Source organism: Streptomyces sp. 7N604 (assembly GCF_052245475.1).
GTDB lineage: Bacteria > Actinomycetota > Actinomycetes > Streptomycetales > Streptomycetaceae > Streptomyces.
The window spans coordinates 57,672-113,809 of sequence record NZ_JBQQBX010000011.1 but is presented as its reverse complement, the minus strand read 5'-3'; the positions used below and the strand labels follow the sequence as shown (position 1 = coordinate 113,809).

The 56,138-nt window shown below is 71.5% G+C and carries 53 protein-coding genes and 4 pseudogenes (2 of these 57 cut by a window edge); 21 read left to right on the top strand and 36 right to left on the bottom strand.

The features are described from left to right. The 6 genes from ACTWP8_RS14140 to ACTWP8_RS14115 all read right to left on the bottom strand — a co-directional run. Positions 1–185, bottom strand: the 5' portion of a protein-coding gene (locus ACTWP8_RS14140) for a DUF5994 family protein (RefSeq protein ID WP_443322490.1). 169 nt of this gene lie to the left of the window's left edge; only the first 185 of its 354 coding nucleotides appear in the window; it begins with the start codon at positions 183–185; its stop codon lies off the left edge, out of view. A gap of 126 nt (positions 186–311) precedes the next feature. Beyond that, on the bottom strand, positions 312–1,313 hold the full coding sequence (locus ACTWP8_RS14135; RefSeq protein ID WP_443322489.1) for an acyl-CoA desaturase: 1,002 nt from the start codon (positions 1,311–1,313) through the stop codon (positions 312–314). 246 nt (positions 1,314–1,559) lie between these two features. After that, complete coding sequence (locus ACTWP8_RS14130) at positions 1,560–2,753, bottom strand: PP2C family protein-serine/threonine phosphatase (protein ID WP_443322488.1); 1,194 nt, start codon at positions 2,751–2,753, stop codon at positions 1,560–1,562. A 182-nt stretch (positions 2,754–2,935) separates the two neighbouring features. Beyond that, a complete protein-coding gene (locus ACTWP8_RS14125; protein ID WP_443322487.1) occupies positions 2,936–3,085 on the bottom strand; it encodes a hypothetical protein in 150 nt (49 codons plus the stop codon). 62 nt (positions 3,086–3,147) lie between these two features. Further along, positions 3,148–3,801 carry an NAD-dependent epimerase/dehydratase family protein gene (locus tag ACTWP8_RS14120; RefSeq protein ID WP_443322486.1) on the bottom strand — a complete coding sequence of 218 codons (654 nt, stop codon included), beginning with the start codon at positions 3,799–3,801 and terminating at the stop codon, positions 3,148–3,150. A gap of 54 nt (positions 3,802–3,855) precedes the next feature. Continuing rightward, complete coding sequence (locus tag ACTWP8_RS14115) at positions 3,856–4,329, bottom strand: DUF1772 domain-containing protein (RefSeq protein ID WP_443322485.1); 474 nt, start codon at positions 4,327–4,329, stop codon at positions 3,856–3,858. A 158-nt stretch (positions 4,330–4,487) separates the two neighbouring features. On the opposite strand from ACTWP8_RS14115, the gene ACTWP8_RS14110 reads away from it, so the two are divergent. The 3 genes from ACTWP8_RS14110 to ACTWP8_RS14100 all read left to right on the top strand — a co-directional run bounded on the left by ACTWP8_RS14110 (position 4,488) and on the right by ACTWP8_RS14100 (position 7,911). After that, positions 4,488–5,066 carry a TetR/AcrR family transcriptional regulator gene (locus ACTWP8_RS14110; protein ID WP_443322484.1) on the top strand — a complete coding sequence of 193 codons (579 nt, stop codon included), beginning with the start codon at positions 4,488–4,490 and terminating at the stop codon, positions 5,064–5,066. A gap of 377 nt (positions 5,067–5,443) precedes the next feature. Further along, entirely contained in the window at positions 5,444–6,667 is a 1,224-nt protein-coding gene (locus ACTWP8_RS14105; protein WP_443322483.1) for a cytochrome P450 family protein, read from the top strand. 56 nt (positions 6,668–6,723) lie between these two features. Then, on the top strand, positions 6,724–7,911 hold the full coding sequence (locus ACTWP8_RS14100; protein ID WP_443322482.1) for a sulfotransferase family protein: 1,188 nt from the start codon (positions 6,724–6,726) through the stop codon (positions 7,909–7,911). Positions 7,912–7,971: 60 nt separating this feature from the next. Here ACTWP8_RS14100 and ACTWP8_RS14095 read toward each other — a convergent pair. Further along, positions 7,972–8,181, bottom strand: a pseudogene (locus tag ACTWP8_RS14095) (response regulator transcription factor); the annotation flags it as partial. Next, a pseudogene (locus ACTWP8_RS14090) lies at positions 8,132–8,623 on the bottom strand (sensor histidine kinase); the annotation flags it as partial. The pseudogenes ACTWP8_RS14095 and ACTWP8_RS14090, both read right to left, overlap by 50 nt. Before the next feature lie 152 nt (positions 8,624–8,775). Here ACTWP8_RS14090 and ACTWP8_RS14085 point away from each other — a divergent pair. The 4 genes from ACTWP8_RS14085 (at position 8,776) to ACTWP8_RS14070 (ending at position 10,706) form a co-directional block, all read left to right on the top strand. Beyond that, positions 8,776–9,009 carry a hypothetical protein gene (locus ACTWP8_RS14085; RefSeq protein ID WP_443322481.1) on the top strand — a complete coding sequence of 78 codons (234 nt, stop codon included), beginning with the start codon at positions 8,776–8,778 and terminating at the stop codon, positions 9,007–9,009. Positions 9,010–9,062: 53 nt separating this feature from the next. After that, the gene (locus ACTWP8_RS14080; protein ID WP_443322480.1) at positions 9,063–9,206 is read left to right on the top strand and encodes a hypothetical protein; all 144 of its coding nucleotides are present in this window, start codon (positions 9,063–9,065) and stop codon (positions 9,204–9,206) included. 207 nt (positions 9,207–9,413) lie between these two features. Next, entirely contained in the window at positions 9,414–10,265 is an 852-nt protein-coding gene (locus tag ACTWP8_RS14075; RefSeq protein WP_443322479.1) for an SCO2400 family protein, read from the top strand. A 99-nt stretch (positions 10,266–10,364) separates the two neighbouring features. After that, on the top strand, positions 10,365–10,706 hold the full coding sequence (locus tag ACTWP8_RS14070) for a hypothetical protein (RefSeq protein ID WP_443322478.1): 342 nt from the start codon (positions 10,365–10,367) through the stop codon (positions 10,704–10,706). Positions 10,707–10,822: 116 nt separating this feature from the next. On the opposite strand, the gene ACTWP8_RS14065 is transcribed toward ACTWP8_RS14070, so the two are convergent. Further along, positions 10,823–11,644 (bottom strand): aquaporin, encoded by an 822-nt coding sequence (locus tag ACTWP8_RS14065; protein ID WP_443322476.1) that lies wholly within the window; start codon positions 11,642–11,644, stop codon positions 10,823–10,825. A gap of 149 nt (positions 11,645–11,793) precedes the next feature. Then, entirely contained in the window at positions 11,794–12,108 is a 315-nt protein-coding gene (locus ACTWP8_RS14060; RefSeq protein ID WP_443322475.1) for an ArsR/SmtB family transcription factor, read from the bottom strand. A 69-nt stretch (positions 12,109–12,177) separates the two neighbouring features. Between ACTWP8_RS14060 and ACTWP8_RS14055 the strand changes: the two genes are divergently transcribed. The 3 genes from ACTWP8_RS14055 to ACTWP8_RS14045 all read left to right on the top strand — a co-directional run bounded on the left by ACTWP8_RS14055 (position 12,178) and on the right by ACTWP8_RS14045 (position 16,305). Further along, positions 12,178–12,591, top strand: coding sequence for an arsenate reductase ArsC (locus tag ACTWP8_RS14055; protein WP_443322474.1), 414 nt, complete (start codon positions 12,178–12,180; stop codon positions 12,589–12,591). Between the two features lie 283 nt (positions 12,592–12,874). Then, on the top strand, positions 12,875–14,947 hold the full coding sequence (locus tag ACTWP8_RS14050; protein WP_443322473.1) for a PhoX family protein: 2,073 nt from the start codon (positions 12,875–12,877) through the stop codon (positions 14,945–14,947). Between the two features lie 482 nt (positions 14,948–15,429). Continuing rightward, positions 15,430–16,305: a LysR family transcriptional regulator gene (locus ACTWP8_RS14045; RefSeq protein WP_443322472.1), complete on the top strand. Its 876-nt coding sequence runs from the start codon at positions 15,430–15,432 to the stop codon at positions 16,303–16,305. Positions 16,306–16,545: 240 nt separating this feature from the next. Here the strand turns inward: ACTWP8_RS14045 and ACTWP8_RS14040 are convergent, their stop codons facing one another. After that, positions 16,546–17,064 carry a GNAT family N-acetyltransferase gene (locus tag ACTWP8_RS14040; protein WP_443322471.1) on the bottom strand — a complete coding sequence of 173 codons (519 nt, stop codon included), beginning with the start codon at positions 17,062–17,064 and terminating at the stop codon, positions 16,546–16,548. Positions 17,065–17,084: 20 nt separating this feature from the next. Next, a complete protein-coding gene (locus tag ACTWP8_RS14035; RefSeq protein ID WP_443322470.1) occupies positions 17,085–17,681 on the bottom strand; it encodes a helix-turn-helix domain-containing protein in 597 nt (198 codons plus the stop codon). 133 nt (positions 17,682–17,814) lie between these two features. Here ACTWP8_RS14035 and ACTWP8_RS14030 point away from each other — a divergent pair, with 133 nt between their 5' ends. Both ACTWP8_RS14030 and ACTWP8_RS14025 read left to right on the top strand, forming a co-directional pair. Further along, the gene (locus ACTWP8_RS14030; RefSeq protein ID WP_443322469.1) at positions 17,815–18,420 is read left to right on the top strand and encodes a TetR/AcrR family transcriptional regulator; all 606 of its coding nucleotides are present in this window, start codon (positions 17,815–17,817) and stop codon (positions 18,418–18,420) included. Between the two features lie 18 nt (positions 18,421–18,438). Further along, positions 18,439–19,086, top strand: a complete 648-nt coding sequence (locus ACTWP8_RS14025) for a peroxiredoxin-like family protein (RefSeq protein WP_443322468.1) — start codon at positions 18,439–18,441, stop codon at positions 19,084–19,086. A 181-nt stretch (positions 19,087–19,267) separates the two neighbouring features. Here ACTWP8_RS14025 and ACTWP8_RS14020 read toward each other — a convergent pair whose 3' ends face one another. The 7 genes and pseudogenes from ACTWP8_RS14020 to ACTWP8_RS13990 all read right to left on the bottom strand — a co-directional run bounded on the left by ACTWP8_RS14020 (position 19,268) and on the right by ACTWP8_RS13990 (position 25,245). Beyond that, positions 19,268–20,077, bottom strand: coding sequence for an ArsR/SmtB family transcription factor (locus ACTWP8_RS14020; RefSeq protein WP_443322467.1), 810 nt, complete (start codon positions 20,075–20,077; stop codon positions 19,268–19,270). 67 nt (positions 20,078–20,144) lie between these two features. Next, a complete protein-coding gene (locus ACTWP8_RS14015) occupies positions 20,145–20,342 on the bottom strand; it encodes a DUF2252 family protein (protein ID WP_443322587.1) in 198 nt (65 codons plus the stop codon). A gap of 17 nt (positions 20,343–20,359) precedes the next feature. Further along, positions 20,360–20,685, bottom strand: a pseudogene (locus tag ACTWP8_RS14010) (DUF2252 family protein); the annotation flags it as partial. 8 nt (positions 20,686–20,693) lie between these two features. Then, positions 20,694–21,170: a DUF7144 family membrane protein gene (locus ACTWP8_RS14005; protein WP_443322466.1), complete on the bottom strand. Its 477-nt coding sequence runs from the start codon at positions 21,168–21,170 to the stop codon at positions 20,694–20,696. A 288-nt stretch (positions 21,171–21,458) separates the two neighbouring features. Continuing rightward, positions 21,459–23,138 carry an FAD-dependent monooxygenase gene (locus ACTWP8_RS14000; RefSeq protein WP_443322465.1) on the bottom strand — a complete coding sequence of 560 codons (1,680 nt, stop codon included), beginning with the start codon at positions 23,136–23,138 and terminating at the stop codon, positions 21,459–21,461. Positions 23,139–23,500: 362 nt separating this feature from the next. Next, on the bottom strand, positions 23,501–24,421 hold the full coding sequence (locus tag ACTWP8_RS13995; RefSeq protein ID WP_443322580.1) for a geranyl diphosphate 2-C-methyltransferase: 921 nt from the start codon (positions 24,419–24,421) through the stop codon (positions 23,501–23,503). Positions 24,422–24,822: 401 nt separating this feature from the next. After that, entirely contained in the window at positions 24,823–25,245 is a 423-nt protein-coding gene (locus ACTWP8_RS13990; RefSeq protein WP_443322464.1) for a terpene synthase family protein, read from the bottom strand. Positions 25,246–25,780: 535 nt separating this feature from the next. On the opposite strand from ACTWP8_RS13990, the gene ACTWP8_RS13985 reads away from it, so the two are divergent. Beyond that, a complete protein-coding gene (locus ACTWP8_RS13985; RefSeq protein ID WP_443322463.1) occupies positions 25,781–26,884 on the top strand; it encodes a DUF1152 domain-containing protein in 1,104 nt (367 codons plus the stop codon). A gap of 111 nt (positions 26,885–26,995) precedes the next feature. Here ACTWP8_RS13985 and ACTWP8_RS13980 read toward each other — a convergent pair whose 3' ends face one another. Together ACTWP8_RS13980 and ACTWP8_RS13975 are read right to left on the bottom strand one after the other, a co-directional pair. Further along, positions 26,996–27,253: a hypothetical protein gene (locus ACTWP8_RS13980; protein WP_443322462.1), complete on the bottom strand. Its 258-nt coding sequence runs from the start codon at positions 27,251–27,253 to the stop codon at positions 26,996–26,998. Positions 27,254–27,261: 8 nt separating this feature from the next. Beyond that, on the bottom strand, positions 27,262–27,567 hold the full coding sequence (locus tag ACTWP8_RS13975; RefSeq protein ID WP_443322461.1) for a hypothetical protein: 306 nt from the start codon (positions 27,565–27,567) through the stop codon (positions 27,262–27,264). 70 nt (positions 27,568–27,637) lie between these two features. Between ACTWP8_RS13975 and ACTWP8_RS13970 the strand changes: the two genes are divergently transcribed. Together ACTWP8_RS13970 and paaK are read left to right on the top strand one after the other, a co-directional pair. Then, the gene (locus tag ACTWP8_RS13970; RefSeq protein ID WP_443322460.1) at positions 27,638–27,877 is read left to right on the top strand and encodes a hypothetical protein; all 240 of its coding nucleotides are present in this window, start codon (positions 27,638–27,640) and stop codon (positions 27,875–27,877) included. Between the two features lie 201 nt (positions 27,878–28,078). After that, a complete protein-coding gene (gene paaK, locus ACTWP8_RS13965; protein WP_443322579.1) occupies positions 28,079–29,356 on the top strand; it encodes a phenylacetate--CoA ligase PaaK in 1,278 nt (425 codons plus the stop codon). On the opposite strand, the gene ACTWP8_RS13960 is transcribed toward paaK, so the two are convergent. From ACTWP8_RS13960 to ACTWP8_RS13945, 4 genes are all read right to left on the bottom strand, one after another. Continuing rightward, positions 29,316–29,756: a hypothetical protein gene (locus ACTWP8_RS13960; RefSeq protein ID WP_443322459.1), complete on the bottom strand. Its 441-nt coding sequence runs from the start codon at positions 29,754–29,756 to the stop codon at positions 29,316–29,318. The two genes, paaK and ACTWP8_RS13960, sit on opposite strands and share 41 nt — an antisense overlap. A gap of 48 nt (positions 29,757–29,804) precedes the next feature. Next, positions 29,805–31,403: a sensor histidine kinase gene (locus ACTWP8_RS13955; RefSeq protein ID WP_443322458.1), complete on the bottom strand. Its 1,599-nt coding sequence runs from the start codon at positions 31,401–31,403 to the stop codon at positions 29,805–29,807. Further along, positions 31,400–32,116, bottom strand: coding sequence for a response regulator transcription factor (locus ACTWP8_RS13950; protein ID WP_443322457.1), 717 nt, complete (start codon positions 32,114–32,116; stop codon positions 31,400–31,402). The genes ACTWP8_RS13955 and ACTWP8_RS13950 overlap by 4 nt, the downstream gene beginning before the upstream one ends. Before the next feature lie 116 nt (positions 32,117–32,232). Continuing rightward, positions 32,233–32,778, bottom strand: coding sequence for a DM13 domain-containing protein (locus ACTWP8_RS13945; protein ID WP_443322456.1), 546 nt, complete (start codon positions 32,776–32,778; stop codon positions 32,233–32,235). A gap of 528 nt (positions 32,779–33,306) precedes the next feature. Here ACTWP8_RS13945 and ACTWP8_RS13940 point away from each other — a divergent pair. Continuing rightward, positions 33,307–34,731: an FAD-binding oxidoreductase gene (locus ACTWP8_RS13940; protein WP_443322455.1), complete on the top strand. Its 1,425-nt coding sequence runs from the start codon at positions 33,307–33,309 to the stop codon at positions 34,729–34,731. 35 nt (positions 34,732–34,766) lie between these two features. On the opposite strand, the gene ACTWP8_RS13935 is transcribed toward ACTWP8_RS13940, so the two are convergent. From ACTWP8_RS13935 to mptB, 8 genes and pseudogenes are all read right to left on the bottom strand, one after another. Beyond that, positions 34,767–35,309, bottom strand: a complete 543-nt coding sequence (locus tag ACTWP8_RS13935) for an anthrone oxygenase family protein (RefSeq protein WP_443322454.1) — start codon at positions 35,307–35,309, stop codon at positions 34,767–34,769. An 81-nt stretch (positions 35,310–35,390) separates the two neighbouring features. Further along, positions 35,391–37,609 (bottom strand): annotated as a pseudogene (locus tag ACTWP8_RS13930) (MMPL family transporter). Positions 37,610–37,653: 44 nt separating this feature from the next. Beyond that, a complete protein-coding gene (locus ACTWP8_RS13925) occupies positions 37,654–38,346 on the bottom strand; it encodes a glycoside hydrolase family 16 protein (protein ID WP_443322578.1) in 693 nt (230 codons plus the stop codon). A gap of 207 nt (positions 38,347–38,553) precedes the next feature. Then, complete coding sequence (locus ACTWP8_RS13920) at positions 38,554–39,708, bottom strand: magnesium and cobalt transport protein CorA (protein WP_443322577.1); 1,155 nt, start codon at positions 39,706–39,708, stop codon at positions 38,554–38,556. A gap of 232 nt (positions 39,709–39,940) precedes the next feature. After that, entirely contained in the window at positions 39,941–40,180 is a 240-nt protein-coding gene (locus tag ACTWP8_RS13915; protein WP_443318550.1) for a DUF1059 domain-containing protein, read from the bottom strand. Between the two features lie 263 nt (positions 40,181–40,443). Continuing rightward, a complete protein-coding gene (locus tag ACTWP8_RS13910) occupies positions 40,444–42,789 on the bottom strand; it encodes a SpoIIE family protein phosphatase (protein ID WP_443322453.1) in 2,346 nt (781 codons plus the stop codon). Next, positions 42,786–43,988: a glycosyltransferase family 87 protein gene (locus tag ACTWP8_RS13905; RefSeq protein ID WP_443322452.1), complete on the bottom strand. Its 1,203-nt coding sequence runs from the start codon at positions 43,986–43,988 to the stop codon at positions 42,786–42,788. Before ACTWP8_RS13905 ends, ACTWP8_RS13910 begins: the two co-directional genes overlap by 4 nt. A 17-nt stretch (positions 43,989–44,005) precedes the next feature. Next, positions 44,006–45,706, bottom strand: coding sequence for a polyprenol phosphomannose-dependent alpha 1,6 mannosyltransferase MptB (gene mptB, locus ACTWP8_RS13900; RefSeq protein WP_443322451.1), 1,701 nt, complete (start codon positions 45,704–45,706; stop codon positions 44,006–44,008). 242 nt (positions 45,707–45,948) lie between these two features. On the opposite strand from mptB, the gene ACTWP8_RS13895 reads away from it, so the two are divergent. Further along, positions 45,949–47,385 (top strand): FAD-binding oxidoreductase, encoded by a 1,437-nt coding sequence (locus tag ACTWP8_RS13895; RefSeq protein ID WP_443322450.1) that lies wholly within the window; start codon positions 45,949–45,951, stop codon positions 47,383–47,385. Here the strand turns inward: ACTWP8_RS13895 and ACTWP8_RS13890 are convergent. Further along, positions 47,336–49,015 (bottom strand): MFS transporter, encoded by a 1,680-nt coding sequence (locus tag ACTWP8_RS13890; RefSeq protein WP_443322449.1) that lies wholly within the window; start codon positions 49,013–49,015, stop codon positions 47,336–47,338. The two genes, ACTWP8_RS13895 and ACTWP8_RS13890, sit on opposite strands and share 50 nt — an antisense overlap. Before the next feature lie 291 nt (positions 49,016–49,306). Then, positions 49,307–50,815 carry a hypothetical protein gene (locus ACTWP8_RS13885; RefSeq protein WP_443322448.1) on the bottom strand — a complete coding sequence of 503 codons (1,509 nt, stop codon included), beginning with the start codon at positions 50,813–50,815 and terminating at the stop codon, positions 49,307–49,309. Between the two features lie 175 nt (positions 50,816–50,990). On the opposite strand from ACTWP8_RS13885, the gene ligD reads away from it, so the two are divergent. Both ligD and ACTWP8_RS13875 read left to right on the top strand, forming a co-directional pair. After that, a complete protein-coding gene (gene ligD, locus ACTWP8_RS13880) occupies positions 50,991–51,896 on the top strand; it encodes a non-homologous end-joining DNA ligase (RefSeq protein WP_443322447.1) in 906 nt (301 codons plus the stop codon). A gap of 167 nt (positions 51,897–52,063) precedes the next feature. After that, the gene (locus tag ACTWP8_RS13875) at positions 52,064–52,594 is read left to right on the top strand and encodes an SgcJ/EcaC family oxidoreductase (protein ID WP_443322446.1); all 531 of its coding nucleotides are present in this window, start codon (positions 52,064–52,066) and stop codon (positions 52,592–52,594) included. A 131-nt stretch (positions 52,595–52,725) separates the two neighbouring features. On the opposite strand, the gene ACTWP8_RS13870 is transcribed toward ACTWP8_RS13875, so the two are convergent. Next, positions 52,726–54,783, bottom strand: coding sequence for a PhoX family protein (locus ACTWP8_RS13870; RefSeq protein ID WP_443322445.1), 2,058 nt, complete (start codon positions 54,781–54,783; stop codon positions 52,726–52,728). Positions 54,784–55,147: 364 nt separating this feature from the next. On the opposite strand from ACTWP8_RS13870, the gene ACTWP8_RS13865 reads away from it, so the two are divergent. After that, a complete protein-coding gene (locus ACTWP8_RS13865; RefSeq protein ID WP_443322444.1) occupies positions 55,148–55,438 on the top strand; it encodes a barstar family protein in 291 nt (96 codons plus the stop codon). 80 nt (positions 55,439–55,518) lie between these two features. Beyond that, positions 55,519–56,138, top strand: the 5' end (the start) of a protein-coding gene (locus ACTWP8_RS13860; protein ID WP_443322443.1) for a VWA domain-containing protein. Its footprint extends 1,273 nt past the window's final position; the window shows 620 of its 1,893 coding nt (coding positions 1–620); its start codon is at positions 55,519–55,521; its stop codon lies off the right edge, out of view.

Below are 56,138 nucleotides of genomic sequence, written 5' to 3'. Positions count from 1 at the left end.
GCGACGAGCATCCGGCGGGGCGAGGAGCACCACATCGCGCCGCTCACCGTGACGCGGGCGATCTGCCCCCAGGTGCGCGGCAACGCGGCGATCAGCAGCGGCAGTTCAGCGACGAGGTCGTGGGTGTGCGGCCACCACGCGCCGTCGATACGGCGTGGAAGCGAGCCGCGCGGTGCGAGGCGCATGCGTACAAGGGGAAGAGAGGGCAAGGGCTGAACAGTGGTGGCCAAGGGGACTCCAGTCCGAGGACACGATGTCGGCGCGTCCGACGAGTTGGTGGGAGTGAGGGGGCGGAGTGGGATGAGCGGGGCTCAGCAGCGTCGGGCGGCGATACGGTCCGCCGTGGGCCAGCGCACGTCACGCACCAAGCCGAGTCGCTCCAGAAGGCGGATGACCGCGGCTGAGGGGTCGAGCTGCCCGCGATCGACGCCGTGGCGGGCGCTGGTCGGTTCGGCGTGATGGAGGTTGTGCCAGCTCTCCCCGAACGACAGCAGGGCCAGCGGCCACAGGTTCGTAGCCCGGTCGTGGCGCCGGGTACGGAACGGCCGGTCGCCGATCACATGACACAGCGAGTTCACACTCCACGTCACATGGTGCAGCAGGGCGATGCGGACCAGCCCCGCCCACAGCAGCGCGGTCAGGGCGTGCACCCAGGTACCGCCGATCGCCCAGCCGACCGCGAGCGGCAGGGCGAGGGTGAACACGCACAGCGCCGGGAAGGCACGTGAGACCGCGCGGATGTCACGATCGGCGAGCAGGTCGGGGGCGTAGCGGTGGGCGGGCGTACGGTCGTTGCGGAACAACCAGCCGATGTGCGAGTGCAGCAGCCCGCGCAGCTGTCCGCCCAGGCCGACGCCGTAGCGGTACGGCGAGTGGGGATCGCCGGGACGGTCGGTGAAGGCGTGATGGCGGCGGTGGGTGGCGACCCAGCCGATGACGTCGCCCTGGAAGCTCATCGACCCGGCGACGGCGAGCGCGATGCGCACGGGGCGGACGGCCGTGTAGCTGCCGTGAGTGAGACCGCGGTGGAAGCCGACCGTGACGCCGAATCCCGTGATCACGTAGAGGGCGAGGCCGAGGAGGACGTCGGAGGGGTGGAGCAGGCTTCCCCACAGCAGCCAGACGGCCAGGCCGAGCGCGAGGAACGGCGCGACGACGATCGCCGCGGTCACCGCCACGTACAGCCGGTCACTGCCGCTGCGCGCGGGTGCGGGGGCTTCTGCCGGGAAGGGGGCCGATCCGTCGTACGTTTGGGGCGGCGGGACCGCGTCCGGCGGAACGGTGACTTCGGAACGGGTTGAACTGAACGACATACAAGGCTCCTTGACCTCGGTGCGGGGACGCGGCCGGGGTCTGGGGCAGCTCTGATGCAAGTGTAGGGCCGAATGGGGTGCGGCGGGTGTGGGCGGATGGGTGGTCAGAACTCGTCCGGGTGCGCCGGGTCGGTCGGCGGCCTGCCGGCAGCGGCGCCTTGGCCGGGGATGGCCAAGCAGTGCCGGTGCCCGTCCGCCGAGTGATCACTCCTGGCTGGGAGCAGGGTGCGGGGTAGCTCCGGCGTCCTATGCGCTGTCGGCGTGGTGGGGGATGCCGTTGATGTGGATGGCCATCCTGAGCTGTTGGCCCGGCTGGAGTTTGGGCGAGCGTTGGATGACCACCATGGCTGCGTCGTCGCCCAGGTGTCCGCCGACGTGCGTGAGGAGGTTGTCGCGGATGTGGTGGAGCAGTGCTTCGGGACCGCTGCCGGTCCATCGGGCGACGCGTTCGGCGAGCGGATAGAAGGATCCGTCGGGGGCTCGGCCTTCGATGACGCCGTCGGTGTAGAGCAGGAGGGTGTCGTCGTCCTCGAAGGTGAACGGGTCGACGGTGAAGCCTGCCCTGGGCAGATCGCACAGGCCCAGCGGGGAGTCGGGGTGGCGGGCGTGCAGGGTGGTCACGTGGTCCTTGCGCAGCAGCAGGGGCGGGGGGTGTCCGCAGTTGATCATCTGAGCCATGGAGTTCTCGTCGGGGATGTCGAGGATCAGGGCGGTGACGAAATGCTCGTGAAGCTCGTCGGGAGCCTCCGCGTGATGTGCGTACTCGGCCAGGTGCCTGCAGATGCTGGTCTCCAGGGTGTCGGCGAGTTCGAAAAGGGTGGCGCACCGGTGGGCGGCTTCCCGGAAGGCGCCCATCAGCACGGAGGCGTCATTGATGGAGGGCAGGCCTTTGCCCCGGACGTCACCGATCATCAGACGCACGCCGGTCCCTGTGCGCGTCGCCGCGTAGAGGTCTCCGCCGATCTGCGCCTCGTCCTCGGCGGCCAGGTACAAGGAGGCGATCCGCAGCGGACCCAACCGATGGGGCAACGGCCGCAGAACCACCCGCTGTGTGGCCTCGGACACCGACTGTACCCGGTCCAACTTACGGGCGTGCCGCTCGCGTTGACGGCAGAAGAACACGAGGAAGAGCCCGATCAGCGCCAGGGCAGCGATCTGCACCTGGTGGTTCGCTGAGAACAGCTCGTCGCGGTCACGCAGAATCGCGATGATCGTCTGGGCCGCCACGGCCAGGGCGCCGACCAGTCCGGTCAGCCACGGGCCGGCGAACGAAGCGGTGATCGCGGGGGCTGCGACCAGCAAAGGCCCGAGGTGAATGTGCGGCGGCGCCAGTAGGTCGATCACTGTGACCGCCACGATGAGCGCGACGGGAATCGCCAGCAGCGCGTGGCCCGGTTGCCATGGCTGCCACAGATCGGCAAGGCGCCGCCGAAGGCCCATATCTCCACTGTGCACCTTCTGTAGCGCGCCAGAGGTGTGCCCGAGGTGTGCCCGATCAGCCGGCGAAGCACGGGGAATCACGGCATCGCGCAGTCGCCCGGAAACGAGCACGACCTCCGATCATTTCTGCTGGTCAGAGACTGTTCCCCAGGGGGCCCTGCGAAACGTCCTCCAGCCGTCCCTCAGACCCCCTTGGCCAGGTCGCCCAGGGCGTCGAGATGAGCCGGCTGCCAGTCCAGCTCGTCGCGGGCCCGGCTGGTGTCGAACTGTTGGTCCAGGGCAAGTGCGTCAGCGACCAGTCCGAGGGTCTGACGCAGTTCCTCGACGGTCACCGATGCGGTCTTGCCCGGGATGCCGACGGCCTGGCTCAGAGCCTCCGCGATCTCCCTGGTGGTCAGGTTCTGACCGGTGACACCCAGGTATATCCGGCCGGCCGGAGCCTCCAGCGCGAGCGCATAGAGAGCGGCGATGTCATCGACATGCACCAGGGACCAGTGGGTGCTGCCGTCACCGATGTACGGAACGGCGCCCCTCTGTGAACCCTGCCAGGCGAAGAAGCCGGCAGCCCGCCCTGGTGCCCGTACACCAGCCCCGGGTTGACGACCACCGGGTGCCTGCCCTGCTGCTGTGCGGCGAGCACCCGCTCCTCGCCCGCCACCCGCCAAGAGGTGATCACCGGCGGGTCGTACGGGGCGTCCTCGGTGACCGCACCATCGGTGTTGCCCCAGGTCCAGGCGCCACCCGTGTGCACGTACGGCTTGCTGCCCGCACCTTCCAGCAGTGCGTCGGACGCGATCCTGTCGACCTCGCCCGAGTGCTCGTCGCCCGTGAGCGCGAGGTGGATGACGCCGTCCGCGGCGGCGGCCGAGGAACGCAGCACGTCCGCATCGGTGAGCTGCCCGCGCACTGGCGTGGCACCGAGCTCGCCGACCACCTTCGCGGACTCCTCCGACCGCACCAGCGCGGTGACCTCGTCGCCGCGCTCCACCAGGACCCGCAGGAGGGACCGGCCGATGTAGCCCGACCCTCCGGTGACGAAGACCTTCACAAGAGCTCCTTCAGCTCGATGGAATACATGAACAGCGGCACCTTCCGGACCAGTTCAGCCCGCGGCCCCGCCGACGAACAGCGCGGTGAGAGTCAGGCACTGGAGGCCCGCCCGCCAATTGATCACGCTGTCCCACTTCTCCTGCAGCGCCCGTGCGTCCGCCGACGTGTAGCCGCTTTCGGCCGCCTCGGTGAGCTGCTTGTTCACCGGCACGCTGACGCGCAGGTAGACGCCGAACCAGCAGGCCATCAACAGGACGGCGGCGATGCCCGCCACGATGGCCGTGGCGTTTCCGGTCGGCACGGCGGTGATCGCGGTGAGCACGGTGGCGACCACGCTCAGCGCGCCCGGTACGGACAGCCGCTTGTCGCCGTACAGGTGGACGAAGCCCATCACCTTGGTGAGCGTCTCGTCATCGACCCGTCCGAGGGCGGAACGCTGCACCAACGCGCAGAAGACATCGGTCCCGTAGATGATCCCGACCGCCAACAGGGCGATGCCGGTGAGAAGTTCGTGAGCCGCCGCCACTGTGGTGCTCCGCTTCGTCGTAGTCGATGGCCACGGGATCCGCCGCCCTCCCGGTTCCGGCAGCACGGCACTGGCGCCGCTGGCGCTAGCGATGCTAGATGCTCTATCGCTGACATTGCAAGCGATGCTAGAGAAGCGAATGGCGATAGCCTGTGGCCATGTCCGTGCGAGACCGACGCGAGCGCGAATACGCCCACCGCCACCAACTGATCATCGATACGGCCCGCAGCCTCGCCGAGGCGGAGGGGTGGGCGGCGGTCACCACCCGCCGTCTGGCCGATACCATCGAGTACAGCCAGCCGGTCCTCTACAGCCACTTCAAGGGCAAGGAGGCCATCGTCGGAGCCGTCGCGCTCCAGGGCTTCGATGAACTGGCGACCGCCCTGCGCAAGGCCCAGGAAACGACCGACGGGTCGGGGGCGGCGCTGCGCCGGGTCGCGCATGCCTACACGGACTTCGCCCTGGCCAATCCCGCCCTCTACGAAGCGATGTTCGTGCTCCCCTCCGACCTGCGCTTCGGCCTCCCGGAAACGCCTCCAGTCCTCAGTACCGCGTTCCACGAGCTGCGCTCGGCGGTCGTCGAGGCAGCGGGCGACCCCGACGCCGACACCTGCACCGAAGTCGTCTGGAGTGCGCTGCACGGGCTGGTCAGCCTCTTCCGCAGCGGCCGGCTCCGCCCCAGCCAGCACGCCGAGAGGCTCGACCTGCTGCTCGACCGGTTCTCGCCCGCCCGCTGAGCAGCCACGGAGTGCCACCGGCGGCGGTGGTCCGGCCCGAGGTACGGGCGGCAGCCCTGCTGCACGCGGGCAAAAAAGCCTGACCCGGGTTTCCACTCAACATGAGGGGGCCGACCCGCCCGTGGCCGACGAGTCGTTTCCCGGATGCCCAAAAGTGCTCTGGTCAGGCCCGCTCCCGCTGGGTCATCCTGGAGTGGATCCGGTATATCGCACTGCGACCATGTATGCCCCGGCCTGGTACGACAGGGCCACGCACCGCCGCGACCGGCGGTGATCTCGCCAATGCACGTTGACCTCCAAGGCGGTCATCTGCGGCTTCCGGCGGGGTGCAGCCGATCCGGCCCTGTAGTACGAGCGGACCACCTGGAGACCACCACGTGAACGCCACCCCTACGGAACCCCTCAGCCTGGTGATCAACCCCGACTACCTGAGGGATCCGCACACCGTCCACGCGCGGCTGCGCGCATCCGGCTCGGCCTACCCCTTGCTCCTCCCTAACGGGACCCGCGCGTGGGTCGTCACCCGCTACGGGGACGTTCGCGCGGCCCTGACCGATCCGCGTCTCGCCAAGGACGCGGTCCAGGTACGGGAGATCATCGCCCGTCAGCTCGCGGAAACCGGGCAGAGGGTGCAGATGTCTCACCTATTTCCGCGCCACATGCTCAATGGCGACCCGCCGGACCACTCCCGGCTGCGACGGCTGGTGGCCAAGCCGTTCACCCAGCGCCGCATCCAGCAGCTGCGGCCGCGGGTGCTCGAGATCACCGAGGACCTGCTCGACGCGATGCCCACGGACCGGCCCGCGGACCTGATCGGATCCTTCGCCTTCCAGCTGCCGATCACCGTCATCTGCGAGCTGCTGGGGGTTCCGCTCGAAAGGCAGGCGGATTTCCGCCGCTGGACGGGCACGCTCCTCGGCGGTGGGCACCTCGCGGCCGTCGAGAAGGCTGCTCGGGAGCTCAATGGCTACATGGCCGAGCTGATCGCCGCCAAGCGGGCCCGGCCCGCCGACGACCTGCTCAGCTCGCTGGTGCACGTTGACGAGGCCGGCGACCAGCTCACCGAGGAGGAGCTGCTGGGCACCGCCGTCCTTCTGCTCATCGCCGGACACGAGACCACGGTCAACCTCATCGGCAACGGCGTCCTGGCCCTGCTGTGCGCCCCCGACCAGTGGGAGCTGCTGCGCGGCGACATGACGCTCCTGCCGCAGGCGGTGGAGGAGCTGCTGCGCTACGGCAGCCCGGTCCGGCTGGCCACGTACCGGTACACCACCGAGCCGGTCCGCATCGGGGACACGGTCATTCCCGAAGGCGAACTGGTGCTGCTGGGACTCGGCTCGGCGAATCGGGACCCCGATCAGTTCGACGAGCCCCACCTGCTGGACGTGAGCCGGTCCGCGGGCGGGCATCTCGCCCTCGGCCACGGCATCCACTACTGCCTGGGGGCCCCGCTGGCACGCCTGGAGGGCGAGGTGGCGATCGGCCGCCTGATAGAGCGCTTTCCCCGCACCCGGCTGGCGGCATCGCCGGAGCAGCTGCGGTGGCGGGAGAGCGTGATCATGCAGGGCATGGAGGAGCTGCCGGTGTACCTGCGGCCGTGACCGGCGGGAAGGCTTGACCACCGTCAACTCCCCTTCACCCGGAAAGGATTGCCTCCATGGCCCGCGCCCCGCTGGCCCTGTCCCTGGCCAACCTCTCCCTCAGACCAGGCTTCGGCTCCCGCCACACACCGGACCGGGTGTTCGACCGGCTCCTCGCCAAGGCCGGGCAGGCGGACGGCGACGAGGAATTCGCAGAGGACTTCCGTTTCCTGCTCCGCCACTGGTCCCGGGCCGAGAACCTCACCCCGCTCGGCTGGCGCTCGGCAAAGGACCACGTGAACCGGCACCTGGCCACCCGGGCCCGAATCCGACGTCTGATCGCCGAACACCCCGAGATCGAACAAGAGCCGATCGAGAGACCGGTGTTCGTCGTGGGGCTGCCGCGCACGGCCACCACCCTCACCCACAACGTACTGTCCCTCTCGGCCGGCCACCGCTGCCCACTGCTGTGGGAACTGCTCACCCCCGACCTGGAACTGCCCCCGCGCCACCGCCGCAAGGCGATCGCGGCGGCCCGCCGCATGGAGAACGGCTCCAACCGCCTCGTCCCGCGTTTCCGGGACATCCACCCCATGATCGCGGAGGGCCCCGAGGAGTGCACCTTCGCCCTCCCGCACGCCCTGATGCCGCTGTCCCAGGCCCGCATACCCGAGTACCAGGCCTGGCACCTCCAGCGGGACTTCCTCCCCGACTACCGCTACCTCAAGCAGATCTTCCAGGTACTCCAGTACGGCCGCCCGCGCCGCCGCTGGATCCTGAAGTCCCCCATGCACCTGGAGCACCTCGACGTCCTGCCCACCGTCTTCCCCGACGCCACCCTCGTATGGACCCACCGCGACCCGGTCACCGCCGTAGCGTCTCTCTGCAGCCTGGTGGAAACAGGCATGGGAATCAGCGTCAGCTCTGTCGACCTCCACGCCATCGGCGCCATCTGGCTGGAACTGCTGAGCCGAAGCATGACCCGCGCGCTGGAGGCCCGCAGCGCCATCTCCCCGGACGCATTGGTGGACGTTCCCTACTCCTGGCTCGGCACCGACCCGCACACCGGGGCCCCGAAGCTCTACGAGGCCATCGGTGCACACTGGACCGACTACGAAGCATCCCGCCTGGCCGGCGTGGTGGCCCGTCCAGCCGGCACCCGCCCCCACACGTACGACCTGAGCCGCTACGGCCTCACCAGAACAGACGTCGAGACCGCCTTCGCGCACTACAACGCGCTCCGCGCGGACGTCGACGGCCCGTGAGTAATCGGCCTGCACGCGCCGGTCATGTGAGCACGCGGAGCAACTCGACGTGTGCGCGGCTCAGGATGTCCCGGCGTCGTGGGCCAGCAGTGCGATCTGCACCCGGTTGTTGAGGTGCAACTTGGTCAGGATGCGCGAGACATGGGTCTTGACCGTGGGCACGGACACGTGCAGCTCGGTGGCGATCTCGGCGTTGGACTTGCCCTGTCCCACGGCGACCGCCACCTCCCGCTCCCGGTCGCCGAGCGCCGCGAGTTGCTCCCGTGCCCGTGCGCCACTCGGTCAGGCCGATGAGGCCCTGGCCCGCGCCGGGGATGGCCGCACCCGCACCGCCGCGCGGCAGCGGGTTGCGTACCTCCACGGTCAGCCCCTTGCCGGGCCCGCCGCCGGCCGCCACGGTCACCTCGGTCTCCGGTGCGTGCTTACGGGCGTTGGTCAGACCCTCCTGCACGATGCGGTACGCGGTGCGGCCCGCCAGCGCCGGCGCCGCACCCGGCTCCGCGACCCGTAGATCCAGCGCCACTCGGGCGCCCGCCGCCCGGGACTCCTCGACCAGCCGCTCCAGTTCCGCGAGGGTCGGCTGTGGCCGGCCGCCGTCCTCCACAGCCCTCAGCACGCCGATGATCTCGCGCAGATCCTGCAACGCCCGATGTGCGCTGTCCCGGATCACCCCGGCCGCCCGCTGGATCTCCGGCTCCGGGGCGCCCGGTCGGCAAATCTAAGCGCCGAAGGGCTCGGAGGGAGCCCTGCGGTGCTCCGCGAGACTTTCGGATGACAACTGCGCCCAGAAGTCGGGACTTTGGCCGCAGCCGCTGATCCCCTCGGCCTATACCGGCTCTGAACTGTGCTTTCTACGCTCGAGAGATGAAGTCAATCCTCGGTTTCCTCAGCTTCATGTTCATCGCCGGCGGCGTCACCGGTCTGGTGCACCAGTGGATCGACTGGGGACCGGCGTTCTTCGGCTTCTTCCGCTTCGTCATCCCTGACGGCTACGAGGTCTACGGCTACATCGTGCTGACCGTGCTGGGCATCGCCGTGGCCGCCGCGGCCAACGGCGTGCGGCGGGAACCGGGTGTCCGTTCCCGCCGCACGCCGTGAGCGTCTCGGGCCGCGACGGGTGTGTAGTGGACCGCTTCGTCGCCCTCGATGACATGGCTGTGCCTGCCGTCGACACCGACCGGGACGTCTCCGGCGACGGTCTGGGCGAAGCCGCCGATGAACAGCCCGCGCTCGCCGGTCTCGGGATGGACGCGGACGACCGGGGTGGGCGGCGGCTACTCGGGCTGACAACGTAGGACATGGTCCTCATCGCACCCATCGCACCCATCGCAATGAGAGGTCCGAGTTCGAGCCATGGCCTGCAAGTGATCTTTACAAGAGCGACACAGGGGCTACAGATTGCCTTCGGCAGGTGCCGTTAGCGTTGCTGGCCGTTCGGCGTGTGCGAAGGCGAACCAGTCGTCGGCGCCCCTGGCCGGGCAGTCAGCACAGAAAGATCGCAGATGGACTACTGCTCCTCGTGCCGTCGGAACCTCAATGGCGCCCTGGTGTGCCCAGGGTGCGGTGCATACGCCCCGGACATCGCCCCGCCTGCCCATCGCCCCCGCAACGCGGCGGCAGCGACCCCGAGAGCGACATGGGATGCATTCGGCAGCGGGGAGTCCCCCTCCTCGGAATTCCACCGCGGCACCACGCACTCCGGAGCCGGAGTGACCGGTAGGGGCACGTCCGGGGGAACAGGAGCGGAAGCACCGGGTGCCGGCTCATCCAGCAGCGAGGAACCGGCCGCGCCCGCCGTACAGGGCCGTGCGGCCAGGCGCCGGCAGCTGGCACGTTGGAAGAAGAGCCGTCGTCGGGCCGCAGTCGCGTCGGCCGTTGCACTCGTCGGCGGCGGCCTGGCCTTCACTGCGCTGCCGACCGGATCGTCCAACACTCACTCGGACACAGCCTCAGCGCCGGACATATCGCCCCAGGCTACAACCCGAATAGGCGCCCCCGACTCGTCATCGGCGCAGCCGGACGACCGTGCTTCGCGGCACCCCGGCACTCGCCCGGCCCCGACAACAACCAGCCCGCAGCGGAGAACTGCCGCCGTCGAGCCCCCCACGGCCGCCGCGAGCCCGCCGCCCCGCACCGCGGCCACCGCCCATCCCACCGCGACGACGAGTGCGCCCCCGCAGGCCACACCCACCGCGATCCGCGAAACACAGACGCACCGCTCCGGCCCCGAATCCTCCCGAACGACCGCGCCCGAGCCGACCGACCGCTCCGACACGGATACGTCGACTGCGAGCTCTGCGCCGAAACCGTCGTCACCGGAGAAGGTGTGCCTGCTCGTTGTGTGCGTCGACTGATAGCGCCGATGCCATCGCACCCTGGCGTCGTTTCCCGCTGACGGCGGTTGCGCCGGGTCCCCGGGGGATGGTGTGCATCGTGACGGGATGGTGTGCATCGTGACGCAGACGCCGGCTGAGCAGGCTCTGGCTCGCTCATACACCACTGGTGACGGTCAGATCAGATTCAGCATCTCTGATCTGTCGGTCGACCATCACCCCGACCACAGCGTGACGTTGACATACCGGCTCACTGTGGTGCGTCAAGGTCACCGGGACGAGCGGTGGCAGTTCACTCTCCCCTGGGACGACAAGTCCTTTGTGGATGTATTCACCTCCCCCGCCCCCGATCGCGATCGCCTCAGGCAACTCGTGCACCTGGTCCACACCCTCCTGGAAGAGTGGTGGGACACCAAGGGACATAACCGGCAGTCGGCGAAGATGGGGCGCCAACTTCCCTGAGCAGCCAGCCAGTTGGATCGCGCGGCCGCGTTCGGCGCTGCCACGGCCCCATGTGCAGGGCTGCGGCCTCATGCAGGTATGGAAGGCCCGTGAGTGCTCCTTCTACGGAGCTCGGTTCAGCGATCCGCCGAGGAGCCGCCGCGGGCGCTCCCGCGGCCGAAGATCAGCGCTACCAGGGCCAGGCCCACCGCGGCGCCGGCGAGCTGAGCTCCGATGAAGCCGGGCACCGAAGCCGGGGCGATGCCCGCGAAGGTGTCGCTGAAGGCGCGGCTGATGGTCACCGCCGGGTTGGCGAAGGACGTGGAGGAGGTGAACCAGTACGCGGCACCGATGTACGAGGCGACCGCGGCCGGAGCGAACCGCAGGCGGTCGGAGCGGGCGAGCCCGAAGATCAGCAGGATGAGGCCGGCGGTGGCGACGACCTCGCCGATGAGGAGGTGTCCGGCGGAGCGGTCGTGCGTGGACCACTCGGCCAGCGGCCGGCCGAACATGGCGTCCGCCAGTATGGCGCCGCCGATTCCCCCGGCGATCTGGGCGGGGACGTAGACGGCTGCTTCGCGGCCGGTCACTCCGGAGCCGGAGCCGGCGCCGGGGCCGGAGCCGTCGCGCCGTGCGGTCCACCACTCGGCGAGCGTGACCGCCGGGTTGAAGTGCGCGCCGGAGACCGGGCCGAGCAGCAGGATGAGCACCCCGAGCCCGAAGACGGTGGCGAGGGAGTTGGCCAGCAATTGCACCCCCACATCCCGGCTCAGCTCGGTGGCCTGGATGCCGGAACCCACCACCACGGCCACCAGGGCGGCGGTGCCGACCAGTTCGGCGGCCGCCCGCCGGGTCAGCGGGATGCCCGGCGCCGTCCCCACGGGTTCAGGCACAGGCCCGGCTGTGGGAATGGTGGATACCGCCTCGGCCTCCGGGCCGGTGGCCTGGGTTGCGCTCAACAGGGCTCCTCGGTGCAGTGCGATGGGGGACGCGACGGGTGCGACAAGTGCGACAGGTGCTGGTGCGAGCAGGTGCTGGTGTGACAGGTGCGACAGGTGCGACAAAACAGGGCGCCAAGGGGCGCAATACGGTGCGGCAGCGCGCACGATCAGGGGCAGGAACGCCGTAGATCGCTCTCGGCCGTGGCCCGAGCGGTCTCCGCCAGGTCGGCGAACTGGCCCGCCAGCGAAGCGATGACATCCGGCCGCAGCTTGTAGTACGTGAAGCGGCCGCACGGCTCGGTCTCCACGATCCCGGCCTCACGCAGCACTCTCAGGTGGTTGGAGAGGTTCGTCTGCCGGGCGCCCGTCTCCTCCACCAGGTGCGTGGTGCACAGCGTCTCGTGCGCGAGCAGGGTCACGATCCGCAGCCTGAGCGGGTCGGCGAGGACCCGGATCAGTTCAGCGTCGACTGACGTCATCATGGGCTGATACTCTCACATCAGTCGGTGCTGATGCCACCGCCTCGGCCCTCGTATGAAGAGAGAGACCTGATGTCCGAGAAGCCCTCCGTCCTGTTCGTGTGCGTCCACAACGCCGGGCGCTCCCAGATGGCCGCCGCCTGGCTGACCCACCTGGCGGGCGACCGCGTCGAGGTCCGCTCCGCGGGCTCCGCCCCGGCCGACCAGGTCAATCCGTCCGCCGTGGAAGCCATGAAGGAGGTCGGCATCGACATCGCCACCGAGACACCCAAGGTCCTGACCGTCGAGGCCGTCCAGGCCTCGGACGTGGTCATCACGATGGGCTGCGGCGACACCTGCCCCGTCTTCCCGGGCAAGAAGTACCTGGACTGGCAGCTGGAGGACCCGGCCGGCAAGGGCGTGGAGTCCGTACGGCCCATCCGCGATGAGATCAGGACCCGTATCGAGGGCCTGATCGCCGAGATCGCTCCGACGAATGCCAAGTGACCGCTGAACAGTCCGACGTCCGCAAGTGATCGTCATCGGCTCCGGCCCGGCGCGGTTTACGGCCGCGCTCCATGCGGCGCGGGCCGTGACACGGTCACACGTGTCACACGGTCGGCCCGCCCGGTCAGGGACCGCTCGGCCACCGGCCGCCTCGACGGCAGCTGTTGAGCCGGTGTTCATGTACCGGCGCGCGTCGTGACGAAGTCGGGACCCATGGGTTCCCGCATCGACGACCACCTCCGTATGGTCCGTCGTCTCGTATACGAACCTGCGTGGAGGACGCGTGCCCGACCAGTCGGACGACCACAACAGAGAGCCCGTCGAACTCCCCCTGGTCACGAACCACAACACGGCGCGGTCGGCACTGACATGCCGCTACCGGTGCGGTGACGCCTGCTCCCACGAAGCACCCAACCGCTCGCTCAACCCGTACTTCGGCGACGTGGTGCAGCAGTCGCTGTCCCGCCGGGGGATGCTCAAGGGCGGAGCCGTTCTGGCCATCGGGGCCACGACCGCCGCGGCAGCCACGGTGGCCGCGGCGAACCCGTCCTCTCTGCCCCCGATGGGGCCGCTCCTTCCGCCGGGCCTGCGCTTCGAACCCGTTCCGCCGAACACGACGGACGCCGTGACCCTCCCGCCCGGGTACGAACAGCAGATCGTGCTGCGCTGGGGCGACCCCCTCCTGGCCGGAGCACCGCGCTTCGACGCCCGCCGGCAGACCGCCGAGGCGCAGGCAGGCCAGTTCGGCTACAACGTCGAATACTTGGCGTTGCTGGAATCCCCCGGCCGGTACCAGCAGCTGGTGCTCGTGGCCAACCACGAGTACACCAGCGAACAGATCATGTTCTACGGCTACGACCCGGCCAACCCGACCCGCGAGCAGGTCGAGGTGGCCTGGGCCGCCCACGGCATGAGCGTGGTGGCAGTCCGCGCCGAGCGCGGTTCCGGACGGATCCACCCCCTTCGCGGCGACGTGCTCAACCGCCGGATCACCGCCACCACCCCGATCGAGTTCACCGGCCCGGCAGCGGGCAGCCCCCTGCTGAAGACCAGCGCCGACCCCACGGGCCGTACGGTGCTGGGCACGCTCAACAACTGCGGCGGCGGCGTGACTCCTTGGGGCACGGTCCTGTCCGGTGAGGAGAACGTCAACCAGTACTTCGCCAACGCCGGTGCCGTCACCGATCCGCTCAGCGCCAGGCGCCTGGCCCGCTACGGCCTGCCCACCGGTGCCAGCGAGCGGAAGTGGGAGCGATTCGACGACCGCTTCGACATCTCCAAGGAGCCCAACGAGCCCAACCGCTTCGGCTGGATCGTGGAGATCGACCCGTACGACCCGGAGTCGACCCCGCGCAAGCGCACCGCGCTCGGCCGCTTCAAACACGAGGCCGCCGAGCCCCGGCTGACCCGCGACGGCCGCGTGGCCCTGTACATGGGCGACGACGAACGCTTCGACTACCTCTACAAGTACGTCTCCACCCACGCGTACAAGAAGGGCACCGGCCACGCCGCTCGCGAGCACAACCTGCGGCTGCTCGACGAGGGCACCCTCTACGTCGCCCGCTTCACCGGCGACAGCCCGGGCGGAGAGATCGACGGATCGGGCGCCCTCCCGGACGACGGGGCCTTCGACGGCAGCGGCGAGTGGATCCCACTGGCCACCGGCAGCACTTCACACGTACCGGGGATGACGGCTGACGAGGTCTGCGTCTTCACCAGGCTCGCCGCGGACAAGGCCGGGGCGACGAAGATGGACCGGCCCGAGGACGTCGAGCCGCACCCGCGTACGGGCCGCGTCTATGTGGCGCTGACGAACAACAAGGACCGCGGCGCGGCGGGCAAGGCCGGGGCGGACGAGGCGAACCCGCGCAACGACAACAAGCACGGCCACGTTCTGGAGCTGGACGAGCGGAACTCGGACGCGGCATCGCGCTCGTTCCGGTGGCGGCTGATGCTCGTCTGCGGCAACCCGGACGACCCGTCCACGTACTTCGCGGGCTTCGACAAGGAGCAGGTCAGCCCGGTCTCCTGTCCGGACAACATCGCCTTCGACGAGGGCGGCAACCTCTGGATCGCGACCGACGGCAACGCGCTGGGCTCGGCCGACGGGCTGTTCTCCGTCCCCGTCACCGGCGAACACCGCGGCCACGTCAGGCAGTTCCTGACCGTCCCGCGCGGCGCGGAGACCTGCGGCCCGATCATCACCGGCGAACGCATCCTCATCGCCGCCCAGCACCCGGGTGAGCTCGACGGCGCCAGCGCCGAGAAGCCGGCCTCTGCCTGGCCGGACGGCCCCGGCACCATCCCTCGCCCCTCGATCGTGTCCGTGTGGGCGGAGAGGGGCGGCAGCCGCTGATGTTCGCCGGATCTTTACCGGCCGGGATTCGAGGCCAACGCCATCCAGAGGCCAAGTCCATCCAGAGGCCGAGTTCATGCGAGGTGTGACACGCGATCGGTCACTGGCGCAGAAGGAGGTACGCCGACCGGTCATCGGCGCATGCGGATCCGAAGGTCCCCCCCGTGCCTGCGGATCCGTAGGCGGCGCGAGCGTTATCGAGTGGATTCGATAACGCTCGCGCCGCACCACGGGGACGCCACCCCCGACCAGCGCGAGCCGTCCTCCGTATGACGCGCGGCCGTCGCAGACGCTGCGGGCCCGCGGGAGAGCGGGCCGCGGTGTACCGGAGCCGCGAAGTCGAGGCCATCGCCGTACGGCCCAGCCGGTCCCACCCGTCGGCGGGCCCTCCCTCCCCCGTAGGGAAGGCCCACATCGGAGTGCCCCCCATCGTTTCCAAGGCCCCTGCCCTCATCAAGACCTATCTTCTGTACGATCGGTAAGTGGCGTTTACCGAACTCGGGGAGATCGAGGCGTTCCTGGCCCTCGCCGAGGAACTGCACTTCGCCAGGGCGGCGGACCGGCTCGGGCTGTCCCGGCCGCGGGTGAGCCAACTCATCCAGTCGCTCGAGCGGCGCATCGGAGGCCTGCTCTTCGACCGTACGAGCCGCCGGGTGGCCCTCACACCGACCGGCCACTTCCTGCTGGAACGGGTGAAGCCGAGCTTCGAGGGGCTGCAGCGCTCCATCGAGGAGACCCGGGCCTTCGCCCGTGAGCTGCGCATCGGATTTCTCGGCCCGTTCGCCGGCGCCGTGGACGCCTCGGTGGCCAACTTCCGCCGTACCCACCCGGAGTGGTCGATCAGCATGACCGAGACCGGCTGGGGCGACTACTTCGGGCCGCTGCGGCGGGCCGAGGTCGACATGCAGGTCACCATCTGGCCGGTTCAGGAGCCCGATCTGACGAGCGGCCCGGTGATCGCCGAGTATCCGCGCGTGCTCGCCGTCGCAGCCGACCATCCGCTCGCGACCAGGTCGTCGGTCGACGCGGAGGAACTGGCCGAGCAGACGATGGTCGAAATGCCGCGGACCGCCCCGAAGGAGATCCGCGACGGGTTTCTGCCGCAGAGTACGCCCGGCGGGCGGCCCATCCGCAGGGGACGCCTGGTCAAGACGCAGCACGAGATGCTCAGCCGGGTCGCGTCGAGCAGCGAGGTCTGTGCGACCTCCACCGCGCTGACGCAGTACTACCGCCACCCCGACGTGGTGTTCCTGCCGATGACCGGACTGCCGCCGGCCCGCGCCGTGGTCAGCTGGCGCACCGTCAACGAGAACGCCAAGATCAGGGACTTCGCCGCGTCACTGCCGTCCCTTGCCTAAGGCGTGTTCGGCGGATCACGGCGCCTGCGGCGGGCTTCTCCCCTGACCTCCCGGAGCGACCGCGCAGGTGCTGCCCGCGCCGTCCGGCCGCCGCAAGATCGGGACGATGGTGGTTCGCGCCACCGCCTGACCCCTCAAACCGGCCCCGGTCGTCCGGTTCCCCCGTAGCGGGACGCTGTTGGGGGAATTCTACCCTTTATGCGATGCGGCAGAGTCGCGCCGGTGGAGTCGTCCAGGACCTCAGGAGAGCCGCTTGAAGTAGAAGCTGCAGTCCTGGAGGGAGCCGTCCGGGTCGGCCGCGTAATCGGGGACCATGCCGTAGCGGGTCCAGCCGGCGGAGCGGTACAGGTGCTCCGCGGCGCTGCCGGTCTCGGTGTCGAGGATCAGGAGGCTCGCCCCGGCCCGAGCGGCGGCCTGTTCGGCCGTGGCGAGGAGTGCCCGGGCCACTCCCCGGCCGCGGGCGTCGCGGTGGACCATGAGCTTGACGATCTCGGCGCGGTGCCGGCCGTTGGGCTTGGGGTTCCGGGCGAGGCCGACGGTTCCGGTGATGCCGTCGGGTCCGCGGGCGACCCAGACGGTGAGGCTGCCGTCGGCTACGGCGGGTTGCTGGGCGTGCCACCAGTCTGCCGCCGATTCCTGGCCGAAGGGGGCGAGGAAACCGAGGGAGGATCCTCCCGTGACGACGTCGACGAGGAGGTCGGCCAGGCTCTTCACGCTGGTGCGGAACTCATCCGCGGACAGGCGCGTGATGGTGTGCATCGCGGGCTCCCTCCCTGCGCTCACGGCAGGACGATCATCACGGCGTAACGGACCGGGTCGGGCCCCGGGCAGCGGAACCGCGACCGATCCCACAACCGGAAACGCAGGCAGTCCCCCGCCCGAACCTCGTACACGCCACCGCCCGCGGTGACCTCCAGCACGCCCTCCAGCACCCAGATGTGCTGCTCGAGACCCGGCACGGGCGGTGCGTCGTACGAAATGTCCGCGCCCGGCCGCAAGACGCCCTCGACGATCTCGCCACGCAGCCCGGGATGGGGCGGGGACACCGACCGGCGGGTGAAGCCCGATGCCTCGTCCCGCCAGACCAACTGCTGGCCGAACCTCGCCAGTTGGGGCGGATCCGACTCCACCTCGGCCAGCAACTGCGACATCGTGCGCGCGTACGCCGCGCACAACTTGCCCAGCAACGCGGCCGTCGGGCTGATCTCCGCCCGCTCCAGCCGTGACAGCGTGGAACGGCTCGCGCCCGTGCGCCGCGCCAGCTCATCCAGCGACCAGCCGTGCTCAACCCGCAGCTGGGCGAGCCGCCCCGCCAGGCGGGCTTCCACGGGCTCGGGACCAGGGCTCTGCGGGGGCCCTTCCTCCACAGGTCTCATGATTCTCACAACCGAGAATGTATCTCAGATATGAGAAGAGAAGCCCATGCGCGGGAACAGGCGCCGTCAACGCCCTTGCTCCGCATGCCACTTGGGCATAACTTGGAACGGTCGTTCCAGGATGGAGGTGCGCATGCCGGACGTGAGACATTTCGACGTCGACGCCCTGCTCGACGCCGTCGTGCGGCTGTTCTGGCGGCAGGGGATGTCCTCGACCGGAATCCAGAACCTGGTGGCGGCGACAGGAGTGAGCCGCTCCAGCCTCTACGCGACCTTCGGAAACAAGGACGGCCTGTACGTCGCCGCACTGCGGCGCTACATCGAGCGCAACTCCACCCCGGCCTTCGCGTGGCTGGCCTCGAATCCCTCGGGCCTGCCGGCGATCGAGGACTTCTTCGCCGACCTCATTCAGATGCGCTGCTCGGGCCACTACGCCGGGTGGGGGTGCATGGTCACCAACGCCCACTCAGGACCGGAATGCCACGACCCCGAAGTCCGCCGCGTGCTCGACCGCCATCACCAGCAGCTCGAGAAGGCCATGCGTTCCGTTCTGGGCACGGCCGCCGCACGCGGCCAAGTCCCCCGCACCCTCGACCTCGACTCCACGGCCGCGGTCCTCGCCGTCGTCACCTACGGGATCAACCTGCGCTCCCGCGCGGGCGCCGACCCCGAAGCCCTCGGCGCCACCGTCGCCGCGGTCCTCGACCCACTGCGCACCACACCCCCTCATCAGCCCTGACCAGGAGGAACACACCCGATGAGCCTCAATGAGGAACTGCGTGCCTGCCGCGAGTCCGCCCCGGACCACATCCCGCCCGCCATACGGGAGGTCATGAACCGGGCCGCCCGCGACCTCGCGGAGTCCGGGCAGGCCGAGCGAGCGCTCGGCGTGGGCGTACAGGCCCCCCGCTTCAGCCTGCCCTCGGCAACCGGGCAGACCGTGAACCTGGACGATCTCCTCGCGCAGGGGCACGTCGTGCTCAGCTTCTACCGCGGCGCCTGGTGCCCGTTCTGCAACCTGGAGCTGAGGGCCCTGCAGCAGCACCATCACGAACTGACCGCCCGCGGCGCACAGTTGGTCGCCGTCTCCCCGCAGATCCCGGACGAGTCGCTGTCCCTGAGCGAGAAGCACCAGCTGGCCTTCGACGTCCTCAGCGACGTGGGATCCGACCTCGCCAAGCAGTACGGGCTCGCCTTCGACCTTCCCGAGGACCTGGCTGCCGCCTACGACTCCCTGGGCTTCGACCTCCAGCGAGTCAACGGCGGACACGCCCGCACCCTGCCCATCCCCGCCACGTACGTCATCGACCGCGAGGACGAGATCCGCTGGGCCTTCGTGAACTCCGACTACACCGCCCGCGCCGAACCGGCCGACATCCTCGCGGCCCTCGACACCTTGCGCTGACCACCAGCCAGACGGCTGAGGCCGCGAACGGCGCCGCGGTGATCAGCAGCCAGGGCGCCAGGAACGTCCCGCCGGGAAGGCCGGTCAAAGCCTGTGGCAGGGCGCCTCGATCAGAGCTCACCAGCCGTCCCGCCCCGCTGGGCCCTGCTCCGCCCCCAGGACTGACCACGTCGTGGCCCGATCACGCGCCCTGGCCGACGCGGTCGGGCGTCGGCAGGGGTTCGCCGGTTTCGAGCAGGGTCTTGAGGTCGCACAGGAGCTGCGGCCAGCCTTCGCCGACCATCTCCAGCACGGTGCTGCCCGGCTCGAAGCCGTCGTGTACGACGGTCAGCTTGACCATCTGCCCGAGTGGTTCGATCTCGAAGGTCACCTTCGACCGGCGCTCCTCGACCACCTTGGTCAGTACCTCGTCGCTCACGCCGGCGGCCTCGGCCCACTCCGGCGTGAAGGTGTGCCAGGTGTAGGACAGCCGGCGGCAGGGCTCGGACTCGAGGACGACCTGAGCAGGATCGGCGGTCTTCGCCCCCCGCTCGTCCCAGATCATCGGCGATCCGGCCTTCCAGTCCGTCTCGAAGGCCACCCCCCAGTAGCGACGGGTGAAAGCCGGGTCGGTCAGCGCCTGCCAGAGCCGTTCCGGCGTGGTGTTGATGTAGGTCGTGTACGCGAACGCGTTGCCAGCCATGGGTGCCAGCTCCAATGCTGTCTTCAAGTCGGCGAGTGCGCGCACCCGCTCGCGGTCGTACTGGTCGATCCAGCGCTCGGCGATGGCATTGATCGGCGCGGCGTTGAGGTAGTGCAGCTTCTCCCGGCCACGCCACACCGTGGTCACCAGGTCGGCCGCCTCCAGCACCGCCAGATGCTTGCTGACCGACTGCCGGGCCATGTCGAGACCGGCGCACAGCTCCCGCAGACTCTGCCCGTTGCGGGCGTTCAAGCTGTCGAGCAGCCGCCGTCGGCTGGCATCGGCCAGCGCCTTGAACACCTCGTCCATCTATCGCCATCCTCCGAACATGCAGCCATCCGGCTGCCTAAACCATAGGCAGCCGGATGGCTGCATGTCAACGCCCGGCCTGGCGGAACCGGGGACGCCAGTCGGAGGCGGCCTCCATCAGCCGCTGACCTTCGACAACCCGCTCTCCCTGGTTCGCGTACGTCACGTGCGCCGCGTGCGCCGTCGCCGGTGGCGCATCCGTCCCGTACGTCGTGCGGGTCCCCTGCGTCGCGTACGCGCCCTGGTCGACGTACCGCGGGAGCACCGACTGGTCGGCCGCCTTGGCCTGCGGCAGCAGCTGGTCCTCTTGTCGAGCTGCTCGGATGCGACGGCCTGGATATCGTCCGCATCCACATGGGCGCACCAGACCGCGAGATGGCCCAGGGCGGCCAGTTCCTGCATCCACTCGCGGTGGGACCGGACCATGGCGCGGACGATCGCGGCGCGTTCCGAGTCCGTGAAGCCGCTCTCCCGCGCCGCGATCACCAGGCTGGCCGCCAGCCGTTTGACGTCCCACTCCCAGAAGTTCAGCAGGTGCGCGTCCCCGCAGAGGTGGGCGGTGAGGGCCGAGCGCGGGTGGCGGCCAGGTCGGAAGCCATGATCGCGGCACAGACGGTCAGGCCGCGGTCCCGGGCCGGGCCCCGGCCCCGGGTTCGGCCCCGGTCACGGAACGCCGTGGTGCCGCGCACAGAGCGCAGATGACGAAGATGTCGATGGCGAGGAGCGTCAGGGCCCAGAACGGCGCGTAGGGGATCCACAGGAAGTTCGACAGCGCGCCGAGCCCCGCGAGGACGACACCTACGGCCCGCGCCCACAGCGCTCCGGTGAAGAGCGCGAAGCCCGCGACGACGATCACGGCGCCCAGGATCAGGTGGATGAAACCCCAGCCGGTGAGGTCGTATTCGAATGCGTAGTTGCGTGTGGCGACGAAGACGTCGTCCTCGGCTATGGCGGCGATCCCCGCGAAGAGGGCCATGAGCCCACCGAAGATCATCATGACTCCGGCGAAGACGATCCATCCGCTCACGGGTCCACTGGTGACGGAACTTCGGGCAGCGCCGCCTGCTCGAGCCCCACCTACATGACTGGTCATGGGTGGCTCCTTTGCCAGCATTTCCTGCCCGTCGGCCGGGCTTCGCCCGATCGGCGGTATGCACTTCCACGTTTCCACAGCCCGGCCCGGCAGGCATCTCGGTGCCGGGGTGCCCAGGTCACCCGGTCACCGCGGACTGGCGCAGTCGGCCATCGCGGCCTCCCGCCTGTGTGGGGCGGCTCGCTCAGTCGTCTGCTGAGCCGCCTGCACGTACGGGCGCGGAGCCCGGCCCCGGCCCCGGACCCGGCCCGGATCCGGCCCGGACCTGGATCCGGACCCCACGTTCGGCTAGGTCAGCCGCCACGCGCTCAGGTAGTCGCGCAGACCGGAGAGGTCCGTTCCGCCCGCGCGGTAGCCGATGTGGCCGTCCGGGCGGATCAGGTAGTGACCCGTCCGGTCGGCGGACAGCCCGAGGCGGCGCAGCGCGAGGCCGTCGAGATCATGGAGGCCGCCAGGCGTGGGGTCGGGGCTGAGCAGGTGCCCAGTGAGCGCGCTGGGACCGTGCCCGGCAGGCCAGACATCGGCAAGGGCATCTGCATCGGCATGGTCGTGGGCGAAGGCACGGGCGCGGCCGCACAGCAACAAGTGATGGCCGGGAGCGGCGAGTTCGCGGTGGAGCGTGGTCGGCCTGCCGTCCGCGGAGACGGGTGCGTCCGGCAGCCGGTCGCCCGCCCGGGGCCCTCGGCGCGGCGCCCCGGGCCCGTCCTGCGACACAGGGCTCGACCGGTAGTGGATACGCAGCTGTGTGACGGTGCGCAGCCCGTACGCCCGCCCGGCCCTGATCCGCAGGGCCAACGGCATCAGACGGGGCGCGACCTGCGTGCGGGCGAACCGTACGAGGGGATGGGTGGACGTGCCGATGGTGAACGCCCGGTCGGTGAAGCGCAGGACGTTCCGGCCGACCGGCGCCCGCTCCGGTTCGTAGGTGTCGAGCAACTCGGGCCTCGCCCGGCCCGCCGAGACCAGTCCGAGCTTCCAGCCGAGGTTCACGGCGTCCTGGATACCGGTGTTCATGCCCTGCGCACCGGCCGGGCTGTGGATGTGGGCGGCGTCGCCCGCCAGGAACACCCGGCCCGCCCGGTAGTCGCGGGCCCCGCGGTTGTGGAGCCGGAAGTTGGTCATCCACACCGGATCGCGCAGCCGGACACTCGCCCCCGTGTAGGCGTCCGCGAGCCGCTGCACCTCCGCCAGCTCCACAGGCCGCTCCACGGGCGTGGTGTCGCAGGCGGGTCGCATGGCCAGCAGGCGCCAGGTCGCCGGAGCTTCCAGCGGGAAGAAGAGCAGCAGGCCACGGGGGGACAGGAAGGCGTGCGCCCAGCCGGGCTCGATGCCGTCGGCCTCCAGGTCGGCCAGCACGAACGTCTGCGGGTAGGCGCGGCCCTCGAAGGGGATACCGGCCGCCTGCCGCACCCTGCTGTGGGCACCGTCGCAGCCGACCACGTACCGGGCCGCAACGGTTTCCTCGCTCCCGTCGCCGTGCCGCAGCGTGCAGATGACCGCGTCGCCTGGCGCGTCGGGCGCGAGGCCGGAGTCGCGGGCGGCGTCGAGGTCGGCGTCGAAATCGAGGAGCTCCGTGCCGCGCTCCACGCGCACTCCCCGCCCGCCGAGGTGGTCGCCGAGGATGCGCTCGGTCTCGGCCTGGGAGAGGAAGAGGAGGTACGGGTACGCGGTGTCCTCGACGCCGATGTCGAACAGCCGCACCGGAACCGCCCGTTCACCGACGTGCATCTGGAGCCGTACGGCCCGGTTGCCGCGTTCCACCATCTCCTCGGCGACTCCGCCGACCCCGGCGAGCACCTCCAGAGTGCGGGGCTGCACGGCGAGCGCACGCGATTCGTGCACCCGGTCCGGCTGTCGGTCCACCACCCGGAACCGGACCCCGTAGCGCTCCAGCTGCGCGGCCAGCGCGAGGCCCGTCGGGCCGCCGCCGACGACCAGGACGTCGAGCGGGTCCAAGGAATTCACCACACGTTGATTATTACTCATGGAGCCCGGTGACTCGCCGCTCCGGGCGGCTTCCGGCCGGCGTTGCGGGCACCACGGCACTTCGCACGCCCCCCGGGGAGGTGATGCCGCATCCGCCAGGTCACGTGGGGGACCGAAGGGACCACCCCACGCGTGCGCCCCCCGCTCGCAGCCACCCGCGGGGCGCTCTCCGCGCGAGCAGTACGCGGTGTTCGGTCCCCTCAACCGTTCAGCCGCGCGTCCGAGCACGCTGAACGAGCCGGTGTGGATGTACTTCGACGACGAGACATGGGGAAAGGCGGCAACTGGTCACCGCGCTTCGGGAGTACGTACGACTGAACGACGCAGCGGCCACGTCGTCGGGCTCAGATACGGTCGGCGGCGATGAGCAGGTAGTGGAAGCTGCCCTCCCGGTACGCGGTGAGGAAAGGGTCCTCGATGCCCGTCGCCACCGAGGACTCCGCGCGCAGCTCCCAGTAAGGGATCGTCTGGGCCGTCAGGTCGATCACGTTGATCGGGACGAAGCCGTTGGCCGCAAGCGCCCTGAAGTACTCGCTCCTGGGGTGGATGTTGCACGTGTAGTGCTCGTCGATGCGGCTCACGGCCTTGGAGCGGCCGCCGGTCACGTCGTTGTAGCAGCCGGTGATGCAGACGTAGCGGCCGCCGTACTCCAGCACGCGGGCGAACTCGTCGAAGAGCTCGAACAGGTCCACGTACATGGTGGTTTCGTTGGTCCAGACGGCCCGGCGGGAGCCGGCCTCGAAGCCGGTGTCCAGCATGTTGCGGACGTGGAACCGCACCCGGTCGTCCACGCCGCGCTCCGCCGCCTGGTCGTTGGCGAAGCCGACCTGGTACTCGGAGATCGACACACCGTCCACCTGGCAGCCGTAGCGCTGATGGGCCATGAAGCTGGTGCCGCCCCGGCCGGAGCCTGCGTCGAGCAGCCGGTCGCTGGGTGAGATGGCCCCCAGGTGGTCGAGAAGAACGTCCGCCTGTGCCGTTTCCAGCCGGTGCATCTCCTCGATGATGCGGTCGTCCCAGGTGTCCTCCGGGCCCTCCAGCACGGAGGGGTCGTAGTCGCCGATGCCGTAGTGGTGGTGGTAGAGGCCGTCGATGCCGCCGAGCCGGAGGTTGACCGGATCCTGCTGCTTGTTGTCCCAGTACGCCGCTACGGCCTTCTGGTACGCGGTGCGCAGGACCCCTGCGGCGGAGGGGGTGGCGGCGGGAGCGGCGGAGGTGGCGGAGGCATGGGTCGCGCCGGTGGTGGAGGGAGTGGTCGCGGCCATGGGGGTGACTCCTTCGTTCGTCGGGCTGCGGTCCTCCGGCCGAGGGCAGCCTCGGATCAGATCGAGGGCCAGGTCCAGGGCCAGAGCCAGGGCCAGGTCCTGTGCCAGGTCGGAGGTCGGGTCGGAGATCAGGTCCAAGGCCGGGCCTGAGGCCGGGCCGGGCGCCAGGCCTGAGGCCGGGGCGGAGGCCGGGTCGGAGGCCGGGGCGGAGGCCGGGTCGGAGGCCGGGTCGGAGGCCGGGGCTGAGGCCGGGTCGGAGGCCGGGGCTGAGGCCGGGTCGGAGGCCGGGGCTGAGGCCGGGTCGGAGGCCGGGGCTGAGGCTAAGTCGGGGGCCGGGGCCAGGTCCGGGGCTAAGTCCGGGGCCGGGGCCGGGTCGGCGGCTAGGCCTCGGAGCGCGCCGCTCATGTGCGGCTCGCTTCACCGCCGTAACGGGCACTGCCCGCGTGCCACTCGCGGTTGCCGCCGAGCCAGGCCCACACCCCCGACAGGAAGCGGCGCAGGGCCGGGGAACCGGTGAAGGCGATGGCCGCCGCCTCCGCATCGAAGGCGCGCACCAGCTCGTCGTGGATCCGGACGCTCCGCTCGACCGCCTCCCGCAGCGAGCACTTCTCCTCGGCGGCGATGACCGTGGGCAGGTTGAAGTCCAGCCCGGAGGCCTGGTGTTCCTTGGTCAGCGAGTACAGGTCGTTCACGAGCGTGCTTGCGGTTCCGGCCACCGTGACGGCCCGGCGCACCCGCGGATCGGCGTATTCAGCGGCGGGCAGCTCGTACCCGCCGACGGGGTCGATCACCGCCGAGGCGGGCATCCGGGACAGCAACGACATCGTCGCACCTCGCGTTTCCGGGCGATCCACGGGTGATCCACACAGCCTTGAGAAGTGCCCTGACGCCGGCCGCCCACTCCAGAGCCGATCACCCTTTGCAGTCAGATGCATTCACACAGTGACCACCGCCCACACAGGCGCACGAGACGACTCGCAGCAGCGCACCAGCAGTACGCGCCCCCTCGTAGCACCTGAAGCGCTGCCCAAAGGCGTGCTCAGGCACGCTGGCCCGGTCTTACCCGCCTGGCCTTGCCCGCCCGGCCGCCGATGACGGCCATGTCGGGATCTGCCCTTCTCTGGGAAGCCATCTGGCCCTGGGGCGAGGTGGATTGCCCCGAAGACACTCATAGGCGGCCTTCCACCCGCAGCAGTGGCTGGACTGACATTCGTCAACGGGATTCCGCCAGGGAGCCATCCGGGGGAAGCCGGCGCGAGTGACGTGGCGGTTGCACACGCTGTGGCTACGACCGGAGCCGGCGTCACCGCCGCCGCCGACGTACGGGTGCGGTGCCCGCCGCCCCCGTACGCTGGCCGCGTGACGCGTTTGATCGTGGCGGCGGGAGGCGGTGGTGATGCTGTCGCCGCCGCGATGCTGCACGCCGCGCTGTACGGGGACGACGACCGCCCGGCGGTGATCCTCACGTACGCCTGGGACCGCCTCCTGGTCGACCCGGTCCCCGGCCCGCGCGGGCCTGCCGACTTCACCGGGCTGCGCCCGCTCGCGCCCGGCGTCCGGGCCGTGCCCGCCGACGCCGCACCCGTACCGCCCGCGGGCTCCACCCTCCCCCGCCTGGCCGCCGAACTGCCGCACACCTTCGCGCTCATCGACCCCTTCCAAGGGGTCGAGGGCATGACGCGCGGGCTCGAGGAGCTCATCGCGCACCTGACGCCCGGCTCGGTCGACCTGTTCGACGTCGGCGGCGACATCCTCGCCCGCGGTGACGAGCCCACGCTCCAGAGCCCGCTGGCCGATGCCCTGTCCCTCGCGGCCTGCTCCCGGCTCGACGCGCCCGTCCGGCTCCTCGTCGCGGGTCCGGGTCTGGACGGCGAGATCCCGGTGGACGTACTCCGCGAGCGGCTCGGCAGGCGGCTGCTCACACTCGGCCCGCGGCAGGTCGAGGCCGCGGGCCGGGTGCTGGAGTGGCACCCGTCCGAGGCCGCCGCCATGCTCTCGGCCACGGCACGCGGGGAGCGCGGCCTCTGCGAAGTCCGGGGCGCCGGGCTGCTGGTGCCGCTCACCGACGAGAGCCCGGCGGTCCACGAGGCCAACCTCGGCGGGGCACTGCGCAGGAACCGGCTCGCCCGCGCCGTCCTCGCGTCGACCAGCCTCGACGAGGCCGAGCGGCACAGCCGGGAGATCTGCGGCTACTCGGAGATCGACTACGAGCGCGAACGGTCGGCGGCAGCGGTGCGGCTCACGCAGGAGCCGCCCGCGGAGCTCGATCGCGACGCGGTTCTGGAGCGGCTCGACGCGTTCGAGAGCGAGGCACGCGCGCGTGGCGCCACACACACCTCCTTCCGCCGCATCACCGAGGTCCTCGGCATCCCCGGCTCCCAGCGGCTGCCCCTGCGCGACCTCCTGATCCGCACCCGCCCCGAGCAGTACGCGCCCCCGCTCTGGCGCCTGCGCCAGGACTGACAGCGCGAGGCGCCGCCGGGAACCGGGCGCCAGGTTTCCCGCCCCGCGGAAGAGGAGACCGAGGTCGGGTCCGGGGTGTATGTGGCCCGGCCTCAGCCCTGCGACTTGCAGCTACTCGGCGGGTGTGCCGCCGGGAGCCGGTGCGGCAGCACGGATGGCGCGCAGCTTGGCGGTGAGAACCGGTCCGTCGGCGGAAGGCTGCTGCTCGCTGATCGTCTCGTAGCCCCACGACTCGTACAGCGCCTTCACCTTCCCGTGCCCCGCCTGCGGGTTCACCAGAAGGGATACCTGCTCCTCCGGCCGATGCGCGAGGAGCTCGTCATGAATTCGCAGGGCGATGCCGGTGCCGCGGCAGGGCGCTCGGAGCATGATCTCCTTCAATGCCACGGTGGAGATGTCGGTGCATCCGTCGGGCAGGGGGTGGTCATACGCCTCCACCAACGGTCGTCCGGTTGAAGGGTGTTGACGTATGCGTATCCCACCGGCTCTTCGCCGTCGTAGGCGATAACGGCCTCCCAGCCGGGCTCCGAGGCGTGCCGGGCCAGCCGCTCGCCGTACCGCTCCACTGAGTAGTGCGGTTGGTGAAGCTGATCGGCACGCACTTCGGCATACACCTCAATGAGCTCGTGCCATACGGGTTCCACGTCGAGGGCGTGGCGCAGATCGATGCCGTTGATGGTCACGCCTTGTTCCTCCGGGAGTCGTGGGCGTACTGGTCCCAGGTGCGGGTGGCGAGCTGGACGGTGCAGCGGCGTGGAGCTTGATGCCGAAGTTGCCGAGCATTCTGGTGACGCGTGGGTGGCGGGTGAAGACATCGGCGGGAATGGACATCGCGGTGGCGATGGCGGGTTCGATGTCGCCTTGTCCGAGTTGGGCGTGGGCGAGCCGGGCGGTGGTAATGGCTCGGGTGCGATGCATGTGCGGGCGGAGCAGGGCCAGGCTTCGATGGGCGTGTGCTTCGGCCTGCTCGAAGTGGCGCGCGGTCGGCCTTGACAGGTGGGCGCGGGGCTGGATTACTGGGCCGAGCCACACCGAACGGTCGGTCGGGATACGAGGTGGTGGAGCCGCATGAGAATCACGTCGGACCGAACGGACCGAACGGACCGAACGCACCGGGCGGGCCGGACAGGCCAGGGCCGGGCGGGGCGACTCGGTGCCGCGCCGGATGGCGGCGAGCTGGACGCCGCCGAGCGGATGAGCCCGGACGAGCTGAGGGCCCACCAGCTCGCCCGACTGCAGGCGACCTTGAAGCACGCGTACGCCCACGTCGAGCTGTACCGGCGGAAGTTCGACGCGGCAGGCGTCCGGCCCGAGGACTGCCGTACGCTCGCCGACCTCGCCCGCTTCCCCTTCACCACCAAGGCCGATCTGCGGGACACCTACCCCTTCGGCATGTTCGCCGTGCCCGACAGCGAGATCCGGCGCATCCACGCCTCCAGCGGCACCACCGGCCGCCCGACCGTGGTCGGCTACACCGAGAACGACCTGTCCATGTGGGCCGATGTGGTCGCCCGTTCCATCCGCGCCGCAGGCGGCAGGGCGGGCGACAAAGTGCACATCTCGTACGGCTACGGCCTGTTCACCGGCGGCCTCGGCGCGCACTACGGAGCCGAGCGGCTCGGCTGCACCGTCGTCCCCGCCTCCGGCGGCGTGACCGCCCGCCAGGTGCAGATCATCCAGGACTTCCGGCCCGAGATCATCATGGTCACGCCCTCCTACATGCTGACGATCCTCGACGAGTTCGAGCGCCAGGGCATCGACCCACGCTCCACCTCCCTCAAGGTCGGCATCTTCGGCGCCGAACCGTGGACCGAGGAGATGCGCCGCGAGATCGAGGAGCGCCTCGACCTGCACGCCGTGGACATATACGGCCTGTCCGAGGTCATCGGCCCAGGTGTCGCGCAGGAGTGCGTGGAGACCAAGGACGGGCTGCACGTGTGGGAGGACCACTTCTACCCGGAGGTCGTCGACCCGGTCACCGACGAGGTGATGACCGAGGGGGCGGAGGGCGAGCTGGTCTTCACCTCGCTCACCAAGGAGGCGATGCCGGTCGTCCGCTACCGCACGCGGGACCTCACGCGCCTGCTGCCCGGCACCGCACGACCCGCCTTCCGCCGGATCGAGAAGATCACCGGACGCTGCGACGACATGATCATTCTGCGTGGGGTGAACCTGTTCCCCAGCCAGATCGAGGAGATCATCCTCCGTACGCCGGGTGTCGCCCCGCACTTCCAGCTGCACCTCACCCGCCAGGGGCGGATGGACCACATGACCGTACGGGCCGAGGCCCGCCCCGGCGCCACCCGCGATCAGCGCGACGCCGCCGCCGCCGCGATCGTGCAGGGCGTCAAGGACGGGATCGGGGTGAGCGTCGAGGTCTGCGTGGTCGACCCGGAGACCCTGGAACGCTCGGTGGGCAAGATCCGGCGCGTCATCGACTCTCGCGGCGATTCTCGCGGCACCACTTCCTGACTTCGGTCAGGTCCTTCTGGCGCTGCTCGAGCGTGGGGACGAGGGAGCGGCGGAACGTGAGTTTGTGGTTCAGGTAGGTCTCGATCTCGTCGTGGCCCGCCGCCTTGGCGTTCGCCACCCGCTTTTCGAGCCGGGCGATCGAGCCGCGCTTCGCCGCGCCCGCGCTCAGCCGGTGCAGTGCGCGCTCGATGCGCTTGTCGATCTTGGGTGCGTGCTTGCACAGCGCCCGGGCGCCGTCCCCGGCCCCCTCGCCGTCCGCGGTCCGCGCCGCGCTCGCCGACGGCGTACCGCCGTCCCCGCCGCCCGCCACGGCGGTCCCCGCCACGCCCAGCAGGACGCCGGTGGTGGTGAGGGCGGCGAGAGCGACGGCAACTGACCTGGTCCTGGGCTTCCTTGGCATGACTGTCCCTCCATGTCCGAGGCGGGCGGCTGCCCGCAACCCGGAACGCTAGGAACCGTCTTTGTGGAAACTCTGTGGCCCGCCCGCAGTCGGTCTCCCGCCCGCAGCCTGCGGCCGCGCGGCGGTCGCAGACTCCGCGGTCGCAGACTCCGCAGTCGCGGCGCTCGCCGCGGTCGCCGCGGTCGCCGCCGTTCCGATCATCCAGTCGCGCCGCAGCGGCAGCGTCGCTTCGGTGTCCGGCGGCCCGTCCTGGAGGGGAATGCGGACCTCGATACGGGTTCCTGGGCCCGCCGGCCGGTCGAGGACCCGTATCCGCCCCCGGTGCAGCGCGATCTGCTGGGCGACGAGCGTGAGTCCGAGGCCCGAGCCGGGGCTGTCCGGGCGCCGCTGGAACCGCTCGAAGACCGCGCCCCGCGACTGCGGCGGTATGCCGGGCCCCCGGTCGTCCACCGTCAGGACCGCAACCGGCACGCCCGCCTCCGCCTCCGCCCACAGCACGGCCGCCACCTCCGCCGCCCGGTCGCCCTTCCGCCCGTGCACCAGCGCGTTGGTCAGAAGGTTGTCGACGACGGTGCGCAGCCCCGGCTCCCAGCCGTAGACCCACAGCCCCGGCACGCCGTCCACCTCGATCCGCGCCTCGGGGTGCCTGCGCCGCAGGTCCCCGGCCGATGCGTCGAGGACCTCCGCCAGGTCCACAGGACCGAATGCCTCCGCCTCCACCAGGTCGCCTCTGCCGAGTTCGCGCAGCATGACGAGCAGGCCGAGCAGCCGCGCGTGTTCCCGCCGGAGGTCCGCGAGCACCTCGTCCCGCTCGGCCGCCGCAAGACCGGGGTGGTCGTCCAGGATCTCCAGGTTGGTCTGCATGCTCATCAGCGGGGTCCGCAGCTCGTGCGACGCCGCCGCCGAGAAGGACCGCGCGGTGGCCAGCGCCTCCGCCGTACGGGCCGCCTGCTCGTCGTACCGGGCGAGCACCGTCCGCAGCGTACGGGCCAGGTCGTCGACCTCGCCGACCCCCGTCGGGGCGTGCACCGGCCGGGTCGTCGTGGATCTGGGGTCGAGGCCGCTGGTGCGCTGCTGCAGCAGGCGCAGCGGGCGGGCGGCGCGGGAGGCGACGGCCCAGGCCAGCAGCCCGGACAGCGGCGCGGCGAGCAGCGCGACGGTGACCACCCGCCTGCGTACGAGGCCGAGTTGGGCCTCGCCCGCCGTGTCCGGGGAGAACAGCCACAGGGTGCCCGCGACACCCTTCCGCGCCCCGGTCACCTGAACCGAGAGGGCCCGCCAGCTCTCGCCCCCGGCGCGCAGCGTGACGGGCGCGGGGGCGCTGGCAGGGAGCGCCACGGACGGGTCGGGCTGCGGTCCGCCGGACGCGGTGCCCTCGGGGCCGATGAGCCGGATGCCGACGTCGAGCGCGGAGGCGTACAGGCGCCGCTCGCGGGTCTGCTCCACGGCCGGCGGGCGGTCGAGGGCGGCGGCGCGCAGCAGGCGGCGGGCGTCCTTGGTGACGGCGGCCGCGCGAGCGCGGAGGTGGGCGTCCTGCTGGGCGTGCAGGTCGGCCGCGACCAGCCGCAGCAGCAGCCAGCCCGCGGCCAGTACGAGCAGGGGTACGACGGCTCCGACGGCGAGCGCGATCCGCGTGGAGAGCTTCACCGGCCCTCCCCGCGGGCGTCGTCGCGCAGGACGAAGCCGACACCCCGCACCGTATGGATGATCCGGGGCCGTCCGCCGGATTCGAGCTTGCGCCGCAGATAGCTGACGAACGTGTCGACGGCGTCGGTGCGCACCTCGAAGTCGTAGCCCCAGACCCGGTCCAGGAGCTGGTCGCGGGTGAGCACGATGCCGGCGTTGCGGGCGAGCACTTCGAGGAGCTCGAACTCGCGCCGGGTGAGTGCGAGCGGCGCGCCGTCCAGCCGAGCCGCGCGCGCCGCCGGGTCCATGAGCAGGCCGCCGACCCGTACGGCCTCGTCGCCGGCCCTGGCCGGACGGCGGCGCAGCAGAGCCTGCAGGCGCAGCACCAGCTCCTGCAGCGCGAACGGCTTGACGAGGTAGTCGTCACCACCCGCCTGCAGCCCCGCGATCCGGTCGCCGGTCTCGTCCAGGGCGGACAGCATCAGTACGGGTACGTCGTTCCCGTCCTCGCGGAGCCTGCGGCACACCTCGATCCCGCTCAGGTCGGGCATCGAGATGTCGAGCACGATCACATCGGGCGGCAGGGTCCGTACGCTGCTCAGCGCCGGGTGACCACCGTCGGCCAGCGCCACGGAGAAGCCGCGCAGCCTCAAGCCCCGCTCGAGCGACCTGCGGATCGCCGCATCGTCGTCGACCACCAGGACGCGCCCCTGGCCGCCGTCGTTCCCGGCCATACGGTCCTCCCTCGCCGCCTGCCCCGCCTGTTCCGCCTGCTCCGGCGCACCATCGTGCACCAGAAGCCGCGGCCTGCGGCAGGACGGACCGGGATCACGTACGGATCAGGCAGGGATCACGTACGGGCGAGCTCGGCCGCTCCGAAGGAGACGTCGAAACGGTCGCACCAGATGGTCACGCTCGTGAACCGGTTCAGGTCGGCGTCGTCCGGCAGCCGGTAGTTCTGGTCGCCCTTGTTGCCCTTGAGCTCACCCAGGTCCTCGTAGGCGCCGTCGTCGAAGACGTGCCAGCCGTCCTCGCCGGGCTTCACCGGGGCATCGGTGAGCCAGACGTGGAGGTCGGGACCGTTGCTGGTGTCCAGGTCCTCCAGTCGCAGCACCCGGGACCCGTCGGCTCCCTCGAGAATCCGCACCGTGCCGCTGGTGGAGTGCTCATGGCTGATCAGCTCGCCGGTGGCCAGCGTCCTGGGGCCTGCCGGCCGGGGCGATGCGTCCTGCGCCTCCGGCGTCGCGACGGCCGACGGCAGATCCTCCTGCACCGTCTCGTCCATCCACAGCTTCCACGGCTGGAACCAGTACAGCCCGAACCCGGCGCCGATCAGGCCGATGACCAGCACACCGATGACCACAGGGTGGCGCAGCAGGCGCAGCAAGCGATGCATGACCGTCTCCAGCTTCCGGGGAGTCGACTCCGTCGTCCTGCTCCCCATTCAACGCGTCATGGCACCCGCCCGCCCGCGGCGAGCCCGTTACGGATCTCTTACGTCCATCCCGCGCCACTACGACGCGATCGGGCTGCTCCACCCGGCCCGCGTCGACCCGTTCAGCACTCGCCGCGGCCGGCGGGACACCGACCGGACCGAACATCGCGTACTACGCGGACTCCCCGGACGGCGGCGAGGCGGTCACCGTCTCGGCCGGTTACGCGCACGAGCTCTGCCTCGAGTGTGAGGGCGGCCAGGACCACGGGGTGGACCGAGCTCCGGCAGCCGGTCGAGGCCGTCGGTCCGGCCGAGCACGCCGAGCCCGCCGAGCCCGTCCAGCCGTCCTGAGACCGGCGTTTGTGGTGCTCCCTGAGGAGCTGTCGGGCCCGCATGCGGGCCCGACAGCTCCCGCCTAGCGTGGAAGGAAGGGGGAAGCAAGGACAGCGGCGGCGAGCAGCGCGCACCCACCGGGAGAGGTGACCGCCCATGTCGAACGAGCAGAGGGCCGCATCGACAGCCGCTGCGGAGCCGGGGATCGCGGAGATCGCCGATCAGCTCCGCTCCTCGCTCCGGGGTGAGGTGATCGACCGCGGGCATCCCGGCTACGACGAGGCCCGCGCCGTATGGAACGGCCTGATCGACCGCCGCCCCGCGCTCGTCGCCCGCTGCTCCGGCACGACGGACGTCGTCGATGCGGTCCAGGTCGCGCGCAAGCACCGCCCCGTCGTCAGCATCCGTGGTGGCGGGCACCAGGTGGCGGGCAGCGCGGTCTGCGACGACGGGCTGGTGATCGACCTCTCGCGGATGAAGGGCGTGCACGTCGACCCCGCCGCCCGAACCGCGCGGGCGCAGGCAGGCGTGACCTGGGGCGAACTGGACCGCGAGACCCAGCTGTTCGGGCTGGCCACGCCGGGCGGGGAGATCTCGGTCACCGGGATCGCCGGGCTGACGCTCGGCGGCGGTCTCGGGCTGGTGATGCGGGCCTTCGGGCTCAGCTGCGACACGCTCCGCTCGCTCGAGATCGTCACCGCGGACGGCACGGTGCGCACGGCCGACCGTGACCAGGAGCCCGACCTGCTCTGGGCGGCGCGCGGCGGAGGCCGGGGCATCGGGGTGGTCACGTCCTTCGAGTTCGGCCTCCACCCGCTCGGCCCCGAGGTCGCCACGGCGCTGATGCTCCACCCGTACGAACGGGCCGAGGCCGTCCTGCGGGCCTGGCGCGACGCCACGGACGCCACGCCGGAGACGGTCACGCCGGAGATCCTGCTCTGGAGCGTCCCTCCCGACCCCGCGATCCCGCAGGAGCTGCACGGGTCGAGTGTCGTGTTCACGGCCGCCGTGTACGCGGGCCCGCCGTGCGCAGAAGCCACCACCGCGCTGGCGCCGCAGCGCGAACTCGGCCCGCCGCTCATCGACATGAGCGCAACCGTTCCGTACGTCGCGCTGCAGAGCGCGAACGACGGGCTGTTCCCCGACGGGGACCGCTACTTCATGAAGTCGCTCTTCCTGGACGAGCTGACCGACGAGGCCATCAGGACCATCGTCGACTGGGACTCCCGGCGGCCGACGCCCGAGAGCCTGACCGTCGTCCGGACGCTGGGCGGCGCGGTGGCCCGCGTCGGCCCCGACGACAGCGCATTCGCGCACCGGTCCGCGCGCTACAACGTGAGCTTCGACTCGGGCTGGCAGGACCCGGCGCTGGACGAGGCGGCGATCGGCTGGTCGCGCTCGGCGTGGGACGCGCTGAAGCCGTTCTCGACCGGCGGGACGTACGTCAACTTCGCCGGGCTCGGGGAGGATGCGCAGGAGCTGCGGGACGCGGTCTTCGGCTCGCACGAGGAGCGTCTCGAGCGGATCCGCGCCGCGTACGACCCGGAGGGCCTGTTCGCACCGGCGGCGCGCAGACCGTGATGCGGGCGAGGACCGGCCGTGCGCGGGCGGCGCGCTTACGCTCGCCCGCGCAGCACCAGGGCCCAGGCGAGGCAGCCGAGGGCGCCGGTGTTCAGCACCGCACGGACGATGTTCCAGCGGACCCACGTCGCTTCGAACCGCTCGCGGACCGCCGCGACATCGGCGCTCCGGTGGACGTCTCCGGCCGCCTCGAGCTCGTTGTTCAGCGGCACGTTGATGGCAAAGGTGATGACGAGCACCGCTCCGTACAGGACGAGTGCCGCCACGGCCCAGGGCAGCGGCGCCCGCCCGTCCCCGGGGATGTGCAGTGCCACGGCCAGGGCGGTCAGCACCAGCGCGCCCGCGAAGCCGATCGCGAACCAGCCGTTCAGGATCGCGGCGTTCATCTTCTGCATCGCGTCGACGAAGGTCCGGTCGTCCGTCCGGCCGAGACCCGGCATGACGGAGATGGCGAAGGCGTAGAAGAGCCCGGCCATGAGCCCCATGGTGATCGTGGCCGCGAGCAGTGCGGCGTTCCGGGTCAGCTCCATCACTGTCTCCAGGGCCAGTTGGGGGCGGGTTCCTGTCGTACCGCTCATACCGACAGTGAATCGCCGCCGGGGCGAGACGGGCCATGGCCGAGAGGCTCGGCTCCATGCGCGAGCGTATACGCCGACGCGTCACTCCCCTTCCGCGCTCACCCGGGGCATGATCCGGTCCAGCCACCGTGGGATCCACCAGGCGCTCCGGCCGAGCAGCGTCATCACGGCGGGTACGAGGAGCAGGCGGACGACGGTAGCGTCGATGAGCACGCTGACGGCCAGACCGAGGCCGAGCATCTTGATCACGATGTTGTTGCTGATGATGAACGCCGCGAAGACGCTCACCATGATGAGCGCGGCGCAGGTGATCACCCGGGCTGTGATCTCCAGCGCGCGGGCGACGCTGCCCCTGCTGTCCCGGGTCCGCTCCCACGCCTCGTGGACGCGGGACAGCAGGAACACCTCGTAGTCCATGCTCAGACCGAAGATGATGGCGAACATCATCATCGGCACGTAGCTCTCGATCGGCACCTTCCCGGAGACGCCGAGCCCGGGCCCTCCCCAGCCCCACTGGAAGACCGCCACGACGATCCCGTACGAGGCCCCGATCGACAGGAGGTTGAGCACCGCCGCCTTGAGGGCCACCAGGACGCCGCGGAAGACCATGAGGATGATGAGGAAGGCCAGGCCGACGACGACCGCGATGATCACAGGGAGCCGGTTCGCGATGATGTCGCGGAAGTCCACCTGAGACGCCGTCTCCCCGGTCACATAGCCCTTGGCCGCGGTGCCGGACACCGCCTGCGGCAGGACGTCGTCGGCGAGCCGGTTGACGAGGTCGGTCGTGGCGGCGGCCTGCGGCCGCTGGGCCGGGATGACGGTGGCGATCAGGACGTCCCCGTCGCCGACGGGCTTGAGCTGGCTGACGCTCGCGGTCCCGGACACGACGGTGAGGGACTTCTGAACGTTGGCGGACAGGGCGGCGCGGTCGGCGTCCGGGACCTCGCTCCGGTCGACGACGACGGTCAGCGGGCCGTTGGTGCCCACGCCGAAGCCCGAGGAGATCAGGTCGTACGCGCGCCGGTCGGTGAAGCTGGTCGGGTCTGCGCCGTCGTCGATGTGACCGAGCTGGATGGAGAACAGCGGGATCGCGAGCACGGCCAGCACGACGACGCCGCCCGCCAGGAACCACCAGGGGCGGTGCTCGACCCGCTGGGCGTACCGGTGCCAGGTGCCCACGGCCTCGCCGCCGCCCGGCCCTCCGGCACCCGCCGCCGTGCCCGTCTCCGCCACCGGGGTGCGGACCCGGTAGCGGTCGATCCGCCCGCCGATCAGCCCGAGCAGGGCCGGTACGAGGGTGAGCGCTCCGATGACGGCGGTGATCACTGTGATCATCGCGGCGACGCCCAGCAATCCGATGAAGCTCACGCCGGAGGCGTTGAGTCCGACCAGGGCGACGATGACCGTGCAGCCGGAGACCACGACGGCGTGCCCGCTGGTGGCCACCGCGTGGCCCGCGCTCGCCACCGGATCCGCACCGTCCATGACCTGCTGGCGGTGGCGGGTGAGCAGGAACAGGGCGTAGTCGATGCCGACGCCGAGCCCGATCATCGTTGCCAGGGTCGGGGAGACGCCGGCGAAGGTGAAGGCCGCGGCGATCAGGCTCAGGCAGCTGACGCCGACGATGACGCTGAGCAGGGCCGTGAGCAGCGGAACCCCGGCGGCGATGAGGCTGCCGAAGCCGATCAGCAGCACCACGACCGCCACCGCGAACCCGATGGCCTCGCTGAGCAGATCCGCGGGCGCGGGCCGCGCGAGTTCGCCGAGCCCGCCGCCGTACTCGACTTCGACGCCCGCGTCGCGCAGCGGCTCGACGGCGCTGTCGACCTTGGGGAGATAGGAGTCCCCCAGGGCGTTGGGGTTGGTGTCGAACCGCAGGGTGATGTACGCGGTCCTGCCGTCCTTGGAGAGCGGGCCCGAGGGCAGCGGATTCTGCGCGGCGATCACGTGCGGCAGCTTCGACAGGGATGCCACGGACTGGTCGACCTGGCTGCCGACGTCGGTGAGGGGCCGGCCCGCGTCGTGCAGGACGACCGTGGAGCTCTGGCCGCCCAGGTCGGGAGCGTGCTCGTTCAGGACGTCGACACCGTCCTGGACTGGGTCCCGGGCAGAGAGAAGTTGTCGGAGTACGTCCCGCCGAACTCGCTGTGTGCGGCGTGCAGACCGACGAGCGCGACCACCCACAGCACGATGACCACGATGTGGTGCCGTGCGCACCACTCCCCGAGCCGCCTCAGCCATCCCCGGCGGGGCCGGTCCGGCGCTGCGTCGGTGCCCTCATGTCTGGACGGCGGCATGCGTGCTCCCCGGGGTTCACATCCATCCGTTTTGTGACGATAAGTCAGTTATGAGGGGTGCTCGGCCGGAACACGCGGAGGTGGCTCACCTCGTACGCCATGGCGGACGCGGTGGGTTCCGGCGCGGGGTGGTGCTCGCCGGCGCTGACGGACAGGTTGACGATGAGATACGCGTGCCAGCCGCGGCCCACGCCCGCGCCGTCGGCGAAGGCGCGGACTCCGTTCACCCACCAGACGACGGAGTCGGCACCGAAGGCAACGCGCAGACCGACCCACGCGCCCGGCCGGACCGCCGGGTCGGTGTAGTCATGACCGCTGCCGCGCACGTGGTTCGACAGCTCCAGGACGTCCGGGTTGTCGGGGTGGTACTCGAAGACGTCGATCTCGTTCCCGCCGTCCCGCCACGTCCAGATCGCGGGCCACGCCCCCTGCTCGACGGGCAGCCGTACGCGGGCCTCGAGGACGTCGCCGGTGCGGACGGTGAAGCCCTCGGCACTGTCCTCGGTCGTGAGGAGCCCCGCGCTCCAGGTGCCTTCGGGGCGGCGGGTCGCGCGGAAGACGCCGCCGCGGGAGTAGGACGGGTCGGGCACGAGGTGGTCGAGCTTGCCGTCCCCGGGGTTGGTCGGCCCGCCGTCCGGATACGCCCACGAGCGGCCCGCGACCCACTGCTCGTACGAGGCGAAGTCGGCGGTGAGGACGGGCCGGTGGCCGCGCGAGCCGGTCTTGCCGCTGTGCATGACTCCGGACCCTACGCCCAGCTCCGCGCCAAGACCCGGCAGGGCCAGCCGCTTGGGCAGCGGCGTCTCGCCCATCCGCGTCGTGGCCAGCGGACGGCCCGGCAGAACCCTCTTGCGAAGGGCGCTCACACCTCAGGAGCGTAAGGAAAGAGCTTCTGCGGACGGCCCGTCGGCGGGCGGGGAGCGCGGAAAACCCGTACGGGAGCGTCAGAGCCAGTCGCGGCGCTTGAAGACCACGAAGAGGCTGACGCAGACCGCGGCCATGAGCAGCAGTGCGAACGGATAGCCCAGCACCCAGGAGAGCTCGGGCATGTGGACGAAGTTCATGCCGTAGATCGTCCCGACCAGGGTGGGCGCGAAGAGAATGGCCGCCCATGCGGAGATCTTCTTGATCTCCTCGTTCTGCGCGTGCCCGGCCTCGGCCAGCAGCTTCATCTCGGCGTTCTGCTGCTGGGTCACCAGGGTGCCGTTGACGGCGAGGATGTCGGCCAGCATCTGCCGGAAGCCGTCCACCCGCTCCACGGTGGTGGTGGCGTGGTCGTCCACGTCCCGCAGATAGCGCTGCAGCTCCTCGTCCGTGCCGTACTTGGCGAACCCGGCCGAGAGCCCCTGGAGCATCTTGAGCAGGGGCCGGGTGGCCCGCTGGAACTCCACGACCTCGCGGGACAGTTCGTAGATGCGGCGGGAGACCTTCGGGTCGCCCCCGAAGACCTCGGTCTCGATCTCGTCGATGTCGTTCTGCAGCCCGGCGACGACGGGCGCGTAGCCGTCCACGACGGCGTCCAGGATCGCGTAGAGGACCGCCTCGGTGCCCCGGCGCAGCAGCTCGGGGTCCTCTTCCATGCGGCGGCGCACCGCGGACAGGTCGGGGGCCTCGCTGTGGCGGACGGTGAGGACGAAGTCGGGGTTGACGAAGACGTGCAGCTCGCCGAAGTCGACGTCCTCGGTCTCGTCCCGGTAGCGGGCGGCGCGCAGCACGACGAAGAGGGTGTCGCCGTAGCGCTCGAGCTTGGGCCGCTGGTGGGCGACGATGGCGTCCTCCACGGCCAGCTCGTGCAGACCGAAGACCTCGGCCGCGGCGAGCAGCTGCTCCTCAGCGGGCCGGTACATCCCGATCCAGGCCATGGCGTCCGGCTCGTCGGGCAGCCGCCTGTACGCCTCGGCGAGGGTCGAGGGCGTGCTCACCCGGCGTCCGTCGCGGTAGACGGCCGCGTCGACCACGCTCAACTCGGCGGGCGGCACCGGCTCTTCCCGGTGCCGGGGCTCCAGCGAGTGCTCGGGCGCGGGCTCGGGGCGGCGGCCGTTACGGGATTGTGTGGCGCGCTTGTAGGGACGGAGCGCGCGGGAACGCCAGTCGGACATGGACACGGCAGACCCCTTCCAGGCGGGGGTGCGGGCCGGCCGACGGGGGTGCTGGGCCGGTCAGCGCGGGCAGGGACTGGGAGGCTGGCTACTCATCGCGGCCTCACCTCCAGATGTCCCTGTTGCCTGATCGGGGTGCGCTGCCAGGGTAGCCCCACGGGGCGGGAGGTGCAGGGCTGGACGTCGAAGATCAGGGTTCGGAGCGCGGAAAACGGATGGAGATCAACGGAGGTCAGAGGTCGAAGATCTCGCCTTCGGGAGGGGGCGGTCCCGAGGTGGGGATGGCGGGGATGCGCTCGTCCTCGAGCGTGGCCCTGATCTCCCGGCGCAACTCCGGGGTGTCGGCGTGCTGGTGGACCGAGACGGCGTGCTCGGCGGCGGCGCGGATGACCTCTTCCTCTTCTCCGGAGATGGTGAGCGTGCAGTTCATCACGCTGGGGGACCTGCGGCAGTCGGCGACTTTCCTGACCATCACGACCTCCTGGTGACGACTCCTACCCTCAGATTAAACCCGCATGGATCTCCGCAAATCTCCACGGATCCGACACCGGTGGGGGCGCCTGCGGCGGTCCTGTCCACCGGCCCGCCCCTTCCCGAAACCAGGGGGGCTGCGCCCCCCTGGCCCCCAGGGCCCGGGCCTGCGCCGCCCGGCCGCGCACCGGGCCGAGCCCCACGCCGAACCCCTCCGCCCGCGGCCGGGTAGGGCGGGGTGAGGTCGGGGAGTCCGCGGACTGGCTAGGGGGCGTCCGGCATCGAGCGGAGAAGGAGCAGCGCGATGTCGTCGTCGCGGTGCCTGGCCTCGAGGGCGCGCTGGATCAGGACGTCCGCCAGCTCGTCCAGCGGAACTGTCCCGGCCGAGGCGAAATCCGCGGCCAGCTCGGCCAGCGCATCGCCCAGGTCCACGCCCGGCGACTCGATCAGCCCGTCCGTGTAGAGGGCGATCGTCGTGCCGACCGGCAGCGGCGAGTCCGCCTGGGGGAACTCGCCCTCCGATTCGATGCCCAGCAGCAGACCGCCGGGGGTGTCCATGGTCCGTACCGCACCGTCGGGCGTGCGCACCAGCGGCTGCGGGTGCCCGGCGCTGGCCAGGCAGGCCTCCCGCCGCCGCAGGTCAAGACGGAGGCAGGCGCAGCTGGCGAACAGGCCCGGCTCGAGGTCGGCCAGCAGCCGGTTGGTTCCGGCCAGGATCCGGCCAGGCTCGGCGTCCGCTGTGGCGTAGGCGTGGACGGCGGTACGGATCTGGCCCATGAGCGCGGCCGCGGTGACGTTGTGGCCCTGTACGTCCCCGATGACGGCTGCCGCGGTGTCCGGGCCGAGCGGGATGAGGTCGTAGAAGTCGCCGCCGATGTCCATCCCCTCGGTGCCGGGCAGATAGCGCGCGGCGGTCGCAAGACCGTGCACGGCGGGCAGGATGTGCGGCAGCAGGCCCTGCTGCAGCCCGTGGGCGACTGCCAGCTTCTTGTCGTAGAGGCGGGCCCGGTCCAGCGCCTGGGCGATCAGGCCGCCGAGCGAGGTCAGCACCGCGCGCTCGGTGGTCGTGAAGTGGTGCGGCTCGGCGTAGGCGAACAGGCACGTGCCGATTGCCCGGCCGCGGACGATCAGCGGCAGGAACGCCCAGGACGCCATGCTGTCGTGCTCGCCCGCGCGGTACGGGAAGTCCTTGTCCACCTCCGCCATCGACTCGTAGAAGGCGGGCCGGCCCGCGGCCAGGGAGCGGGCGCCGGGACTGAAGGCGTACCGCGGGTTGCCGGCGTAGCGCTCGACGACCTCGGGCGGGTAGCCGCGGTGGCCGAGGACGCGCAGCCGCCCGGCGTCGATGGTGAGCAGGGCCACCGCCTGGGCACCGTACGCGGGCGCGATCTCGTCGGCGACCAGCGCGATCACGTCCTCGACGCTGATCGCCTCGGTCATCGCCGTCGCCAGGTGCAGGACGTGGTACAGCGCCCCGGTACGGGTGAGGTGCGGCAGCTCCCCCTCATACGCTCGGCTCGCCTCCGGGCGCTTTGACCCGGTGCCGACACTCTCCCCCAGCCTTAGGCCGGGTGGGGGTCCCCCCGGCGGAGCCAGGGGGAGTGCCCCCATTTCGGCACCGGCGCGCCCTTTGGCTCGCTCTTGGGCGGCCTCGGCGCGCGGGGTGCCCGCCTCGGGCACCTCGGTCGGGGTGATGCGGATGCTCACGCCCGAGGGGTCCGGATACAGCTCGAAGGTCAGCCACTGGTCCGGTGGGCGCACGCCGGTGTCCGAGGTGGGTTTCCCACTGATCACCGCGGCCCGGTAGCGGTCGTAGAGCGGGGCGTGCAGCCAGGGCAGCAGCTCCCAGGGCCGGGCGCCGAGCAGCCGTACGGCCGGCGTCCCGAGCAGCCGGGCGGCCGTGGGCGTCACCGAGGTGACGCGGCCGTGGATGTCGAGCGCGCACACGCCCTCGGGCAGGCGGGCGGCCATCAGCTCGGTGGCCGAGGACGTCCCGGGGGCGGGGCCCGGCACATTCCAGATCACCGCGTCGCTCCCGGCGACGGGACGGCGGACGTGCCCCGCGGCGGCGGCGCGCTCCAGCTCGTGCGCCACGCCGGACGCGAGGCGCACCAGCCCCTCCCGCAGCGCCTCCGGCATCCGTTCGGGCTGCGGGCCCGGCCACAGCAGGAACATCCCGCCGTAGACCCCGTGCACGCCGTTCCCGCCGTGCGCGGCGCCGGGCCGTACGACGGGGAAGGCCGCGAGCGCGAACTCGTACGGGACGGCGAGGGCGATGCGCGGATAGCGGCGCATCATGACTTCCTGGCCCGGGACCCAGACCATGTCGTCGCCGCGCACCGCGTCGGCCATCGGGATCGGAGAGGCGATTCCCACCCGCTCCCACGGGCCGATGAAGTCGCGCGGCAGGCCCAGCACGACCGCGAGTTCCAGGACGTCCTCGTCGGGATTCAGCAGGTAGAGGGCGCCCGCGTGCGCACCCAGCGCCGTCAGCTCCGGGCCGAGGCCCTCGGCCAGCTTCTCCAGGGCGCCGTCGCCCAGGACGCCGGCGCCCGCTGTGCGCAGGGAGCTGCCGCCCCGGTCGGCGGGCGCGTACTCCCCGCCGGTCATATGGGGACGATACGCCCCCGACTGCCCCGAGGCACCCTCACGGCGGGCCCTACCGCGGCCCGGTCGGGTTCGCGGGGCGGAAGGGCCAGCAGCAGGCCGAGAGTGATCCACACGTACGTGTTGGCGCCGAGGAAGGCGCCGAATCCGGTCGAGTTCCAGCGCCAGAGCCACACCACGCTGCTGCACAGGACCACGTACAGCGTCCCGGTGGCCGCGAGCAGGCCGCGGTGGCCGCGGCGGAGCGCGGTGTCGGCGAGGACCGCGAGCGAGGGGATCAGCCAGACCAGGTGGTGGACCCAGGTGATGGGGCTGACCAGGCAGGCGGCGAGGCCGGTCAGGGCGAACCCGGCCGCGTCGTCGCCGCTCGCGGCGGCCCTGCGAGCGCGGTACGCCCAGACGGCGAGCACCACGAGCACGCACAGCAGCCACGCCGTACGGCTGGGTCCCTCCGGCTGGAGGCGGGCCAGGACGCCCTGGAGCGACTGGTTGGAGACGTAACTGAGCGAACCGATGCGGTCGGTGTTCCAGAGAGCCTCGGTCCAGAAGGTGCGGGAGGCGCCGGGGTCGAGCCGGTCGGCGAGCAGCGTGGCGGCCACCGCGGTGCCCGTCGCCGTGACGGCTTGCAGGCGGCGTCCTGTGACCAGCAGGTAGCCGATGAAGAGCGCGGGCGTCAGCTTGATCGCGGTGGCCAGGCCGACGCCGATGCCCGCGTACCGGGCGCGTCCGGTGGCCAGCAACCGGGCGTCGGCGAGGACGAGCGCGACGAGCAGCAGGTTGACCTGGCCGAAGCTGACGGTGTCGCGGACCGGTTCGAGCAGCGCGAACATGCAGCCCGCGACTGTGAAGGCGAACCACGGGCACCAGCCGTGGCGGCGGATGACCGGCCAGGCCAGCCAGCGCAGCAGCAGCGCCGCGGCGGCGGCGCTCAGCACGATGCTGATCGCGACGGCGGCGGACCAGCCGACCAGGGCCATCGGCAGCATCACCACGGCGGCGAAGGGCGGATAGGTGAAGCCGTAGTGGGTGCCGGGGACGAGATAGTCGTAGATCCGGCCGCCGTCGTGGACCCAGTCGTTGACGGTGCCGTAGTAGACGCCGACGTCGAACCAGTCCCGGTGCAGGGGGACGGTGGCCAGGAACACCGCCGTTGCCGTGACCAGGCAGGCGGCGGACAGCAGCCGGCCCCCGTCGTTGGCCATGACCTGGCGCAGCCGCCTCACGACGCGGCCTGCGCCCGGGAGGCGGCCACAGCCGGGCCCGGCACCAGGAACATCCACCACAGCGCGAGCACCGCCAGCGCGCCGCCGCACACCGCGAGCGTCAACTGCAGCCCGTCAGGGGCGAATCCGCTGGGCAGTACGGCCAGGGCGAGGATCCCGCTGCCGGCCGCGGCCCAGCTCCGTATTCGCCCGTCGGGCGCGGCCGCGGCTATCAGGAACAGGCCCCACAGCGCGTACCAGGGCCGGAACGCCGGTCCGAGCGCGAAGACCGCGAGCAGGCTCAGCCCCAGCGCGTAGACCGGACCGAGGCGCCTGTTGTGATCCCGCCGGCGGGCGGCGGGCTCCGGCATCCGCCGGTCCCGGTCCTGCAGCGGGCGGGCGGGAATGATCCGCGCGGAGGGCGCGAGGACGCGCAGCCACAGGGCGCCGACGGCGACCGCGGTGGCGGCGAGACCGAGCCAGCGCCACGCGGGTACGGCGAATTCGGCGAGGCCGCTGCCGGCGGCGTCCAGCAGCGAGCCGGTGAGCCGCCCGAGCCCGCTGGTCAGCGACCAGTTGTGGGGCGAGACGGGGGTGCTCAGCGCGCCGACCCAGCCGTAGCCCGTGCCGGTCACGGCCGTTACGGCGGCGGTGGTGGCCAGCGCGGCGGCGCCGGTCAGGCCGGCGGCGATGGCCAGCCGGGCGGCACTGGCCGTCCGGGTGCGGTCGGGGGTCCCGAGCGGGAGCCGGGTCCGGGTCCGGAGCCGGTGTACGAGCCCGAGCGGGAGCCGGTGTACGAGCCCGAGCGGGAGCCGGGTCCCGAGCCGGTCGAGCTCGCCCGCGAGCCGGGGTGCGAACCGGCCCCCCGGCTGGGGCGTCAGCCGGCCGGCGAGCCTGGACGACCACAGCACGGCGACCGCCAGCAGCCCCAGCGCCGCGGGCGCCTTGACCAGCGCGGCGAGCGCCACGAGCACCGCGCCCCGCAGCGGCCACCGGCCGAGCGCGGCCACCAGCCCCGCCCCGAGCAGCCCGAGCATGAGCGCGTCGTTGTGCGCGCCCGCGACCAGGTGGAGCAGGACCAGCGGGTTGAGCGCGCCCAGCCACAGCGCGGCGGACGGCTCGACGCCGCAGCGCCGCGCCAGCGACGGCAGGAAGGCGATCATCAGCCCGACGCCGAGCAGCGCCAGCAGGCGCATGCCGAGTATCCCGGCGGGCAGGTCGAAGCGGGCGACGAGGTCGGCGGCCCCACGGGCCAGGCCGAGGAACACCGGGCCGTACGGGGTCGGGGTGTACTGCCATACGGGCGCCACCTCGGTGGCGAGCGGCCCGCCCAAGTGCGCGGGCCCGTACGCGTACACGTCGATCCTGGCTTCCACCATGGCGCCCTGCGCCAGGTAGCTGTAGACATCGCGGCTGAACAGCGGCGGGCCCAGGAGCAGCGGCGCCGCCCAGGTCCCCAGGGTCAGCAGCAGCGCCCGGGGCGAGGGCGGCCGCGGCCCGCGCACAGCCCGGCCCAGCCACCACCAGGCCGTGACCAGCAGCACAAGCCCGAAGTACGCGCAGACCAGGCCGAGCGCGGCGCGCCCGGATGAGGGCACGAGGGCCTCCCGTACCGGCAGCGCGCCCGCGGTCAGTCCGCCGGCCATGAGCGCGACGGAGCCCGCGAGCCCGATCATCCGGCAGCGTCCCGGGTCCACGACTGCGTCCAATGCCAGCATCCTGTGGAGGCTTGCAGGAGGTGGTGGCCGGGAGGCGACGGCGCCGTCACGGCGGGGTGGCGGGCGTATAGCGACCGCCTTATGGGACAGGGAAGTTCGGGCGGTTCACCGCCCCGTGTCCGACATCCGCCGACCGCGCGGACCAGGCATCACACCCGCCCCCACCGAGCGGAAGGGACCGGCCAGTCGGCGCCCCCGCACCAGGACATGCCGCGTCCCCGGACCGCGCGTAGCGTGGAAATGTGGACACCGCAGCACTCGCCGGTCTGCGCGACGGCTTCGCGGGCTCCGTGATCACGCCCGGCGACTCTTCGTACGACGAAGCCCGCACGATCTTCAACGCGATGATCGACCGGCGCCCGGCGGTCATCGCCCAGTGCGAGAACCCGGAGGACGTCGCCCGGGCCATCCGCTTCGGACGCGACCAGGACCTGGAGATCGCGGTACGCGGCGGCGGGCACAGCGTCGCGGGCAGCTCGCTCACCAACGGCGGGATCGTCATCGACCTGCGCCGGATGCATGCGGTCGTCGTCGACCCCGCGGCCCGCACCGCCCAGGTCGGCGGCGGGGCCACGATGAGCCATCTCGACCGGGCGGGGGAGCCGTACGGCCTGGCGACGCCGGGCGGCAGGGTGTCGACCACCGGGGTGGGCGGCTACGCGCTCGGCGGCGGAACCGGCTGGCTGGACCGGAAGTTCGGGCTCACCTGCGACAACCTGCTCTCCGTACGCCTGGTGACCGCGGACGGCAGCACCGTGCAGGCGAGCGACGACGAGAACCCCGAGCTGTTCTGGGCGCTGCACGGAGGCGGCGGCAACTTCGGCGTCGCGACGTCCTTCACCTTCCGCCTCCACCCGCTGCCCGTGGTGACGGCGATGCTGCTGCTGTGGCGGGCGGAGGCGGGTCCCGAAGTGGGGTACGCCTACCGTGACTTCCTCGCTTCAGCCCCGGACGAGATCGGCGGCGGGCTGATCTTTCTCACGGCGCCGCCCGAGGAGTGGGTGCCGCAGGGCATGGCCGGGCGGCTGGCCTGCATGGTCCTGGTCACGTACGCGGGCGGCGAGCCGGAGGCCCGGGAGGCGGCCCGGCCCGTGCTGGGCCTCGGCCACGACGCCGAGCTGACCCTCGAACTCCCCTATGCGGAGCTCCAGTGCCTGCTCGACGACCCGCCCGGCTACCGCAACTACTGGTCGGCGGAGCACCTCGACACCTTCCCCGACGAGGCCATGGACCTCTTCTGCGACCGCGCGCACGACATGATCGTGCCCTCGCCCTCGCAGCAGGTGATCTTCCCGCTGGGCGGGGCGGCGGCCCGCGGGAACCCGGACTATCCCGTCCCGTGGCGCAGCGCGCCCTGGGTGATCCACCCCTTCGGGCTGTGGGCGGACCCGGCCGACGACGAGCGCGGCAGGCAGTGGGCGTACGACGTCCGGGCCGACCTCAAGCCCTGGTCGACCGGTGACGTCTATCTCAACTTCATCGGGAACGAAGGGGCGGAGCGGGTCATCGCGGGTCTCGGGGCGGACCACTACGGGCGGTTGGAGGCGGTGAAGGCCCAGTACGACCCTGACAACGTCTTCCGCCTCAACCACAACATCAAGCCGCACCCGGCCTCGCGGCGGCGGGCGTTCAGTCCGAGCGAGGCCCGTCGCCATCCTCACTGGTTGGGTCACTGGTAGACGGGTCGGTTGGCGGGTCGGTGGACGGGTCACCGCCGCCGGGCGGGTCGGCTTCCGCGGCCCCGGCGGCTTCGGCCACGACCGGCGCCGGGATGCCGGGAATCGCGCCCCGGAGCCGCTCACGGTCGGAGGCGCGGACCTGGATGACGAAGAGCGCGATCAGGGCCGCGAGCGCGCTGAGCCCGGCGGCGACGATGAACGCCGTGGTGACGCCCGCGGTCAGCACCTGGTCGCCCCAGGGCTGCGGCAGCTGCCCCGTCTGCTGGAAGGCGGCCCGCTGCGCCGGCGTCGCCTCGCGCAGGAACTGCGGTACGAGGTCGGTCGCCTCGTTGCGGCTGGCCGTGCCGAAGGCCGTGACCAGGATCGACAGGCCGAGCGAGCCGCCCACCTGCTGGGTGGTGTTCAGCACGCCCGAGGCCGCGCCCGACTCGTGCGTCGCGACCCCGGAGACCGCCATCAGCGTCAGCGAGACAAACTCCATGCCCATCCCGAGGCCGAAGACCATGATCGGCCCGAGGATGCTGCCGAGGTACGTGCTGTGGATGTCGGTCAGCGTCAGCCACGAGAGCCCGCCCGCGGCGAGGAACCCGCCGGTCACCATGAACGGCTTGGGGCCGAACCGCGGCAGCAGCTGCGAGGCGAGCCCTGCACCGACCGCGATGACCGCGCTCACCGGCAGAAACGCGAGCCCGGCCTGCAGCGGGCTGAAGTCGAGCACGTTCTGCACGAACAGCGTCAGGAAGAAGAACATCCCGAAGATGGCTGCGGCCAGGCTCAGCATCATCCCGTACGTGCCCGCGCGGTTGCGGTCGCGGAACATCTTCAGCGGCGTGATGGGCTGCCGCGACCCCCGCTCGATGAGCAGGAACGTGGTCAGGAGGACGAAAGCCGCGCCGAAGGCCGCCAGGGTCAAAGTGTCCCGCCAGCCGTCCTGGGCAGCGCGGATGAACCCGTAGACCAGGGCCACCATGCCCAGCGTGGAGGTGATCGCCCCCAGGAAGTCGAAGTGGCCCGGATGGCGTTCGGACTCGCGGATGTGACGGGTCGCGGCGAGGGCGATGAGCACGCCGATCGGCACGTTGACGAAGAAGACCCAGCGCCAGTCGAGCCACTCGACGAGGATGCCGCCCATCAGCAGACCGATTGCGCCGCCGCCCGCGGAGACGGCGGCGAAGACCCCGAACGCCCGGTTCCGTTCCGGGCCTTCGGTGAACGTCGTGGTGATCAGCGCGAGTGCTGTGGGCGATGCGATGGCGCCGCCTACGCCCTGCAGGGAGCGCGCGGCGAGGAGTTGGGCCTCGTTCTGCGCGATGCCGCCGAGCAGCGAGGCGAGGACGAAGAGCAGCACGCCGGTGATGAACATCCGTCTGCGGCCGAGGATGTCCCCGGACCGGCCGCCCAGCAGGAGCAGGCCGCCGAAGGTCAGGGTGTAGGCGTTGATCACCCACGACAGGCTCTCTGTCGAGAAGTCGAGCGTGGTCTGGATGTGCGGGAGAGCGATGTTCACGATGGTGATGTCGAGGACCACCATCAGCTGGCAGGACGCGATGACGAGTAGGGCTATCCCGCTGCCCGAGCTCCGCTCCGGGGAGCGGGCAGTGGGTGCGGGGGACGGTTCCGGGCTCGTCATGATCGGACCTGCGGTCACCGCGGCGTCTGCCCGCGACGCCAGTGAACAGCGGCGTTCACAAACCCGACCCTAGGCCGGTCAGCGGACCCTCACCAGTCGATCACTGCGGGCCACAGTCGGGGCTGCCGCTACCGGCACGGTCTTGCGGATCGTGCGTCCGATCGGCAGGACGTACACGCACTTCCGGATTCTGCCCGACGACGAGGGCTGACCGGACCGGCCGGCACCGGGGCGGTCCGCGGGCGCGTTCGGGCGGGCGGGGAGGCCGGCGCGCGGAGCGCCGGGGCGCCTTCACCGGCGGGCGGGCGGCGAGACGTACGCGCGGAAGGGGCGCAAGCTGCCCATTGGCGGCAGGTCCACCGCGCGCCATCCGCGCGCGTACGACGGCGCGCCCCCGCCCCCTCCCACCAGCACCGCCACCGGCCTCACTCGCCCCACCGCCACCAGCCCCGCCCGCGTGATGCTCCCGTCGTGCCCGCTCGGCTGCCGCGACGCGCACCCAACCTGGTACGCGATCCGCACCGCCTCCGTCCCCGTCGCCACGCACGGCGGCCGCACCCCCTCCTCGCGCAGCGCGGCCGCGACACGCTCCACCGCTTGCCGCGACGCCCGGCTGCGCGAGAGGAGGCTGTCCAGCACCGCGTACTGCACCGCGAGGTGGCCCAGCAGGGCCAGGGCGACCGCCCCGGCGACCAGCGGGCGCAGCTCCCGCCGGGCGTCGGCCACCAGGCACACCACGCAGACCGCGACCGGCACCGCGAGCAGCGCATACGCCGGGAGCAGGAAGCGCGGAGCCGCGTAGTCGACCGTCAGCAGATACGGCGCGGCGAGGCACAGCGCGGCCAGCACGGGTACGAGGGCGACGGCCAGGCACCGGGCGCGGGCCGCCACCAGTAGCCCGCCCGCAGTGAGCACCGGCAGCAGGAACCACCAGACCGACGTGAGGGGATGCCGCCACGGCATGTCGCACGGGCGGCACAGCGACCGCCCCTGCAGCGCCCGCACGTGGTCGTCGAAGGCCAGATGCCACCCCATGCCGCCCTGGATCTCGCTCGCGCGCTCCAGCCGGGCGGCCAGGCCGCCGTAGCGGAGGTACGCCTCGACGACCCACTCCGCGCAGCCCGCGGCCGCGCCCAGCACCAGGACGGCCAGGACGGCGGGCCGCCGCCAGCCCCGTACGAGCACCGCCGCGGCGGCGAGCGGCAGCGCCAGCCACAGCCCGTCGGCGGGCCGCATGAGCGCGGCGAAGGCCACACCGGCGCCGAGGCCGACGAGCGCCCGGCGATCGGTAGGGTCCTGGACGGCCCGCAGGAAACAGCCGGTGGCGAACAGCGCGCCGTAAGCGACCCACAGGTTGGGCATGGCCTGCGGGCCGTAGAAGAGCGTGATCCACAGCCCGGCGAACAGCGCACCGGCGAGCGCGAGCACGGGGGCGGGGAGCAGCCGCCGCCACACCCACAGCGCGAGGAAGAGCGCGCAGCCGGAGAGCACGGCCAGATAGACCCGCAGCGCCTCCACGGAGGTGGTCAGCTCGGTGACGGGGGCGACGAGGAGGGTGATGCCGCGGGCGCGCGGCGCGCTGAAGAAGGCGGCGGGTGCGTGGGGGCTGACCTGGCTGACGTAGACAGTTTCGTCCCAGCCGAGGGCCGTCCCGGGCACCACCAGGACCATCTGCAGGACGGTGAAGGCGGCGGCGACCCCCGCGAGCCATGGCAGCGGGCTCGCGGCGGGAACGCCGCGAGCCCAGGCCAGGCGGGGCCGCTGTCTCCGCGGGACGGGGGCGAGGCGTGCTGACTGCATGCCGCCACGCTCGGCCGCGGGCGCGCGGCCGGCCACGCGAGACGGTCAGTCGGCCGAACGATCTCCCCCACCGGGTGTGGGTATTCGTTTCCGCGGGGCTGGGGGCACCTCCCAGCCCTACGGAACGACTGCCCACAGCGCGTTTGACCAGGCGGCGGGCGGCTACTCAACCGGGGTGAGTGAGCAGCGCACCATCCGGGTCGGGCGACGAACCCTCCCCCTCCACCGCCCCGACAAGGTCCTCTTCCCCGACGACGGATTCACCAAGGCCGACCTCGCCGAGCACTACCGCGCCGCATCCCGGCGCATGCTCCCCCACCTCCGCCACCGCCCCCTGATGATGGTCAGGCACCCGGACGGCATCGGAAAGCAGGGCCTGGTCCAGAAGAACATCCCGGACTACTTCCCCGACTGGATCCACCGCGCCGAGGTCCCCAAGGAAGGCGGCACCGTCACCCACGTCGTATGCGACGACGCGGCCACCCTCGTCTACCTCGCCGACCAGGCGTGCGTCACCCCCCACCGCTGGCTCGCGCGCGCCGACGCACCCGACCACCCCGACCGCCTCGTCTTCGACCTCGATCCGTCCGAAGGCACGGACTTCGAGGACGTACGGTGGGCCGCCCGCCGGGTGTGCGAGCTGCTGGACGAACTCGGTCTGCCCGCCCAGCTGATGACGACCGGCTCGAGCGGTGTGCATGTCGTGGTCCCGCTGGACCGCAAGTCCCCGTTCGACGACGTACGGGACTTCGCCATGCGCGCGGCCCGCCTGCTGGCCGACCGCCACCCGGACCGGCTCACCACCGAGCAGCGCAAGGCCGACCGCAAGGGCCGGGTCTACCTGGACGTCCAGCGCAACGCGTACGCGCAGACGGCGGTGGTCCCGTATGCCGTACGGGCTCTGCCGGGCGCCCCGGTCGCCATGCCCTTCGCCCGCGAGGAGCTGGACGACCCGGAACTCACCGCGCGCCGCTGGACGATGACCACGGCGGGGGACCGGCTGTCCGCCGACCCGTGGTCCCCGGCACCCCGCGGCCGCTCGCTGCGCACCGCCGAGCGCCGTCTGTCCGGAATGCAGTAGCCGAAGCGGCAGTGGTGGCCGAGCCGGTCACGGGCGCGACGACCGGCCACCCCCGCCGGTAGCCGGATCTCCTGGCAGGGTGGCTGGGAGTGATCCCTGGACGGGTTTTGCACGGGTAGGGTCCCACCTTTGATCTACCCGAAATTCCGTCATTCCAGGAGTGGTTGATGCCACGTCATCACATCAGGGTGCAAGCCGCGGCGGTCCTCGCGTCCGCCGTCCTCATGGCCGCCGCGCCCGCCGCCTACTCGGCCGCGACCACGCACGCGCCGAATTCGCAGGTGCGTCACGCCGCGGCGAAGGCCCCGCAAGACCCCGGCAGCGAGGAGATACGGGCCCAGTTCGATCTGTGGCAGGCGGCCCTGGCCACGGGCGACCCCGAGCGCGTGGCGGACCGCTACGCGCCGGACGGTGTGTTGGTCCCGACCATGTCCAACCGGATCCGCACCGACCGCGACGGAATCGTGGACTATTTCGAGCAATTTCTCGCCCAGAAGCCCGAGGCCCGGATCACGCGCTCGGTCGTCAGCGTGCTCGACGGAAACACCGCCGTGGACACGGGCACCTACCGCTTCACCCTGACCGACGAGAACGGCTCCGAGCGCACGGTCGACGCCCGCTACACCTTCGTCTACGAGAAGAAGGCGGGCAATTGGCTGATCATCAACCACCACTCCTCGGCGATGCCCGAGGGATGAGAGGAAAGACAGCGCGGGAGACCCGTCTTACCGAGACGGGCCTCCCGTGCCCCCCCCGTGCCCCCTGCCCCCGTAGTCCCGCGGCGCGAATCATCCACGGAACGCATCATCCGCGGCACGCGACCATCCGCTCAGACGCCGATGTCGCGGCCGTCCTTGCGCCAGACGCTGACGACCGACGGCCGGACGATCTTCCCCGGCCCGTCCGGCCAGGTCGAGGCCGGCTTCTCGACGCTCGCGCCGTCGACCTCGCCCGGGTGCTGCACGGCCACCAGCACCCGCCGGTCCTGGACAATCGGCCCGCAGGTCTCCGCGCCCTTCGGAACGGTGAGGAACTGCTTCACCTCGCCGCGCCGCTGCCCCGCCGTCGCGACGCCGAACAGCCCGTCGTGCGAGCCCAGCGCGTTCCCGTCCGTCGAGATCCACAGGTTGCCGTGCGGGTCGAACGTGACGTTGTCCGGGCAGGAGATCGGGCTGACCTGGTCCTTCGGGAAGCCCGCGAAGTACGTGCCCGGGTCGTTCGGGTCACCGGCGACCAGGAAGAGACGCCAGGCGAAGCGTTCCGAGGTGGGGTCGTCCCAGTGCTCGGCCAGCTCCAGGATCTGGCCGTGCTTGTTGAGGTTGCGCGGGTTGGCCTCGTCCGCACCCGCCTTGCCCGGCTTGCCGCGGTCGGTGTTGTTGGTCAGCGCGATGTAGACGCGGCCGGTGCGCGGGCTGGGCTCGACGTCCTCGGGGCGGTCCATCTTCGTGGCGCCCACCTTGTCGGCGGCGAGCCGGGTGAAGACGTAGACCTCCTCGGCGGTCATGCCCTCGACGAAGGACTTGTCCCCGCGGGCCAGCGGGATCCACTCGCCGCTGCCGTCGAACTCGCCGTCCACCGGCAGCTTCCCGGTGCCGTCGATCTCACTCGCCGGGCTGTCCCCGGTCAGCTTGGCGACGTAGAGCGTGCCCTCGTCGAGCAGCGTGAGGTTGTGCTCGCGCGCGGCCCGGCTCGTACCCTTGATCATCCGCTTCGACGAGACGAACTTGTAGAAGTAGTCGAAGCGCTCGTCGTCGCCCATGTAGACGACGGGCCGGCCGTCGGCGGTCAGCCGGGGCTGCGCGGCCTCGTGCTTGAAGCGGCCGAGCGCGGTGCGCTTGCGGGGAGTCGACTCCGGGTCGTACGGGTCGAGTTCGACGACCCAGCCGAAGCGGTGCGACTCGTTCGGCTCCTGGGCGGCGTCGAAGCGCTTGTCGAAACGCTCCCACTTGCGCTCGCTGGCGCCGGTGGAGAGGCCGTACCGCTTGTCGGTGGCGGAGCTGCCGTTGGCGAAGTACTGGTTGAAGTTCTCCTCGCCATGCAGGGTCGTGCCCCACGGGGTGGTGCCGCCCGCGCAGTTGTTGAGGGTACCGAGGACCTTGGTGCCGGTCGGGTCAGCGGAGGTCTTCAGCAGGGCGCTGCCCGCGGCGGGGCCGGTGAGCCGGAACTCGCTGGTCGCGGTGAGGCGGCGGTTGAGGCGGTGCCGGGTGACGGCCGTGAGCTTTCCGCTCTTCCCGTCCTCCTGGACGACCACGACGGACAGGCCGTGCGCGGCCCAGCCGATCTCGGCCTGCTCGCGGGTGGGGTTCGCGGGGTCGTACCCCTTGAACATCAGGATCTCGTCCGTGTACTCGTGGTTGGCCACGAGAACCTGGCGGCCGGGCTCGCTCCGCAGCGGCAGCAGGCTGAGGAAGTCGTTGTTGTAGCCGAACTGTCCGGCCTGCGCCTTGGCCGACTGCTTGTCCGGGTCGAAGGCGGGCGCGCCGCGCAGAATCGGTTCGCCCCAGCGGATGACGACGTTCTGGGCGTAGCCCTCGGGGACGGTGACGGCGTCGGTGGTGTTGGGCGCGACCGGGGGGAAGCGCAGCCCGCGCGCAGGCCTGCCGTACGAGGCGGGGCCCCGCTCGGCGGGCGCGGCGCCGGGGACGGCGGCCGCGGCCTGCGGGGCCTGGCCGACCGCGGCGGCACCGGTCGCGGCGGCCACCGTCACGACGGCACTGGCGCGCAGCACGTTGCGGCGCGAGAGGGCACCGGCTATGACATCGCCGACGTAGGCGTTGTCGCTGGTGTTGGGAACCTCGTGGAAGCAAGCGTCGCCGCAGCGGTAGCGGCAGGTCATCGCGGAACGTCCGCCCGGGTGCGAGCTGATCAGCGGCAGCAGTCTGCGCACGTCTTCCCCTCCGTATGAGCTCTGATGGGCACTCAACCGGCGCAGCCGGCGCCGACATGATGTCGGAATATGTCCGCGGCGACGCTATGGGCGTAGATGCGCCGGGCGGCGGACTCCAGGTGAACGAAGGATGAATCCCAGGCGGACTGCGTAAGTTTCAATTTCTACAGGGGAGTTGGGGGACGCCGGCGCCCGGAGTGCGCAGCGGGCTGCGGCGAGCCCCTCGGCCGGGGGGGCGGCAGGCTCCCGCCGCAGCGGGCGGCAGGCCACCGCCGCAGGGGGCGACAGGCCACCGCCGCGGGGCGACGACAGGCCCCCGCTGCCTCCCGGACGCCCCGGAGGCGAGGCACTAGCATCCGGGCCCATGGCCGATGACTTGGTGGTCGATCTGCGCGGCCGCGACCTGGCGGACCTCGACGCCTTCTGGGACGCGGTCGCGGAGCCGTGCGGCCTGCCCGATTGGTTCGGCCGGAACCTCGACGCCTGGTGGGACACGGTGGAGTCCCGCGGCGTGTCGCCCGTGATCGACGCGCACGACGTTCTGGTCGTACGGGCCGAGCCGGCGGGCGTCTTCGCGCCGGGCAACGCGGACGGCGAGCGACTCGCCCGGCTATTTACGGAGGCCACGCGCGCCCGGCTGGAACTCTCTCAGTAGCCTTACGTGTCCGTGCCGGTAGGGGATGATTCCCGCACCTCGGACATTCATCGCACCGATACATGTGAAGGACCTCTCCCATGGGCATTCGGAGTCTGCTGCGGAATGTATTCGGCCGGTCGCGGGCGGACCGGGACGAACCGACCGTGCCGGAGGCACGCGTCGCCGAACCGGATGCGGTCGCATCCGGCCCGGCGGAAGAGCCCGCGCCGGCCGCTGCGCCGGTCCCGTCCCAGTCGGCCGCGGCCGACGCGGGGCGGAAGCCGGCGAAGGAGCCGGAGGCCGAGGCGAGGGCCGAGGCGGCGACGCTGCTCGCCGCCTTCGACGCGGCGGCGGCCAAGCCGGTCGCCCCGAAGCCGGACCCGGCGAAGAACACGGAGGACACCGCGGCCGAACGGGACGCGGGCCGGACCTCGGCCGCCGAGCCGGAGCCGAGGCCGAAGTCGACGGACGAGTTCAGCGACGCCGGAGAGGCGCAGGCCCCGACCATCGCGGTCCCGGCGCAGGCGGCGTCCGACGAGCCGGAGCCCGAGGCCACGGACGATCGGCGACCGGAGGCGGCCGTCCCCGCTCAGGCCAAGGCGACCGAGGAGCCCTCGCCCACGACGGTCCCGGCCCAGGCGTCGGCGACGGAGCGGGACGCGGACTCGCCGGACCCCGCGGCGGCCCCGGCCACCGCCGGACCGGAGACCCCGGCAGT

Coding starts and splice junctions, on each gene's coding strand:
- ACTWP8_RS13940 (WP_443322455.1), top strand. CDS start 33,307: ATGTCGAACGAGCAGAGGGCCGCATCGACAGCCGCTGCGGAGCCGGGG.
- ACTWP8_RS14060 (WP_443322475.1), bottom strand. CDS start 12,108: ATGATGACGTCAGTCGACGCTGAACTGATCCGGGTCCTCGCCGACCCG.
- ACTWP8_RS13920 (WP_443322577.1), bottom strand. CDS start 39,708: ATGTCCGACTGGCGTTCCCGCGCGCTCCGTCCCTACAAGCGCGCCACA.
- ACTWP8_RS14080 (WP_443322480.1), top strand. CDS start 9,063: ATGGCTGTGCCTGCCGTCGACACCGACCGGGACGTCTCCGGCGACGGT.
- ACTWP8_RS13890 (WP_443322449.1), bottom strand. CDS start 49,015: ATGACGAGCCCGGAACCGTCCCCCGCACCCACTGCCCGCTCCCCGGAG.
- ACTWP8_RS14055 (WP_443322474.1), top strand. CDS start 12,178: ATGTCCGAGAAGCCCTCCGTCCTGTTCGTGTGCGTCCACAACGCCGGG.
- ACTWP8_RS14100 (WP_443322482.1), top strand. CDS start 6,724: ATGGCCCGCGCCCCGCTGGCCCTGTCCCTGGCCAACCTCTCCCTCAGA.
- ACTWP8_RS13960 (WP_443322459.1), bottom strand. CDS start 29,756: ATGCCAAGGAAGCCCAGGACCAGGTCAGTTGCCGTCGCTCTCGCCGCC.
- ACTWP8_RS13995 (WP_443322580.1), bottom strand. CDS start 24,421: ATGGCCGCGACCACTCCCTCCACCACCGGCGCGACCCATGCCTCCGCC.
- mptB (WP_443322451.1), bottom strand. CDS start 45,706: ATGCTGGCATTGGACGCAGTCGTGGACCCGGGACGCTGCCGGATGATC.
- ACTWP8_RS14135 (WP_443322489.1), bottom strand. CDS start 1,313: ATGTCGTTCAGTTCAACCCGTTCCGAAGTCACCGTTCCGCCGGACGCG.
- ACTWP8_RS13875 (WP_443322446.1), top strand. CDS start 52,064: ATGCCACGTCATCACATCAGGGTGCAAGCCGCGGCGGTCCTCGCGTCC.
- ACTWP8_RS14075 (WP_443322479.1), top strand. CDS start 9,414: ATGGACTACTGCTCCTCGTGCCGTCGGAACCTCAATGGCGCCCTGGTG.
- ACTWP8_RS13915 (WP_443318550.1), bottom strand. CDS start 40,180: ATGGTCAGGAAAGTCGCCGACTGCCGCAGGTCCCCCAGCGTGATGAAC.
- ACTWP8_RS14035 (WP_443322470.1), bottom strand. CDS start 17,681: ATGAGACCTGTGGAGGAAGGGCCCCCGCAGAGCCCTGGTCCCGAGCCC.
- ACTWP8_RS14020 (WP_443322467.1), bottom strand. CDS start 20,077: ATGGACGAGGTGTTCAAGGCGCTGGCCGATGCCAGCCGACGGCGGCTG.
- ACTWP8_RS14030 (WP_443322469.1), top strand. CDS start 17,815: ATGCCGGACGTGAGACATTTCGACGTCGACGCCCTGCTCGACGCCGTC.
- ACTWP8_RS13910 (WP_443322453.1), bottom strand. CDS start 42,789: ATGACCGGCGGGGAGTACGCGCCCGCCGACCGGGGCGGCAGCTCCCTG.
- ACTWP8_RS13925 (WP_443322578.1), bottom strand. CDS start 38,346: ATGCACAGCGGCAAGACCGGCTCGCGCGGCCACCGGCCCGTCCTCACC.
- ACTWP8_RS14085 (WP_443322481.1), top strand. CDS start 8,776: ATGAAGTCAATCCTCGGTTTCCTCAGCTTCATGTTCATCGCCGGCGGC.
- ACTWP8_RS13945 (WP_443322456.1), bottom strand. CDS start 32,778: ATGCATCGCTTGCTGCGCCTGCTGCGCCACCCTGTGGTCATCGGTGTG.
- ACTWP8_RS13950 (WP_443322457.1), bottom strand. CDS start 32,116: ATGGCCGGGAACGACGGCGGCCAGGGGCGCGTCCTGGTGGTCGACGAC.
- ACTWP8_RS14025 (WP_443322468.1), top strand. CDS start 18,439: ATGAGCCTCAATGAGGAACTGCGTGCCTGCCGCGAGTCCGCCCCGGAC.
- ACTWP8_RS13885 (WP_443322448.1), bottom strand. CDS start 50,815: ATGCAGTCAGCACGCCTCGCCCCCGTCCCGCGGAGACAGCGGCCCCGC.
- paaK (WP_443322579.1), top strand. CDS start 28,079: ATGAGCCCGGACGAGCTGAGGGCCCACCAGCTCGCCCGACTGCAGGCG.
- ACTWP8_RS13865 (WP_443322444.1), top strand. CDS start 55,148: ATGGCCGATGACTTGGTGGTCGATCTGCGCGGCCGCGACCTGGCGGAC.
- ACTWP8_RS13935 (WP_443322454.1), bottom strand. CDS start 35,309: ATGAGCGGTACGACAGGAACCCGCCCCCAACTGGCCCTGGAGACAGTG.
- ACTWP8_RS14130 (WP_443322488.1), bottom strand. CDS start 2,753: ATGGGCCTTCGGCGGCGCCTTGCCGATCTGTGGCAGCCATGGCAACCG.
- ACTWP8_RS13990 (WP_443322464.1), bottom strand. CDS start 25,245: ATGTCGTTGCTGTCCCGGATGCCCGCCTCGGCGGTGATCGACCCCGTC.
- ACTWP8_RS14110 (WP_443322484.1), top strand. CDS start 4,488: ATGTCCGTGCGAGACCGACGCGAGCGCGAATACGCCCACCGCCACCAA.
- ACTWP8_RS13980 (WP_443322462.1), bottom strand. CDS start 27,253: ATGCTCCGAGCGCCCTGCCGCGGCACCGGCATCGCCCTGCGAATTCAT.
- ACTWP8_RS14005 (WP_443322466.1), bottom strand. CDS start 21,170: ATGACCAGTCATGTAGGTGGGGCTCGAGCAGGCGGCGCTGCCCGAAGT.
- ACTWP8_RS13905 (WP_443322452.1), bottom strand. CDS start 43,988: ATGGCCAACGACGGGGGCCGGCTGCTGTCCGCCGCCTGCCTGGTCACG.
- ACTWP8_RS14040 (WP_443322471.1), bottom strand. CDS start 17,064: ATGCACACCATCACGCGCCTGTCCGCGGATGAGTTCCGCACCAGCGTG.